Annotated in this window: 73 protein-coding genes; 57 read left to right on the top strand and 16 right to left on the bottom strand. The window is 63.4% G+C overall.

Annotated features, from left to right (window positions below; translation table 11 throughout):
- Positions 1–204 precede the first annotated feature (204 nt).
- Positions 205–483, top strand: coding sequence for a DUF1488 family protein (locus AC1DIN_RS04085; RefSeq protein ID WP_476808780.1), 279 nt, complete (start codon positions 205–207; stop codon positions 481–483).
- 20 nt (positions 484–503) lie between these two features.
- Here the strand turns inward: AC1DIN_RS04085 and AC1DIN_RS04080 are convergent, their stop codons facing one another.
- Entirely contained in the window at positions 504–707 is a 204-nt protein-coding gene (locus AC1DIN_RS04080) for a hypothetical protein (protein ID WP_476808779.1), read from the bottom strand.
- 146 nt (positions 708–853) lie between these two features.
- On the opposite strand from AC1DIN_RS04080, the gene AC1DIN_RS04075 reads away from it, so the two are divergent.
- On the top strand, positions 854–1,132 hold the full coding sequence (locus AC1DIN_RS04075; RefSeq protein WP_476808778.1) for a DUF1488 family protein: 279 nt from the start codon (positions 854–856) through the stop codon (positions 1,130–1,132).
- 3 nt (positions 1,133–1,135) lie between these two features.
- On the opposite strand, the gene AC1DIN_RS04070 is transcribed toward AC1DIN_RS04075, so the two are convergent.
- The 9 genes from AC1DIN_RS04070 to AC1DIN_RS04030 all read right to left on the bottom strand — a co-directional run bounded on the left by AC1DIN_RS04070 (position 1,136) and on the right by AC1DIN_RS04030 (position 8,257).
- Entirely contained in the window at positions 1,136–1,810 is a 675-nt protein-coding gene (locus tag AC1DIN_RS04070; protein ID WP_476808777.1) for a hypothetical protein, read from the bottom strand.
- Positions 1,807–2,487, bottom strand: a complete 681-nt coding sequence (locus tag AC1DIN_RS04065) for a 3'-5' exonuclease (RefSeq protein WP_476808776.1) — start codon at positions 2,485–2,487, stop codon at positions 1,807–1,809. Before AC1DIN_RS04065 ends, AC1DIN_RS04070 begins: the two co-directional genes overlap by 4 nt.
- Entirely contained in the window at positions 2,481–2,771 is a 291-nt protein-coding gene (locus tag AC1DIN_RS04060) for a hypothetical protein (protein WP_476808775.1), read from the bottom strand. The genes AC1DIN_RS04065 and AC1DIN_RS04060 overlap by 7 nt, the downstream gene beginning before the upstream one ends.
- Positions 2,771–3,793, bottom strand: coding sequence for a recombinase RecT (locus AC1DIN_RS04055; RefSeq protein WP_476808774.1), 1,023 nt, complete (start codon positions 3,791–3,793; stop codon positions 2,771–2,773). The genes AC1DIN_RS04060 and AC1DIN_RS04055 overlap by 1 nt, the downstream gene beginning before the upstream one ends.
- A gap of 7 nt (positions 3,794–3,800) precedes the next feature.
- Positions 3,801–4,838 (bottom strand): hypothetical protein, encoded by a 1,038-nt coding sequence (locus AC1DIN_RS04050; protein WP_476808773.1) that lies wholly within the window; start codon positions 4,836–4,838, stop codon positions 3,801–3,803.
- Positions 4,835–5,860: a YqaJ viral recombinase family nuclease gene (locus AC1DIN_RS04045; RefSeq protein WP_476808772.1), complete on the bottom strand. Its 1,026-nt coding sequence runs from the start codon at positions 5,858–5,860 to the stop codon at positions 4,835–4,837. The genes AC1DIN_RS04050 and AC1DIN_RS04045 overlap by 4 nt, the downstream gene beginning before the upstream one ends.
- A gap of 345 nt (positions 5,861–6,205) precedes the next feature.
- Positions 6,206–6,430 carry a hypothetical protein gene (locus tag AC1DIN_RS04040; protein ID WP_476808771.1) on the bottom strand — a complete coding sequence of 75 codons (225 nt, stop codon included), beginning with the start codon at positions 6,428–6,430 and terminating at the stop codon, positions 6,206–6,208.
- The gene (locus tag AC1DIN_RS04035) at positions 6,430–6,795 is read right to left on the bottom strand and encodes a hypothetical protein (protein ID WP_476808770.1); all 366 of its coding nucleotides are present in this window, start codon (positions 6,793–6,795) and stop codon (positions 6,430–6,432) included. The genes AC1DIN_RS04040 and AC1DIN_RS04035 overlap by 1 nt, the downstream gene beginning before the upstream one ends.
- 634 nt (positions 6,796–7,429) lie before the next feature.
- On the bottom strand, positions 7,430–8,257 hold the full coding sequence (locus tag AC1DIN_RS04030) for an XRE family transcriptional regulator (protein ID WP_441510286.1): 828 nt from the start codon (positions 8,255–8,257) through the stop codon (positions 7,430–7,432).
- 39 nt (positions 8,258–8,296) lie between these two features.
- Between AC1DIN_RS04030 and AC1DIN_RS04025 the strand changes: the two genes are divergently transcribed.
- From AC1DIN_RS04025 to AC1DIN_RS03955, 15 genes are all read left to right on the top strand, one after another.
- Entirely contained in the window at positions 8,297–8,548 is a 252-nt protein-coding gene (locus tag AC1DIN_RS04025; protein ID WP_441510285.1) for a carph-isopro domain-containing protein, read from the top strand.
- Positions 8,549–8,995 (top strand): GIY-YIG nuclease family protein, encoded by a 447-nt coding sequence (locus AC1DIN_RS04020; protein ID WP_441510284.1) that lies wholly within the window; start codon positions 8,549–8,551, stop codon positions 8,993–8,995.
- Positions 8,996–9,242: 247 nt separating this feature from the next.
- The gene (locus AC1DIN_RS04015) at positions 9,243–9,587 is read left to right on the top strand and encodes a hypothetical protein (protein ID WP_441510283.1); all 345 of its coding nucleotides are present in this window, start codon (positions 9,243–9,245) and stop codon (positions 9,585–9,587) included.
- Between the two features lie 22 nt (positions 9,588–9,609).
- Positions 9,610–9,765 carry a hypothetical protein gene (locus AC1DIN_RS04010; RefSeq protein ID WP_441510282.1) on the top strand — a complete coding sequence of 52 codons (156 nt, stop codon included), beginning with the start codon at positions 9,610–9,612 and terminating at the stop codon, positions 9,763–9,765.
- The gene (locus AC1DIN_RS04005) at positions 9,758–10,186 is read left to right on the top strand and encodes a hypothetical protein (protein WP_441510281.1); all 429 of its coding nucleotides are present in this window, start codon (positions 9,758–9,760) and stop codon (positions 10,184–10,186) included. The genes AC1DIN_RS04010 and AC1DIN_RS04005 overlap by 8 nt, the downstream gene beginning before the upstream one ends.
- Before the next feature lie 8 nt (positions 10,187–10,194).
- Entirely contained in the window at positions 10,195–10,359 is a 165-nt protein-coding gene (locus AC1DIN_RS04000) for a hypothetical protein (protein WP_441510280.1), read from the top strand.
- Complete coding sequence (locus tag AC1DIN_RS03995; protein WP_441510708.1) at positions 10,359–10,886, top strand: GcrA family cell cycle regulator; 528 nt, start codon at positions 10,359–10,361, stop codon at positions 10,884–10,886. The genes AC1DIN_RS04000 and AC1DIN_RS03995 overlap by 1 nt, the downstream gene beginning before the upstream one ends.
- Positions 10,883–11,974, top strand: coding sequence for a hypothetical protein (locus tag AC1DIN_RS03990; RefSeq protein WP_476808769.1), 1,092 nt, complete (start codon positions 10,883–10,885; stop codon positions 11,972–11,974). The genes AC1DIN_RS03995 and AC1DIN_RS03990 overlap by 4 nt, the downstream gene beginning before the upstream one ends.
- 217 nt (positions 11,975–12,191) lie before the next feature.
- Positions 12,192–12,653 carry a hypothetical protein gene (locus AC1DIN_RS03985; RefSeq protein WP_476808768.1) on the top strand — a complete coding sequence of 154 codons (462 nt, stop codon included), beginning with the start codon at positions 12,192–12,194 and terminating at the stop codon, positions 12,651–12,653.
- Positions 12,650–12,976 carry a hypothetical protein gene (locus tag AC1DIN_RS03980; RefSeq protein ID WP_476808767.1) on the top strand — a complete coding sequence of 109 codons (327 nt, stop codon included), beginning with the start codon at positions 12,650–12,652 and terminating at the stop codon, positions 12,974–12,976. Before AC1DIN_RS03985 ends, AC1DIN_RS03980 begins: the two co-directional genes overlap by 4 nt.
- Entirely contained in the window at positions 12,973–13,320 is a 348-nt protein-coding gene (locus tag AC1DIN_RS03975) for a helix-turn-helix domain-containing protein (protein ID WP_476808766.1), read from the top strand. Before AC1DIN_RS03980 ends, AC1DIN_RS03975 begins: the two co-directional genes overlap by 4 nt.
- Positions 13,317–14,492 (top strand): DUF7146 domain-containing protein, encoded by a 1,176-nt coding sequence (locus AC1DIN_RS03970; RefSeq protein ID WP_476808765.1) that lies wholly within the window; start codon positions 13,317–13,319, stop codon positions 14,490–14,492. The genes AC1DIN_RS03975 and AC1DIN_RS03970 overlap by 4 nt, the downstream gene beginning before the upstream one ends.
- Complete coding sequence (locus AC1DIN_RS03965; RefSeq protein ID WP_476808764.1) at positions 14,489–14,899, top strand: SLOG family protein; 411 nt, start codon at positions 14,489–14,491, stop codon at positions 14,897–14,899. The genes AC1DIN_RS03970 and AC1DIN_RS03965 overlap by 4 nt, the downstream gene beginning before the upstream one ends.
- The gene (locus AC1DIN_RS03960) at positions 14,899–16,254 is read left to right on the top strand and encodes an AAA family ATPase (RefSeq protein WP_476808763.1); all 1,356 of its coding nucleotides are present in this window, start codon (positions 14,899–14,901) and stop codon (positions 16,252–16,254) included. The genes AC1DIN_RS03965 and AC1DIN_RS03960 overlap by 1 nt, the downstream gene beginning before the upstream one ends.
- Before the next feature lie 79 nt (positions 16,255–16,333).
- Positions 16,334–17,107, top strand: coding sequence for a hypothetical protein (locus AC1DIN_RS03955; protein ID WP_476808762.1), 774 nt, complete (start codon positions 16,334–16,336; stop codon positions 17,105–17,107).
- A 268-nt stretch (positions 17,108–17,375) separates the two neighbouring features.
- Here the strand turns inward: AC1DIN_RS03955 and AC1DIN_RS03950 are convergent, their stop codons facing one another.
- Positions 17,376–18,053, bottom strand: a complete 678-nt coding sequence (locus tag AC1DIN_RS03950; RefSeq protein ID WP_476808761.1) for a hypothetical protein — start codon at positions 18,051–18,053, stop codon at positions 17,376–17,378.
- 688 nt (positions 18,054–18,741) lie between these two features.
- On the opposite strand from AC1DIN_RS03950, the gene AC1DIN_RS03945 reads away from it, so the two are divergent.
- The 5 genes from AC1DIN_RS03945 to AC1DIN_RS03925 are packed head-to-tail and all read left to right on the top strand — an operon-like array spanning position 18,742 to position 23,027.
- The gene (locus AC1DIN_RS03945) at positions 18,742–18,936 is read left to right on the top strand and encodes a TraR/DksA C4-type zinc finger protein (RefSeq protein ID WP_476808760.1); all 195 of its coding nucleotides are present in this window, start codon (positions 18,742–18,744) and stop codon (positions 18,934–18,936) included.
- Between the two features lie 2 nt (positions 18,937–18,938).
- Positions 18,939–19,442 carry a terminase small subunit-like protein gene (locus AC1DIN_RS03940; RefSeq protein ID WP_476808759.1) on the top strand — a complete coding sequence of 168 codons (504 nt, stop codon included), beginning with the start codon at positions 18,939–18,941 and terminating at the stop codon, positions 19,440–19,442.
- Complete coding sequence (gene terL, locus AC1DIN_RS03935; protein ID WP_476808758.1) at positions 19,399–20,880, top strand: phage terminase large subunit; 1,482 nt, start codon at positions 19,399–19,401, stop codon at positions 20,878–20,880. The genes AC1DIN_RS03940 and terL overlap by 44 nt, the downstream gene beginning before the upstream one ends.
- Entirely contained in the window at positions 20,873–22,366 is a 1,494-nt protein-coding gene (locus AC1DIN_RS03930; protein WP_476808757.1) for a DUF1073 domain-containing protein, read from the top strand. Before terL ends, AC1DIN_RS03930 begins: the two co-directional genes overlap by 8 nt.
- Positions 22,287–23,027 carry a phage head morphogenesis protein gene (locus AC1DIN_RS03925; protein WP_476808756.1) on the top strand — a complete coding sequence of 247 codons (741 nt, stop codon included), beginning with the start codon at positions 22,287–22,289 and terminating at the stop codon, positions 23,025–23,027. Before AC1DIN_RS03930 ends, AC1DIN_RS03925 begins: the two co-directional genes overlap by 80 nt.
- Here the strand turns inward: AC1DIN_RS03925 and AC1DIN_RS03920 are convergent.
- Positions 23,024–23,305 (bottom strand): hypothetical protein, encoded by a 282-nt coding sequence (locus AC1DIN_RS03920; protein WP_476808755.1) that lies wholly within the window; start codon positions 23,303–23,305, stop codon positions 23,024–23,026. The two genes, AC1DIN_RS03925 and AC1DIN_RS03920, sit on opposite strands and share 4 nt — an antisense overlap.
- Here AC1DIN_RS03920 and AC1DIN_RS03915 point away from each other — a divergent pair.
- From AC1DIN_RS03915 to AC1DIN_RS03850, 14 genes are all read left to right on the top strand, one after another.
- Entirely contained in the window at positions 23,304–23,678 is a 375-nt protein-coding gene (locus AC1DIN_RS03915) for a hypothetical protein (RefSeq protein ID WP_476808754.1), read from the top strand. The genes AC1DIN_RS03920 and AC1DIN_RS03915 overlap by 2 nt on opposite strands.
- Positions 23,662–24,981 carry a DUF2213 domain-containing protein gene (locus AC1DIN_RS03910; RefSeq protein ID WP_476808753.1) on the top strand — a complete coding sequence of 440 codons (1,320 nt, stop codon included), beginning with the start codon at positions 23,662–23,664 and terminating at the stop codon, positions 24,979–24,981. The genes AC1DIN_RS03915 and AC1DIN_RS03910 overlap by 17 nt, the downstream gene beginning before the upstream one ends.
- 30 nt (positions 24,982–25,011) lie before the next feature.
- On the top strand, positions 25,012–25,503 hold the full coding sequence (locus AC1DIN_RS03905) for a structural cement protein Gp24 (protein ID WP_476808752.1): 492 nt from the start codon (positions 25,012–25,014) through the stop codon (positions 25,501–25,503).
- 61 nt (positions 25,504–25,564) lie between these two features.
- The gene (locus tag AC1DIN_RS03900) at positions 25,565–26,623 is read left to right on the top strand and encodes a DUF2184 domain-containing protein (RefSeq protein ID WP_476808751.1); all 1,059 of its coding nucleotides are present in this window, start codon (positions 25,565–25,567) and stop codon (positions 26,621–26,623) included.
- Positions 26,624–26,631: 8 nt separating this feature from the next.
- Complete coding sequence (locus AC1DIN_RS03895; protein ID WP_476765456.1) at positions 26,632–27,009, top strand: hypothetical protein; 378 nt, start codon at positions 26,632–26,634, stop codon at positions 27,007–27,009.
- A 3-nt stretch (positions 27,010–27,012) separates the two neighbouring features.
- Positions 27,013–27,402: a DUF4054 domain-containing protein gene (locus AC1DIN_RS03890; RefSeq protein WP_476808750.1), complete on the top strand. Its 390-nt coding sequence runs from the start codon at positions 27,013–27,015 to the stop codon at positions 27,400–27,402.
- Entirely contained in the window at positions 27,399–27,890 is a 492-nt protein-coding gene (locus AC1DIN_RS03885; RefSeq protein ID WP_476808749.1) for a hypothetical protein, read from the top strand. The genes AC1DIN_RS03890 and AC1DIN_RS03885 overlap by 4 nt, the downstream gene beginning before the upstream one ends.
- The gene (locus AC1DIN_RS03880; RefSeq protein WP_476808748.1) at positions 27,890–28,258 is read left to right on the top strand and encodes a hypothetical protein; all 369 of its coding nucleotides are present in this window, start codon (positions 27,890–27,892) and stop codon (positions 28,256–28,258) included. The genes AC1DIN_RS03885 and AC1DIN_RS03880 overlap by 1 nt, the downstream gene beginning before the upstream one ends.
- 6 nt (positions 28,259–28,264) lie before the next feature.
- Positions 28,265–28,852 carry a phage neck terminator protein gene (locus AC1DIN_RS03875; RefSeq protein WP_476808747.1) on the top strand — a complete coding sequence of 196 codons (588 nt, stop codon included), beginning with the start codon at positions 28,265–28,267 and terminating at the stop codon, positions 28,850–28,852.
- 3 nt (positions 28,853–28,855) lie between these two features.
- The gene (locus tag AC1DIN_RS03870) at positions 28,856–30,673 is read left to right on the top strand and encodes a DUF3383 domain-containing protein (protein ID WP_476808746.1); all 1,818 of its coding nucleotides are present in this window, start codon (positions 28,856–28,858) and stop codon (positions 30,671–30,673) included.
- Between the two features lie 10 nt (positions 30,674–30,683).
- Positions 30,684–31,148, top strand: coding sequence for a phage structural protein (locus tag AC1DIN_RS03865; RefSeq protein ID WP_476808745.1), 465 nt, complete (start codon positions 30,684–30,686; stop codon positions 31,146–31,148).
- Positions 31,148–31,561, top strand: a complete 414-nt coding sequence (locus AC1DIN_RS03860; protein ID WP_476808744.1) for a phage tail assembly chaperone — start codon at positions 31,148–31,150, stop codon at positions 31,559–31,561. Before AC1DIN_RS03865 ends, AC1DIN_RS03860 begins: the two co-directional genes overlap by 1 nt.
- 17 nt (positions 31,562–31,578) lie before the next feature.
- Complete coding sequence (locus tag AC1DIN_RS03855; RefSeq protein ID WP_476808743.1) at positions 31,579–31,746, top strand: DUF6889 family protein; 168 nt, start codon at positions 31,579–31,581, stop codon at positions 31,744–31,746.
- A 448-nt stretch (positions 31,747–32,194) separates the two neighbouring features.
- Positions 32,195–33,703, top strand: a complete 1,509-nt coding sequence (locus tag AC1DIN_RS03850) for a phage tail tip lysozyme (protein ID WP_476808742.1) — start codon at positions 32,195–32,197, stop codon at positions 33,701–33,703.
- Here AC1DIN_RS03850 and AC1DIN_RS03845 read toward each other — a convergent pair.
- Together AC1DIN_RS03845 and AC1DIN_RS03840 are read right to left on the bottom strand one after the other, a co-directional pair.
- Positions 33,700–34,008, bottom strand: coding sequence for a hypothetical protein (locus tag AC1DIN_RS03845; RefSeq protein WP_476808741.1), 309 nt, complete (start codon positions 34,006–34,008; stop codon positions 33,700–33,702). The genes AC1DIN_RS03850 and AC1DIN_RS03845 overlap by 4 nt on opposite strands.
- Complete coding sequence (locus AC1DIN_RS03840; RefSeq protein WP_441510248.1) at positions 34,005–34,220, bottom strand: hypothetical protein; 216 nt, start codon at positions 34,218–34,220, stop codon at positions 34,005–34,007. Before AC1DIN_RS03840 ends, AC1DIN_RS03845 begins: the two co-directional genes overlap by 4 nt.
- Positions 34,221–34,300: 80 nt before the next feature.
- Between AC1DIN_RS03840 and AC1DIN_RS03835 the strand changes: the two genes are divergently transcribed.
- The 13 genes from AC1DIN_RS03835 to AC1DIN_RS03775 are packed head-to-tail and all read left to right on the top strand — an operon-like array spanning position 34,301 to position 44,333.
- Positions 34,301–34,837 (top strand): phage baseplate protein, encoded by a 537-nt coding sequence (locus AC1DIN_RS03835; RefSeq protein WP_441510247.1) that lies wholly within the window; start codon positions 34,301–34,303, stop codon positions 34,835–34,837.
- Positions 34,837–35,151, top strand: a complete 315-nt coding sequence (locus tag AC1DIN_RS03830; protein WP_441510246.1) for a phage baseplate plug family protein — start codon at positions 34,837–34,839, stop codon at positions 35,149–35,151. The genes AC1DIN_RS03835 and AC1DIN_RS03830 overlap by 1 nt, the downstream gene beginning before the upstream one ends.
- Positions 35,148–36,095: a phage protein gene (locus AC1DIN_RS03825; protein ID WP_441510245.1), complete on the top strand. Its 948-nt coding sequence runs from the start codon at positions 35,148–35,150 to the stop codon at positions 36,093–36,095. Before AC1DIN_RS03830 ends, AC1DIN_RS03825 begins: the two co-directional genes overlap by 4 nt.
- On the top strand, positions 36,095–36,790 hold the full coding sequence (locus AC1DIN_RS03820; RefSeq protein ID WP_476808740.1) for a Gp138 family membrane-puncturing spike protein: 696 nt from the start codon (positions 36,095–36,097) through the stop codon (positions 36,788–36,790). The genes AC1DIN_RS03825 and AC1DIN_RS03820 overlap by 1 nt, the downstream gene beginning before the upstream one ends.
- A 3-nt stretch (positions 36,791–36,793) precedes the next feature.
- Complete coding sequence (locus tag AC1DIN_RS03815; RefSeq protein ID WP_476808739.1) at positions 36,794–37,150, top strand: contractile injection system sheath initiator; 357 nt, start codon at positions 36,794–36,796, stop codon at positions 37,148–37,150.
- The gene (locus tag AC1DIN_RS03810; RefSeq protein WP_476808738.1) at positions 37,150–38,325 is read left to right on the top strand and encodes a baseplate J/gp47 family protein; all 1,176 of its coding nucleotides are present in this window, start codon (positions 37,150–37,152) and stop codon (positions 38,323–38,325) included. The genes AC1DIN_RS03815 and AC1DIN_RS03810 overlap by 1 nt, the downstream gene beginning before the upstream one ends.
- A complete protein-coding gene (locus AC1DIN_RS03805) occupies positions 38,325–39,926 on the top strand; it encodes a phage head spike fiber domain-containing protein (protein ID WP_476808737.1) in 1,602 nt (533 codons plus the stop codon). The genes AC1DIN_RS03810 and AC1DIN_RS03805 overlap by 1 nt, the downstream gene beginning before the upstream one ends.
- Positions 39,927–39,928: 2 nt before the next feature.
- Positions 39,929–40,282 (top strand): hypothetical protein, encoded by a 354-nt coding sequence (locus AC1DIN_RS03800; RefSeq protein ID WP_476808736.1) that lies wholly within the window; start codon positions 39,929–39,931, stop codon positions 40,280–40,282.
- Complete coding sequence (locus tag AC1DIN_RS03795; protein WP_476808735.1) at positions 40,269–41,048, top strand: DUF2612 domain-containing protein; 780 nt, start codon at positions 40,269–40,271, stop codon at positions 41,046–41,048. Before AC1DIN_RS03800 ends, AC1DIN_RS03795 begins: the two co-directional genes overlap by 14 nt.
- 14 nt (positions 41,049–41,062) lie before the next feature.
- On the top strand, positions 41,063–42,223 hold the full coding sequence (locus AC1DIN_RS03790; RefSeq protein ID WP_476808734.1) for a glycine-rich domain-containing protein: 1,161 nt from the start codon (positions 41,063–41,065) through the stop codon (positions 42,221–42,223).
- A gap of 7 nt (positions 42,224–42,230) precedes the next feature.
- A complete protein-coding gene (locus tag AC1DIN_RS03785; protein WP_476765433.1) occupies positions 42,231–42,428 on the top strand; it encodes a hypothetical protein in 198 nt (65 codons plus the stop codon).
- Positions 42,425–43,288 (top strand): hypothetical protein, encoded by an 864-nt coding sequence (locus AC1DIN_RS03780; protein ID WP_476808733.1) that lies wholly within the window; start codon positions 42,425–42,427, stop codon positions 43,286–43,288. Before AC1DIN_RS03785 ends, AC1DIN_RS03780 begins: the two co-directional genes overlap by 4 nt.
- 31 nt (positions 43,289–43,319) lie before the next feature.
- Positions 43,320–44,333, top strand: a complete 1,014-nt coding sequence (locus AC1DIN_RS03775; protein WP_476765431.1) for an acyltransferase family protein — start codon at positions 43,320–43,322, stop codon at positions 44,331–44,333.
- Positions 44,334–44,393: 60 nt separating this feature from the next.
- On the opposite strand, the gene AC1DIN_RS03770 is transcribed toward AC1DIN_RS03775, so the two are convergent.
- Positions 44,394–46,202: an acyltransferase family protein gene (locus AC1DIN_RS03770; RefSeq protein WP_476765430.1), complete on the bottom strand. Its 1,809-nt coding sequence runs from the start codon at positions 46,200–46,202 to the stop codon at positions 44,394–44,396.
- 84 nt (positions 46,203–46,286) lie between these two features.
- Here AC1DIN_RS03770 and AC1DIN_RS03765 point away from each other — a divergent pair, with 84 nt between their 5' ends.
- The 7 genes from AC1DIN_RS03765 (at position 46,287) to AC1DIN_RS03735 (ending at position 49,975) form a co-directional block, all read left to right on the top strand.
- Complete coding sequence (locus tag AC1DIN_RS03765) at positions 46,287–47,087, top strand: peptidoglycan-binding protein (RefSeq protein ID WP_476808732.1); 801 nt, start codon at positions 46,287–46,289, stop codon at positions 47,085–47,087.
- Positions 47,088–47,134: 47 nt separating this feature from the next.
- A complete protein-coding gene (locus tag AC1DIN_RS03760) occupies positions 47,135–47,437 on the top strand; it encodes a hypothetical protein (RefSeq protein WP_476808731.1) in 303 nt (100 codons plus the stop codon).
- 27 nt (positions 47,438–47,464) lie between these two features.
- Positions 47,465–47,638 (top strand): Pam3-gp28 family putative phage holin, encoded by a 174-nt coding sequence (locus AC1DIN_RS03755; protein WP_476808730.1) that lies wholly within the window; start codon positions 47,465–47,467, stop codon positions 47,636–47,638.
- 7 nt (positions 47,639–47,645) lie between these two features.
- A complete protein-coding gene (locus AC1DIN_RS03750; protein ID WP_476808729.1) occupies positions 47,646–47,993 on the top strand; it encodes a hypothetical protein in 348 nt (115 codons plus the stop codon).
- Between the two features lie 713 nt (positions 47,994–48,706).
- Complete coding sequence (locus tag AC1DIN_RS03745) at positions 48,707–48,928, top strand: hypothetical protein (protein WP_476808728.1); 222 nt, start codon at positions 48,707–48,709, stop codon at positions 48,926–48,928.
- Between the two features lie 151 nt (positions 48,929–49,079).
- Positions 49,080–49,544 (top strand): Panacea domain-containing protein, encoded by a 465-nt coding sequence (locus tag AC1DIN_RS03740; protein WP_476808727.1) that lies wholly within the window; start codon positions 49,080–49,082, stop codon positions 49,542–49,544.
- Complete coding sequence (locus tag AC1DIN_RS03735; RefSeq protein ID WP_476808726.1) at positions 49,541–49,975, top strand: hypothetical protein; 435 nt, start codon at positions 49,541–49,543, stop codon at positions 49,973–49,975. The genes AC1DIN_RS03740 and AC1DIN_RS03735 overlap by 4 nt, the downstream gene beginning before the upstream one ends.
- Before the next feature lie 385 nt (positions 49,976–50,360).
- On the opposite strand, the gene AC1DIN_RS03730 is transcribed toward AC1DIN_RS03735, so the two are convergent.
- Positions 50,361–50,615 (bottom strand): DUF7696 family protein, encoded by a 255-nt coding sequence (locus AC1DIN_RS03730; RefSeq protein ID WP_476808725.1) that lies wholly within the window; start codon positions 50,613–50,615, stop codon positions 50,361–50,363.
- Between the two features lie 172 nt (positions 50,616–50,787).
- On the opposite strand from AC1DIN_RS03730, the gene AC1DIN_RS03725 reads away from it, so the two are divergent.
- Entirely contained in the window at positions 50,788–51,183 is a 396-nt protein-coding gene (locus AC1DIN_RS03725) for a hypothetical protein (protein ID WP_476808724.1), read from the top strand.
- The last annotated feature ends 151 nt before the right edge of the window (positions 51,184–51,334 follow it).

The raw sequence follows: 51,334 nt of genomic DNA, 5'->3' as shown, positions 1-51,334 counted from the left end.
GCCAATCCCGCGCCCGGACAAGTCTTCGTGAGCGGGGCCAATAAATTGCATGCCTGTCACGATTGGGTCAGCCTTCGACAATAGCGTCCCGGGCTCCAATTCGCCCAAACTGGCGATGTTGGACTTGGGACGCCGGCCCGAGAGAGTCCTGCCCCGGCGCGCCTTTTGAGAAAGATCCCCGCATTCGAGTTGATGAGGCTGTCCATGGCTTTCGTTTTCGATGAGAGAACCGCACCTGATCTCGCGAACTGGCGTCAGAGCGTCAGATTCTGGATGGTGGATGGATCCAAACGAGCGCCCTGCCAGATAGGCCTTTCCACGCTGCGCGAACTCGGACCTGAGCGGCTTGAAAACGACAGAGAATGTCTCGCCCAGTTCTACCTTCACTGCGCTGTGATCGCGACGGCCGCCGGGCGTCTGCTCGCAGCAGGCGCTTCTGACGGCAATTCGATCGTGCAGATCATGCTCGCGAACCTTGCCTGAGAGGCGGCAGCGGGCATCCATCACAGTAGCCTCCCTGCTTGGTCCTCGGCCTCCGCACGCTGGCGGAACTCAGCCTCCATCTCCTCGAAGATGCCGATCTGAAACGCGGCTTCGGCTTCGTTCATGGAGCCGGCAGCGACGCGGGTCGCATAGACGCGGCGGCGGAGGCCCAGCTCGCGGGCTAGGGCCTGCTGCTTCTGTCGGGCGGTGAAGCGATCAGCCATGGCTGCGCTCCTCAACAATCCCGTTGCGCTTTGGAACCAGGCCGTTCCCGCGGCATTGAACATTGCGAGCGTTCCGCGTCGGCGATCTGCCAGCAGCGCTTACCACCGCCTCTTTCCTCGCCCTCAAATTCATGGGGCAAAGAGCTATGTCTTTCATTTTCGACGAACGAACCGCGCCCGATTTCGAGCACGGGGGGCAGAGCATCCGGTTCTGCATGGTCAACGGTAACGAGCGGGCGACCTGCCAGATCGGACGCGCGACCCTGAACGAACTAGGCCCCAAGCCGATCGAATCCGACAACGAGTGCCTGGATCGGTTTTTCCAATATCGCGGCCGGATCGCCGCCGCCGCTACGCGCCTGCTCAGGATCGGAGTGCATAGGGGCGGCACGATCATACAGATCTTGCGGGCTAATATGGGGTGAGGGTCAGCCATTCGCCCCTCCATTCGCATCATAGGCGAGCATGCGGGACTGGTGGCCGGGCTTGTCACCCTTGCGCAACCAACCGCCCAGCGGACGGCCTTGGTGCCCGTGCTTCCAGATGAATACGCTAAAGTCCTTGGTGCCGCCGCCGGGACGTTCGCCAGCAAGGAGCACGGGGCCGGGCGGCATCGACGGCCGCGGCGTGATGTCGAGCACCTCGGCGAGGGGCGTCGTCTCCAGCCACCTCGAGCGCTCATCACCGCTGCGCCAGGTCGTTGGCAGGATGAGTGCGACAGCCTTCCGCGCCCGCTGCAGCGCGAGCCGGGCGAACTGCTCGGCGTGGCGGAAGGGCGGGTTTGAGACGATCAGGTCCGGACGGCTGAAGCCCCGGCTTTTCGCAGCCGGCCAATCCCCCTTGAGGAAGTCGGCGATCAGGTAGATCCCCTGGTGCGGCTGATCGCGCCAGCGAGGCGCGATGTCCGACCCTGCAGCTATCAAGCCGGCCTTGGCGGCGGAATGCACAATACGGCCGAAGCCGCATGCAGGGTCCAGAACCGTCCGGCAGCCGTCGACCGCGCCCGAAGCGAAGAGCCGCTCGGAGACCCAATAATCTTCCACGTACCAGTCGTCGGGATGCCGGTCCCAGATGTGGCTCTTGCGGGCGCGGGCGTCGATCATGCCGCGTTCCTCCGCGCGACTTCCTTCTTCATGGCGGCGACGATGTCGGCCGCCTTCAGCTCGTCGATGCACCAAGAGAGGTAGCGGTCGGGAAGGTCTACGATGAGCTCGCCCTTATGCTTGCCGAAGGGCATGCGGCTAATCTGTCGCGGCTTGCTGGTGATCTCGACCATTTCATCGATCGAGAGCCCGCGGCCGATGAGCGTCGCGAGGATGTGGGCCGAGGTGTAGGTGTCGGGGCCAGCGCGGTGCGCCGGCTCGCAGAGAGCCGGATCCAGCTGCAGCCCAAGATATTCGGGGAGGGCGCCGTTCTTGTGCGACGGCGCGTCCGGAAGATGGACCAGGGCGACCTTATAAGTGCAGATCCAGCGCCGATCTCCGCCACCAAAGAAGTTCTGCTCGAACTCGCAGTTGTGGGCGCAGAACACATCCGCGCCCTCCATCATCTCGCGGAATACGACGTCGGGCGATGGGCATCCCGCGACCATGGCGTCGGTGATCCCGTGGATCTTCGACACTTCTTCGGGGATCGCCCGGCCCGGATTGATCAGGCGGGCAACGGTCGGCCGGATCTCGCAGGCGTTGCCGTCGATGATGATGTCGGTCCAGCCGGCTTCGCAGACGGCGGCGTTCGGCGGCAGCCCGGTGGTCTCGAAGTCGATGACGCGGATCAGCATCGGGTGGTCTCTCCGTCGAGAGTCATGGCCGCCTCGGTCTCGGCCATGGTGCGGCCGCGAGCGCGGCGCGCCAGGCGCTTGGCCTCGCGCTCCTGGGGCGTTTCCATCGGATAGAGCGTGCCGCCCCAGCGGTTCACGCGCTCCGTCGGGAAGGTGATGACCGCGAGTTGGCCAAGCATCTCGTCCCAACCGAGGCCGTCGCAGATCTTGCCGCCCTGCTCGATGACGAACGAGCCAGCGAAACGCTCGTCCTCGCGCGCGATACGAATGGTGATCGGGTCCATTACGCATCCTCCGCCTGGCGCTGGCCCTCGAAGCCCTCGAGCCAGGCCTGCATTTCCGCCTCGCGCCCTTCGGAGCGGTACTCGGCCGGCATGGCGCGCTTGTTGAGCCCGTCACGCTTGGCCTCAGCGCCGCGATCGCGCGCCAACTGACGGGGGCTCGGCTGATCACCGGGGAAGTCGTCGCTAGCGGGGGGCGGAAAGCGCCCATCGTCCTCTCCGCCGTCCGTCACCGCACCGTCTGCAAGCGATTGAGGAGCTGGGTCCACAGCCCGCTGACCGGCAGACGCGGGAGGGCCCGAGGGTGCTACCTCACCCTTAATCTCGCCCGTTTCGGGATCATGCTCGGGCTGCGCCGGTGAGCCAGCAAGGGCGTCGAGCCGGCCGGAAAGCGTCTTCGGCGCAGGAGTAACGTCGCGAGCCGCGGCCGGGTCGCGCGGCATGATCTCGTCCTCGGCATAGACGCCCAGGATAACGTCAGGGAAGTGCCGGCGCGCCAGCGAGCGGGCGCTGAAGTAGAAGTGCTGTTGGTCCGGATCCGACTTCCACAGCGGCGAGTTCTTCGGAGTGATTTTCCCGAACTCGGGCGACTCGTAATCGACCCACTGGCCGCTTCCGTCGTTGAGCTCGACCGATACCCTGCAGCGACGCTTGTCGCCTTCGCCGCTGTATTCGACCTTCGGCCGCCCCTTGATCGGAGCCCGGCTGAGAACCACCGCGTGGATGAGCTGCGCTTCGTAGGCCAATTGATCGTTGACCAGATAGCTCTTGTTTGCGACCGCATAGGGCGACATGCGCCATTCAAGCGCCTGGATCACAACACCAAGGCAGGCGCCTGGGTTGCCGCGGAGATGCTTCCTGACGGCGATACCAGAGATCGCCATCAGCTTGGCGAACTCCATCACCTCGGAGACGTTAGCGAACACCAACCCGCCGGCCCGGTCCGAAACGGCAAGCTGTCGGGTGGTTTCGTTGTCTATGCGCGCCTCGATGCGCTGCTCGATAGTCTGAACTGACTGGCTCATCTGTTCCTCAGAATCGGATAGAGGTGTGGGGGATCGAGCCCGCGCAGATCGCGAGGACGATCTGCTTCGCGATCGGCTCATCGACGCCGCAGGTCATGATCGCGGTCTTCGCCTCGCCCATGATCTTGCCCTTGTGGGCAATGTCGGCCTGCCGGCGCTCTTGTTCGGCCTTGACTGCGGCGTCGGCACGGGCCCGTGCTTCGGTCTCTTCACGCTGGCGGCGCTGCTCTGCTGCCAACGCCTCCTGCGCTTCGCGTGCCTTGCGGCGCTCTTCTTCAAGGGCGGCTTCCTGCTCGGCCTTCGCGCGTGACTCGGCCTCCGCAGCAGCGCGGCGTTCGGCTGCCTGAATACGCTCGCGCTCGGCATCCTCAGCCTGGCGCTTCGCCTCGGCCTCCCGCTCTGCGCGCTGGCGCTCATCCTCAGCCGCACGAAGCCGGGCGAGCTCGGCGCGTTCCTCTTCGGCCTTGATGAAATTGGCCCGGCCGATGCGGAGGGCTGCGAGCGCTTCGACGTGCGCGTCCTCGGCTTCGCCTTTGGGATCTCCGAAGTCATCGTCGATGACGATGCTCTGGACCATCGCGATATCGCGGTCGAAATCCTCAAGGCCGTAATGCGCGGGCACCATCGCCGCTTGGCGGAGCATGCTGATGGCGGACTCGACGCGGGCGACGCGCGACTTCTCCGCCGTCTCCCAAGCGTCGAGCGGCGCCCGCGCCTTGTCCCGGAGGGCATCGAGGTCACGCTCGACCTGCGATTTGAGAGTGTTCACCGTTGCAGTCTTCTTTCGCCAGTCCTCGGTCAGACGCTTGCCGGCGTCGAGGATCGGCGTCTTGCGACGAGAGATGCCGTAGGCGAGGGAGGCAATCGCCTCGCGCCCGGATTTCGTCGAAACGTCGCGCTTCGATGCACCGATCTGCGCTTCGATCTCGGCGATCAGGCCCAGCAGGACGGTGTCGTCCCGATAGATCACGGCCGGCTCGGCCTCGACCATCTGCAGGAATGACGCGGAGTTATGGCCAATCGTGGCAGAGGCAAGCGCGTTCATGCGGCTTCTCCCGAAATGCTGATGCGGGGATAGGTGTAGGAGGAGGCTGGCTGGGGCTTCCGATTGACAGTGATGTTCTTGGCGCGGACGACGCGGCCGTCGGCGGCGCGCGCGGCCGTGTGCACGCCCATTTTCGTCAGCAGCTCTGCATCCAGGGCCTTGCGCTTCTTCTCGGCGTCCGCGCCGGCCTTTTCGGCCGCCTTCAGAGTGCTGCGCTCGTCGAGTATCGCCACGAGGCGGTTGTCCGTGCTCAGGTCGATCTCGGTATCGTCCGAACCGACGAAGCTGCTGCGGACATAGTCGCCATCGCGGAGATAATCGGGTTCGGGAGCGTCGCGTTGTTCGACGCGGCGCCAGAACTCGCGCACGCGCCGGACGAGCTCCGTCCAGACGCCATCATGGATCGGAATGTCGAAGAGCTTGAGCTCGGTCGTCACGCCGCCGATCATCACGGCGACGCAGGCCCAGGTGGCGCCGGTGAGCTTGGCCTCGACGATGGCCTGAACCGCGATCCAGGCGGGGATCTCAACCTCGCCGGCCTCGTTCATCCACTTCTTGCGGAAGATCAGGTTGTCGGTGGTCTTGATCTGGATGATGCCCAGTCCCTTGGCGTCGGGCCGGGTGGCGACCGCATCCGGGGTGGCGCCGATGCGCTCGCTCGGGATCCGGTAGTAGGTGTTGCCCTCGCTGAAGATCGTCCAGCCTGGCTTCAGCATGCGCACCATCTCGATCGCGGTGCGCTCGAACAGCGTGCCCCGAATGATCGGCGGCAGAACAATGCTGTCGTCGGTCATCACCGGCGTGACTTCCTCTTGCGGAGGCGCCATGCCAGCCTTCTCGAGGTAGAGGCCCAAGGCGGTGACGTACTGGTGCTCATGGAACAGGGCGCCCGCGACCGAGGCGGTGACGTCCATTGCCCGAAGTTTCATCCAGTCGCCGCGGTCGACAAACTTGACGCGCTTCACCTCGGGTGGGGTTTGCGTGGCGAGCGTCTCAGGCGTCAGAAGCATCGGCTTGTTCATGGGAGTTCACCTCGTTCAAAGGCTCGGACGGCTTCGATGTGGCGGCAGACGCAGCCGGCGAAGAGGAGCAGGAAGACGGCGATCATCACGCCGAGCTTGGCTTCGGGGGACATCAGCTTCCCCCTCGAGCTCTGAGCATGGCGTCGGCGGCCGCGTATGCATCGCCGGCCAGTTTGTCCCACGGGGCTCCTTGAAAGCCCGCGGTCGTCGCCATTGCTTGGAGGGCCAGCCCCGCGAACCAATCGCGCAGGGACATGCCGTTTTGCGGGAGCGCCACGGATTTCCCGGTAGGTGACCATGCCGCCGAGTGCGGGAAGGCGGGGCCGCCGTCATTGATCGCAGCCATCACGCAGCCCTCAGAATCTTGCGGTTGCGCATCCGCAGCTTCTGCGAGACGCGAGCATGCCCGACCATGTCGGAGACGATCTCCTCCATCTGCTCGTCGGTGAGCCAGGACATCCCCTCTCGAGAGAGGAAGCGATCGACGGAGGCGCGCCAGTCGAGCGCCTGAACGCCGTCGAACGTCTCGGCAAATCGCTCTTGGCGCTCTCGGGTAGCGGGGCGTGGCATCACCGCATCTCCAAGCCGCGGGCGATGTCCTTGCCCAGTTGATACTGGGCGTCGTTGTAGGCGGCGCGCGCCGCGCCTTCGATCTCATCCCGAACGTGGTCGGTGATCGCGTGGGTGAGGCGATCGTGTGCCTCCGCAGCCTTGGCGATCAGGCCGTACAGCGGATCGTCGGACGCCATGCGCTCAAGGGTATGTGAGATTTTGAAGCGGGGCTGCGGGGTCGCAATGTCGACCCAGATCGCCTCGATCTCCCAGGAACCGTCGGGACGGGCGTTTAGGTCGAGGTGGCCGTTGAACAGGATCTGCGCGTTCTGGGTGGCCGGACGCAGGTTGAGATCTTCGGCCTGGTAGGTGACGGCGTACATGTCTTCCCCCATCGGCGGGTGGCTGATGGGATCAACATAGAAATGAACACGATATATGTCAACACAAATTATGTGCACACAGATTGCGCGTGTTCATCGGCTGTTTGCGATGCTGGCGAATCGGGCTGGACTCTTCACGAAAGCTGAGTCGTAAATGAGAACTTAAAGAGAACAAACGGCAGGGCGCGTGATGGGTTTGGCTTGGTCGAATGCGAGGGTTCCCATTCCTCCGCTGGGGCAATTGGCGGCGCTGGACGTGAGGTGCGACGGGTGCGGACACAGCGGGCGGTTGCCCGATGAGAAGCTTCAGGAGCTTGAGGCGAAAGGCTTCAGTCGCGTGCACGACCTGGAGGGCAAGCTTGTGTGCTCGTCCTGCAAAGAGCGGCATCGCCTTGCGCTACTCCCGTTCTACCGTCGGGCTGCGTAATCGCGCGCCTGGTCGTAGAGCTAGAGCTTCATCGTAAGCGTTGAGTCTGGCTCGACGGACGGTGCGGCCCTCTCTGAGGGGCCGCCTCCGGAGCCCGGGTGCATGGTCCGGAGCCGTCGAGAGTCAGGGAGTATACTGGATATAGGTTAGTAGCTGTTTCCCACGCGCCCGCGTGGCGCGCGTCGGTTAGACTCCCGCGCGCAGGGGTTAACCGATCAGCTCCTTCTTGTCGGTGATGACGCGGAAGAGGCGGTAAATCTCGTTCCGACCAAACTCCATGAAGCCGGGCGGATTAAACTGCTCGACCACGATCTTCCGACCGTCAGCCTTGACCAGTTTCTTGATGTAGGAACGGCCGGCGCCGTCCTCGACCTCCGGCTTCAACTCGACAACGACGTACTCGCCGACGGAAGGGTTCTTGAGTTCGATGTACTCGATATCGCCATCCTCAAACCGAGGACTCATGCTCGAGTTGGCGACCCGTAGAACGAACACATTGGGCCGGCGTGCCAGGCCCGGCGGCCGAGGGTGGTAGTCAACGGTCGTTCCATTCAGCTCGAAAACGCTATCGTCGTCGCCGCGACCGCCGACGGTGAGGCCGAGCTCGGGGACGTCGTGGGGCAGGAGCGCTTTGGCGGGTAGGAAAGCCGGTCCAGGTTGGATCGCGGCGTTCGGCTCCGGCTCGTAAGGGGGGCGCTCGGGCGGGGTTTCCCCGCGCATCATCGCCTCCGCTCGCGCTTCGAACTCCTCGAACGTTTCGATTGCCGTAATCTCGGGAAGCGGCTGAGGTGTTAGCCCCTGTCCGGTCAGGAGCCATCCAGGTGAGACGCCGAAGGCTTTGCCGTAAATGGTGGCCGCCTCGGGGTCGAAGTCATTCTGGCCATTCTCGTGAGCGTTATACGTCGAGACGGTCCAGCCGTGCCTAATGGCCGCGCTTCTGGCGGATTTGAAGCCAGCCCGCTCCCGCGCCTTGCGCAATCTGCTGCCCATTTCTTCCATGTTGAGATTATCACATAGCGTGTGAACATAAATCATGTTGACATCGCTGACACGATTTGTGTAAGTCTATGCGTCATGCGAACCGTAGCAGACGTCTTTGATGCCTTGGGTGGCCCCGCCGCGGTCAGCCGCGTCCTATCGGTTGGTGGATCCACTGCTTCGGAAATGAAGCGCCGCGGAGCGATCCCCCCCGAATATTGGGTGATGTTGGTAGACGCCGCGCAGCAGGTTGGACGACCTGACGTCACCTACGAGGCCCTGGCGTTCATCCATGCCAGAGCGAAGGGTCGGCTGCCGGACAGCGATGAAGCGCGAGAGGTCGCTTGAATGTCCGAGAAGCACGTCTACGTGATCGAAGCTCAAATCGGCCTCATCAAAATCGGATGTTCACGCTGGCCGGCAAAGCGCGCGGCGATGGTTTCCGCGCATTCGCCTTGCCCGGTTCGTCTCGTTGCTGTTCTCGACGGCGGACACCCCTTCGAGCGCGAGCTACACCGTCGTTTTGCGGGATCCCGTGGCCATGGTGAGTGGTTCCGGAAGGAAGGGGCTGTCGCAGAATTTTTCACCCAGTTTTTTGGGGAAGGGGTCGACACCATTCCGGCCTGGTCGTCGTTCGACCGTTCGCCGGGCAACCCGCACGACATCGACCTTCGGACCCGACGCTCCTTGGCTGCCAAAGAGCGATGGGCCGATCCCGAGTACCGCGCGCGCCACGTCTCGGCGCTGCGCAAAAGTCGGGTACGCCAAGTTAGCTATCGCGCGAGGGCAGTGTGATGCGCCCCGCGACCATTCTCCTCCTTGTCGGGGTTCTGGCTTTCACTGTCAGCCCCGTAATTCTGTTCGTGGTTCGCTGATCATGGTGGCCCTCGCGCATCCCCATCCATCGACACTGTCTCCCTCGAAATCCGGTGGGGCGCGAGCTGCAACTCGCCATCCCCGGAAGGCCGATTCCACCGTCGCCGCCAAGCGATCTGCAGTTCCGTCCTCGTCTGTGAAGCCACAGTCGCAGATGGAGAGCGGAATGTTTGCTTCGTTGAAGGGAAAGATTTCCCCCAAGTCGCAGAAAGCCAGCCCCGAAAGAGCGGTTGAATTTATTCGGAATCTCTACCCGTCGAAGACGGCTGAGAACGTCGCCTACGACACCGGGGTTGGCGCTGAGACCATCAAGAAATGGCTCGATGGGACCGCGCGGCCTGGCTGGGACGGGATCTGGCCGCTGATCTTCGCCTACGGGCCGTCATTCCTGAAGGCCGTCTATCCGAAGGCGCCGGCGTGGTTGGACGAGGCACACCGCCGCGAGCGGCAGGAATCTCTCAGAGCCGAGCAGCGCCGCATTCAAGAACAACTCGACGCCTTGGGCGCCTGAAACCTTTTGAAAGGAGGGGCCTATGCGGGGCCTTCTCGCGATTTTCTGGGCCGTGATCTCGGCGATCCTCGCCGCGGCGGCCCGCGTCACCCTCTTCCCATCCCGATGGCTCGCTGCCGGCGCCGAGTGGTGTGACCGGAAGGCGCGCGCGCTCAACGAAGGAGATCGCCATGAGTAACGGATTCGAAGGTGCCGAACGCTGGGTCAAGGAGATCGAGCGGCATCACGAGACGCTCGCCACCTACCAGGGCGAATACATGGCTCGGTGCCGCACGGTGCGCGAGTCGATCTCCGGCTGCTTCGACGCGGCGAAGGATGCTGGAATTCCAGTGAAGGAGCTTCGCGCGGTCATCACAGAGCGCAAGCTTCTCCGCAAGATCGAGGGTATCCGCGAGAAGCTGGACGAGGAGCAGGTCGAGACCTTCGACCAGATCAAGCACGCCCTCGGCATGCTCGACGGGCTTCCGCTCGGCGACGCCGCGCTCAAGCGCTCAAATGCGATCGACAGCCTGACCGATGACGACGGTGAAGACGCCGACGCCGTCGCGGGCCGCAAGAACGCCGAGGCTCTCGGCGCCGGCATCCAGCAGAAGCATTGAGGCGCGCCATGGTGCCCGATCCCGGCGCTCTCATTCTGGCCATAGCGGTCGCCTTGGCCGCTTACGCGCTCTTCCGCATGTGCACGTACCGCGACCTCTCCGACATCGACGCCCGGGAGTTCGATGAGACCTTCCAGGATCCGCAGGATGAAGCTCGGGGGAGGTGGTTCTGATGGCGGAATTCCGTTGGACGCCAGAGCACGAGGCAACGCTCCGCAAGCTGCATGCTGAGGGCTATTCGTCGTCGCAGATCGCCCTCCAGATCGGCGGCCCATCGCGGAATGCCGTGATCGGCAAGGTGCATCGCCTCGGCCTGGCCCGGCCAAAGCTGCGAGCCCCCGAACCCGAGGCGCGCAAGCCGCTGCAGACCGCGCGACCCGTCAACTTCGCCCGCAAGCCCACCAAGAGCGACGACGAGCGCCGCGAGGCTTTCCAGGCCGTGGCGGACAAAGCGCTCGACAAGTTCGACGCCACCGTCGCTGCCAGCGCAGAGCCCGTGCGCTTCCTCGACCGTGGTCGCTTCCAGTGTTCGATGCCGCAGCCCGGTTGGGACGATGCACATGTGAGGGAGAAGATGGTGTGTGGCCAGCCGGTGCAAGCCGGCACGTCATGGTGCCCAGCCTGCCTGAAGATCGTGTCGTCGCCGGCCGGCCTCGCCCGCTTCAAGCACCAGAGCACGATGCGGGGGATTGCGGCATGACGATTCAGCCATCGCCATACGAGGTCATCCGCGCGATTCAGGATCAGCAGCGCGCCACAGACCGCCTCGTCCAGATCCTTGTTGGCATGCTCGACAAGAGTCAGCCCGAGCCGCTGCTGTCGTTCCAGCCGCCGGCCGCGCACCCAGCCCAGCGCGAGCCCGCCAAGAAGCTCCGCCGCGTTACCGGCCCAGCCGGGCGACCGCCGGCCGCGTACACGCTCGACGGCATCAGCTTCACGACCACCGAACGTCGCGTGGAGGTTCTGGACGCCCTCCGGGAATCCCCGCAGGGGCTCTCCGATCTCGTCCGCCTCGGTTTCGCCCCTAGGACGAACGCGATGATGGCGCAGATCATCGACATCAATCGCGAGCTCGCCAAGGCCGGGTCGCACTATCAGATCAAGGCTCAGCCCAGGCCGACCCGGACGACGGGCCGCGGGTCGCTCGCGCCGAAGTATGAGCTGAGCAAGGTTTCAGAGACAGCAGGCAGCGCTGCACAGTTGTCGGGGAACGCTGCTGAACCCAGCCCCGTCGTCGAACCAGTGGAGAACGATTATGTAGATGGCGGCGCGAGCGCGCAGTCCCATAGCGCCGAAGGCAGGCCCGCTATCCCCTCCAAGCCGGGGGACGCGAGAACGGGGCAAGGCCCTCAAGCGGAAACTCGCAATGCGATTGTCCCACCCGGGGAGAATGCCGGGAGCGCCGTGCGAGACGGCGCACACAATCCGGATGCCGCGGCCGCCCCCCTCAGCGTGCCCGTGGCGCGTCCGCCGGAGGTTGCTATCCCCCCAGCCGAGCCTACGGCGGCCGCAGTTCTTCAGCCCGAGAGGCTCGCCGCCGTCGATGTCCCCAGATGCCGCGTCTTTGGGCCTGGTGGCGACATCTTCGTCAATGCGCGCGCGGCTCGCGCACTGGACGTCCTGAAGCACGGCGACTTGTTCGGCCTCGATCACGTGGCTGCGAGGGCGAAAATCCCATCTGCGTCGGATTGCAGGCATGCGCTCCGCATCGAAGAGACCGCGCTTCGGTCGATCGGCCTTGAGGTCTGGTCCGACAAATTCAACGCTCGCCTGAGGGAGGCCTCCTGATGGTTGTCCTGCTCTGCGCTCTTTCGTTCGCGATCGGGACCGGATTCGGCTTCGCTATCGCCGGCCTGTGCTCCGCTGCCGGTGAGGCCGACAAGCGCATGGGGCTGAAATGACGGCGCCCCTCATCCTGGCGCTCGACATTAGCAAGAGCTGCACCGGTGTCGCGTTTGGGCGTGCCGGAGAGACGCCGCGCTTCCTCTCGATCATCGGGAAGGAGATGGACGACATCGCGGCCATGATGAAGCTCGGGACGTGGTTGATCGAATGGACCAAGCTCAACCGGCCCGACTGGATCTTCTACGAGGCGCCGATCGATCGCGTCCTGACCGACGCACACACGACCATCGTGCTGGCGAAGATGACGGCCGTGGTCGAGCTCGTGGCCGGGATGAAAGGCATCCAGCACCGCAAGGCGAATATCCAGACCGTGCGGTCGTCCTTTTTGGGGCAGGGGCGTCCTGACGACCCGAAGCATTTCGCCAAGCTGATGGCCGAGTCTCTGGGTTGGCAGCCGAAGACGCTTGATGAGGCCGATGCGGCCGGGGTCTGGTACTTCGCGGCCATGCAGGTCGGCCGGAACGCCGCCACCTACATCACGCCGATGCAGCGCGCCAAGGTAGCCGATGAGCACGAGGCACGTCGCATCGAGCGTAAGTCGAAACGGAGGGCGCGAGCATGATCGATGCCCTCCGAGACATCCAGACCCTGCGCGGCGGCGAGTTCATGGCGGCCTGCATCGACGCGGTCGAGCAGGAAAGCATCACGATCCGGCGCCGGGAGGAGATAGCCGCCTCCCGAGGTCAGGCGATGGAGCTCGAAAACCTGCGCCGGGCCGCGCTCCTGGCCGCCGCGGCCGAGATGCTGAGTGCGATCAGGATTGATGGCGAGAAGTCAGCGGCAGCCGGCCGGCAGCCGGTCAACGCCATCATCGCCGCGGTCACCGCCGGCAAGAACACATTCCGAGGGATCGATCGCGGTCTCCCGCAGCAGGAGGCGGCATGAACAAGATTGTCATTAGCGCTCGGACGCGCGCCAGCCAGATCGGCCTCCTTGCTCGCGAAGGCAAATCCAGCCGGGAGATCGCTGAGATCGTCGGCATCAGCCGGCAACGCGTTTGTCTCATCGCCCAGCGCTTCAATGTCCCGTTGGCGCGTCCTGGCAGCCGGCATTTCGGCCTATACGTCGCCGATCGCCGTGCCCGCGTGATCCAGGATCTCGCGCGCGAGGCTGGCGTCAGTCCCGCCACGATGATCGAGCGCATGCTTCGCGTGGTCGCCGACGACGGGGTCGATCGCGCTCGAAAGATGCTCGGCAAGCTGGCCCTCCCACGGGAGACGCGGGGATGAGCAACGACGCCGACGTCGAAGCCTGGATCGATCAGGCAAGGTCCGCTGACATCCTAGAGATCGCGACCGAGCTCGGCGCCACTCTGCGCCGGACGGGGGGCGAATACGTCGGCCCCTGTCCGCTCTGCAATGGGCAGGACCGTTTCGCAGTGAAGCCATCAGAGCAGGTGTTCAACTGCCGGGGCGCGGGTGGCGGAGACGTGATCGCCATGGTCATGCACGTCCGCGAGGTCGAATTCATTCCAGCGTGCGAGATCATCAACGGATGCCCGGCGCCGCGTCGTGAGAGCCAGGCGAAGCCGATTGATCCCGAAGTCGCCCGTGAGCGGCAGGAGGAGCGTAAGGATCAAGATCTGGCGCGCCGCGAGGCCGACGCCCAGAGGCAGGAATCGAGCGCGGCGCGCGCAGCGCGGATTTTCGAAGGCAGCACGGCCTATGCCGGAACGTTGGCCGATGCCTACATGCGCCGGCGCGGAATCTACCTCTCCCCCGAGATGGCCTCCGATCTCCGCTTCGCGGCCGGCCTCGAGTACCGGGGGTTTGCCGACCGTGAAGCCGAGGACGAGACGCCGCTTGGCGTCTTCCCCTGCATGATCGGCGCAATTCGCTCGGTCGACGGGCACATCATCGGCATCCACCGGACATACCTGGATCCGAATGAGCCGGCCAAGCTCCGCCCTCCGGGCGATCGTTCGCGCAACAAGGCCAAGAAGAGCTTCGGGACGGTGATGGGGGGCTCGATCCGAATCGGCGCCATTCGCCCGATCATGGCGATAGGCGAGGGGATAGAGACAACCGGATCTTGGTATGGGCTCGGACGAGGTCCCGACGATGTCGGCCTGATGTGCGCGATCTCCCGCGGGAACCTCGCGGGCGCCTGCACCGGGACCATCCCGCACCCCGGCGGTCGCGGCCATATCCCGAACGGCCTCCCCGATATGAACCGGCCGGGTATCACTCTCCCGCCCGAGGTGAAGGGGGTGATCCTGCTGGTCGACGCCGACGCTGACCCCGTCGCGACCACAGCCTTCTTCCTCGCTGCCGGCCGCCGGTTCCGGGCCCTGGGCCTCGCCGTCGAATTCCACGACCCGCTTCAGAAGAAGGTCTGGAACGCAGATGGCCGCAAGGCCGATTGGAACGACGTCCTCCTCGATTCGAAGAGGGCGGCGTGAGCACTATCATCGTCTGCGGCGGACGATCCTATGGGCTGGTGCCGGCCGGTGTCGGCGTCGAAACCTATGCGACCTGGGAGGGCCAAGCAGAGCGCGAACGCGCACGGCTGGAGCAGATCCTTGACGCGGCAGTCGAGCGCCTAAGGCTGAGGCATCTGGCCTGTGGCGATGCTACGGGGGCCCATGCGCACGCGGCAGCATGGGCCGAGCGCCGTGGTGTTCCGTTCAAGGTCTACCCCGCCGATTGGCAGACTCACGGCAAAGGCGCCGGCCCCCTCCGGAACCGCCGGATGCTCGAGCAAGAGCTACCGTCGGCCGTCATCGCATTCCCCGGCTCCAGGGGCACCCGCAACATGTGCGACATCGCGGAGCGCGCAGGCGTTCGCGTCATCAAGGTCGACTGGTGATGCTGCACATCACGGCAATCGAGAGCTTTGAGGAATTCGAGGCCAGAGCCGAAGGACTCATGCATCCGGCCTTCAAGTCGAAGTTCGGCGCCCGTACCTGGCGCGATACCTTCGCGAAGGAGCGCCAACAGTACGAGTGGTTGATCAAGGGCATCATTCCCAGCCGAGAGGCAGTCCTGATCTACGGCGCATCGCAGACCGGAAAATCGTTCGAGACCCAGAACATCTCGATGCACATCGCGCGCGGCATCGACTTCCAGGGACGGAGGACGAAGAAGGCCGGCGTGGTCTACTGCGCCTTCGAGGGCGGCAAGGGGTTTGACGCCAGGCAGCAGGCCTATGCCCAACACCATGGCTTGGGGCCCGACGACGACGTCGACATGGTCGTCCTGACGAGACGCGCGGATCTCTTCGCGGATGACACCGACATTAACGACCTGATCGCAGAGATACGCCACTGGGCCGGAACGTTCTCCACCGAGCTCGGGCTCGTGGTCTTGGACACTTGGTCAGCGGCCACCCCAGGCGCCGACGAGAATGCGGGCAAGGATGTCTCCCGTGTGAGGCAGCGCGTCATGCGCATAGTGAACGAGTTGAACTGCGCCGTTATCGTGGTCCACCACAAACCGGCCGGCGGCGGCCGTCCACGCGGGCATGGCTCGCTGACAGCCGACTTCGAGACCACGATCGACATCGACTGGGTCATCCAGTCCGGCACCCGTCAGGATGCAGTGCGCGGTCCTGAGAATGCCGTGCGGGATCAGGACAAGCGCCCGATCCGAGCCGCTACGGTCACGAAGCAGCGCGAGGGCGAGCAAGGCCTGTCTTGGCGGTTCACCCTTCGGCAGGAGAAAATCAGCACCGACGCCGACGGAGATCCCATCACATCCTGCGTCTCGACTTTGCCGGCCGGTGTAGCCGCGGAGGAGCGCAATGCGCCGACGAGCGGAGGCCCGGCGAAGACGGCAGACGGCCGGTTCATCCTCAAGCCAAACCTCGCCACCGCGTTCCGCGCGCTGAGCAATGCCTTGGGCGAGAAGGGCAGGGAGCCGCCGACGAGCGTCCGCGTCCCGGCCCGGACGAAGGTGGTGACGCTCGCGGAATGGCGCGACGAGTACGAGCGCATCGTGGCCGGCGAGGACGAAGATCCAGAGGCCCTGAAGGAGAGGGTCAAGAAGGCCCGCGATCGGGCGGCCGAACGCCTGCTTCTGTCGGGCTTCATCGGCAAGGACGGCGATTGGGTTTGGCGCACTGGCAAGCCGGTGATGGGAGTTGACCCGCCGAAGCTTGCCGACAAGGCAGAGGCTCCGAACGAGGCTCTCGACCAGTTCGATACCGGAGAGTTCAAATGGTGATTTGTCCCTCTGGATGCCGAATTTGTCCCTGTGAAATCGAAAACTGTCCCTGTGAGCGGGAATTGTCCCTGTGAATGACATGAGCGCAATCCCCGGCTTCGCCGGCTGGGCCGATGACCTGAAGGCCCGTGTCGAGGTGGTGACCGAAACGGGAATTCCCTCTTCGTGGACGCCCGAGCACGTTCAGACCCGCTTGGTGGAGGCCTTCGACATCCTCGCTCGGTCAGGGACGCGCGTGGGCCCGCGCCAGCACGCCAACGGCTGGCCCGCCATGGTCCACGAGTTCGCCGATCTGGTTGATGCCCAGGCCCGAGCGATCGCGGAAAAGGAGAAGCAGCAGGATCGTGCCGCCCGTCCGACGGCGGATGAGCTGTCCCGCATGAACGAAGCCCTCGCCTGGCCGCTTCACCACCTCGATGGCCGGCCGCTGCAGTCAGACGCCCTGATGCTCTGGGCCTATGCCACCGCGCTCGGGCGCGACATGGCGGCGATGCTGCATGCCCGGAAGAAGCGGGCGATGGCCCTGGCCGACGAGATGATGAAGCGCCGGAATGCTCTGCCGTGGGGAGCGGGCGAGCACGGCGCAGGCGATTGCCGAGCCATGGCCGACCAGTGGCGATCTGCGCTTCGTAGGCAGATCGCGCGGGAGGTATCGGCCAACGTCCCGGCAAGCGAAGCGCAGGCCGTGTTTAGAGCTCGCTGCGAGGCCTTCAACTGCCTGCCGTATCGGGTCCAGCCTCACGAGGCGATGCCCGGTCGCTGCCTGTCCCGCACCAATCTGGACCGCCAGCGGAAGGTTGCCGCGGCGGCGGTGGCCGTCGGGCTTCGTCGTCAGAGTGTGGCGGTCAGGTAGGGGGCGCCAATGGCAGCTTCGATCAGAGGAACTCTGAGGCGCGGCGAAGGCGATGCGGACTTTTGGTATTATCGCTGCCGGCTTGACCGTGGGTGGTCAGGCCGATGGATAGCTTGGTGCGCGCGAACGCCTGACCTCGGAGACGGGCCGCTTGATGTTGCGTTCGATCAGGAATGCCATTTCGAATACGGCGAGAGCGCTGCCGAGGCGATGGGCAAGCTGAGGTCCTGTGTGCTTAACTGAAAGCACCCGAAAGAGCCCGCAGACTCTAACCGTGCTTGCCTTCAAATAGACCTTTGGCGGTCAGGAAGAGCAAGAACTGCTTCCCGGCCTCCGTGAGGTTTGAGCGCGACTCCGGAGTTATAGGCTCGTCGGGGCGTGAAGCTAGCCCGCGTGTGATTGGAAACTCTGCCCAAGCCTCGAAGCTAAGCGCCTCATACAGATCGGGATGCCGGGCCTTTGCTTGCTCATAGATTTCCTGCGCCCGCACCACAGCGATCGAGCCGCCTCGCAGGTTTGCCTCCTTCAACGCAGCAATCTGCGAACCGAAAATGATCCGGTACGTGACCTCCATATCGCGATCGATCATTGCGTTGGCGGCAACCCGTATCGCCCACGACAGCTGGACCTCGACGTCGTTAGGGGCCGTCTTTTCGAGCCGGGTTCGCATGTCCTGCTCGACGGCCTCGTACATTGGGGTCGTCGGGGGTGGACGCTCGGGTCGCCCGGCAGCGGGGTCGGGCAGCAATTGCGGCTCGACTTTCTCAACCTGCTGCTGTTGGGGCTCCGTCATCTCGGCTTTGTGCCCGCCGAAGCTGAAAGACTTGAGGCGGTCGAGAAGCCCCCGGACACTAGTCCGGAATATCAGGGCCACTGCCACGACCGTGATTGCGAAGGGCGTGGCCCATCCGAACGATCCCGCAAAAGCCTTTAGTGCGGCGTCCATCGATGCTCCTGTTCAGCAATCGCCAACCGTGACGAAATTGCTCGACCCAGCATCTGGGCGCGGCGGTACCTTTCGCAAGGAGAGGCGCGGTCGCCGCGCAGGTTTTCCCCGGCAGATTCGAGTTGCTTGTCCTTGTGGCCGGAAAATTGTCCCTGTGGCGGACCTGATCTGTCCCTCTGAGCAGGTTTCTGTCCCTGTCGAACTGCTCGCCGGCAACGGCTCCATGGGGGTGTTGCCACCCCGCTCCCGGCCCCGAAATAGGGTGGTTGTCGAAACCCCAGTTTGCGGGCATCACTTCGGCATCGTCGCGAAACGTGTCGCTCGGCGAAACCCGTCAAGCGAAAAGCACCCTCCGGCCAGGTGGTCCTGCACCACAAAGTTCACGCGAGCGGCAACACCCCTATAGGTCGTTGCCACCTCGCCTTGGCCCATCGCGACGGCCCCTTGCGGGGCATCGAATTCCGAGCCACACATCGCGAACCCCCTCGCGCGTGCGGCCTCAGGGAGCACGGCAGGGAGGGCGGCGCCCAGCGACGTCCCGACCGCATCGCACGAGCCGCGACCGGTCACCCAGTCGCCAGGAACCTCAACGATTCAGGATAGAGCTCTACGACACCGCGCGTGAACGCGCTGTCTTGATCCCGAGGTCGCCAGAATCAAGAACCGTCTCACCGGTGGAGAGATTCATATGGGTAAGGTCGTTCGTCCGGTCTTCGGGACGCCTTGCCGGGAATGCGGCGATCAGGTGCCTCAGGCCCGCGTTCGCTTGCTCGATCCAAACCGCCCCGTGCTGTGCGTCTCATGCGCATCGCTCAAGGAAGCTCGTCAGCGTCGCGTCATGCAGACCGCTCGCGACAACGACATCATCATCGTACGAGGTTGAGTATGGGCGCGACTGGGGCGCCGAAGATCGGCAGGCCGTCCGTCTATAGCGAGGAACTGATCGAACAGCTCTGCTACCGACTCGCCACCGGCCGCACGCTCACCAGCGTTTGCGATGACGAGGACATGCCGGATCGGATCACGGTCTGGAGGTGGCAAGACAGCAAGCCCGACTTTCGCAACCGCCTCACGCGTGCGCGCGAAGAGAGCGTTGACACTGACTTGGACGAGATGCGCGGGCTCGGGAAGCGCGTGCTCAAAGAACAGGGTCTTGATCCGCAGCGTGTCCGAGTCGCGCTCGACGCGTTCGACAAGGCGGCGCGGCTTCGGGCCCCCCGCAAGATTGAGCTGACAGGCAAGGGCGGTGGCCCCGTTCAGACAGAGCACAAGCTGCACCTCCTGAGTGATGAACACCTCGCCCAACTCAACGATATCCACGCTGTCCTTGCCGCCCTGGGCGGAGGTGAAGGCGGAGATCCGCCGCAGGGAGGTAGCGAAGGAGCGTGAGCGCCTGGCGCGCGACGCCGACGCTATCCGGGCCCGCTGCGTTTCGCTGGCCGGCTTCGTTCGCGAAGCGTGGTCGGTTCTGGAGCCGAACGCGAAGCTGGTCTGGAACTGGCATCTGGATGCGCTATGCGCGCACCTCGAGGCGATCACATTCGGCACGATGCAGCCGCCCCGGCTGCTCGCGAACGTCCCGCCTGGCTCGTCGAAGTCGCTGATCTGCAGCGTGCTTTGGCAGGCGTGGGAGTGGGGCCCCTGCGGAAAGCAGTCGCTTCGCTACCTGACGACCGCGTTCAATGACGTTCCGGTCAAGCGCGACACCCGCAAGTGTCGCGACCTGATCCTCTCGGAGTGGTATAAATCTCTCTGGCCCGAGGTCACGCTGACCAGGACGGGTGAGACATCGTTCGCAAACAGCTCGACAGGCACCCGGGAAGGCGTTGCTTTCGGGTCGCTGACCTCTCAGCGCGGCGACCGACTGATCATCGACGATCCGCATTCGACCGAAACGGCTGAAAGCCAGACGGAGCGACAGACGACGACCCGGCGATTCCGGGAAGGCGCCATGAACCGCCTCAACGATCAGGAGCGATCCGCGATCGTGGTGGTCATGCAGCGCCTGCATGCGGAGGACGTGTCGGGCACCATCCTGAAGCTCGGGATGGAGTTCGTGCACCTCTGCCTGCCGATGGAGTTCGAGCCGGAACGCAAGTGCCGGACGGTCATCGGGTTCGAGGATCCGCGCACCGCAGATGGCGAACTGCTGGACCCGGTCCGCTTCCCGCCCAAGGCGGTCGAGGCGCTCAAGCGAGACATGGGCTCGTATGCCTATGCGGGCCAGTACCAGCAGCGCCCGACGCCCCGCGAAGGCGGGATGTTCAAGCGGGCGTGGTTTGAAGGGAAGATCATTGCCGCAGCGCCGCTCGGTACTCGCTGGGTCCGGCACTGGGACCTGGCTGCGTCGACACGATCGAACAGCGCGCGGACTGCGGGCGTAAAGATCGGGAAGGCGCCGGATGGCTCCTTCATCGTGGGGCATTCCGTGATGACGCAGTCGGAAGGGCCTGATGTTAGGCGCCTGATCGCTACCACAGCCGAAATTGATGGCCGCGAGGTGAGCATCAGCTTGCCTCAGGATCCAGGACAGGCCGGGAAGGTTCAGGCCCGGGATTTCGTCACGATGCTGGCGGGATACAAGGTCCATGCGGAGCCGGAGACCGGCGACAAGGTCACGCGCGCGGAACCATTCGCCGCACAGTGCGAGGCAGGCAACGTCTGCCTCGTCGGCGGACAATGGAACGACGCCTATCTGGACGAACTCTGCCTGTTTCCTGGCGGGTCCTTCAAAGATCAGGTCGATGCGAGTTCGGGCGCCTTTGCCCGTCTGACGGCCGACGGGTTCGATCCGAACAAATGGGCGAGGGCATTCGGTAATGGTTGAGAAGATGCGGGTCCGGGTCCCCGCCGGACGATCCGCATCGCCGACGAAGGATTCGTTCCAGAACGTAGCCGCAAGGCTCGGCATAGGTTCCGGCGTCGACAATCTCGCGTCGGGCGCGACCTACACTCTGAACCCGATCACCCGCCAGCGCGCGCAGTTGGAGTGGATGTATCGCGGGTCGTGGATCATCGGCCAAGCAGTTGATTGCGTCGCAGAGGACATGACGCGGGCCGGTATCGACATCTCGTCTGATATCGCACCTGACCAAATCGACCTGCTCCAGAAGGAGGTGGATCGTCTCGGCATCTGGCCGGTGCTGACCGAGGTCATCAAGTGGAGCCGGCTGTACGGTGGCGCAATCGGTGTGCTTCTGGTCGACGGCCAGGATGTCGAGACGCCGCTTCGTCCAGAGGCGGTCTCGAAGGGACAGTTCCGCGGCGTATTGTGCCTTGACCGTTGGGTTGTCGTCCCCGCGATCGACGAAACGGTCCAGGAGCTCGGGCCGCATCTCGGCAAGCCGGCTTTCTACGATGTGATGGTCAGCGCCCCAGCCTTCGGTGGGAAGCGCATCCACTACAGCCGGGTGATCCGCATGGAGGGCATTGACCTCCCGTATTGGCAAAAGGTCGCCGAGTACGGTTGGGGTCTCTCTGTCGTCGAGCGCATCTATGACCGTCTAGTCGCGTTCGACTCCACGACGCAGGGCACCGCTCAGCTCGTCTACAAGGCGCACCTGCGCACCGTGAAGGTGAAGAACCTTCGCGATATTCTCGCTGCCGGCGGTCCGGCCGAAGAAGCCCTGATCAAGATGTTCGACATGATCAGGAAGTTCCAGTCCTCCGAGGGTTTGTCCCTGGTCGACGCCGAAGACGAGTTCACCACGCACAGCTACACCTTCTCGGGGCTGTCGGATGTGCTGCTGCAGTTCGCGCAGCAGATTTCCGGGTCGTTGCAGATCCCTCTGGTCCGCCTGTTCGGGCAAAGCCCGGCGGGGCTCAATGCCACCGGCGAAAGCGATATCCGGTTCTATTACGACCTGATCAAGCAACAGCAGGAGGCGCGGCTTCGCTGGGCCTTCGAGATGATCCTCGGCCTGATCTACCGCTCCAAGATCGGGGGCGATCCGCCTGAAGATCTCAATTTCGAGTTCAACAGCCTCTGGCAGACGTCCGATCTGGAAAAGGCGCAGATCGCAGTCGGCATCACGAATGCCGTCACCCAGGCCTACGATTCCGGTCTCGTTTCGAAGCCGTCGGCGATGAAGGAACTTCGGCAGTCCGCGGATGTGACCGGCGTCTGGTCAAACATCTCAGACGACGACATCGCCGAAGCTGAAGAGGAGCCCCCGGCTCCGGAGGATGCCGATGTGCCGTCACTGTCAGGAAATGGCGCTTCCCGCGCTGACGATGGACAGGAAGTCGACGGGCGCGAAGGCGAACTGGCAGCGGGCCCGCAAGGTCGAAGCCAGCTACGCCAGACAGCTTAGGCGGGTCGCGAAGCATATTGGGGACATTGTCTCGGGCTTTGCCTTCGATCCGGTCGGGCGGGCGACCGCCATCGAGAAGGCCCTGGCCGCCTACGCTCGCCTGATCGAGCCATGGGCGGCGGCCGTCGGCCAGCGTATGGTCACGGAAGTCGCTGCGCGGGAGCGCGCCGCGTGGATGGAAGCGGCCCGCGAGATGGGCGCAGCCATGCGAAAGCAGATCGCGAATGCCCCCACAGGACTCGTGATGCGGCAATCGCTCGCAGAACAGGTCAAGCTCATCACCAGCCTCCCGACCGATGCGGCGGAGCGGGTTCATAAGCTCTCGCAGGAAGCCGTCGTCCAGGGCGGTCGCGCGAACGAGATCGCGGCCGAGATCATGCGGTCCGGCGATGTGTCGAGATCACGCGCCGATACGATCGCTCGGACAGAGGTTTCGAGGACGCAAGTGGAGCTCGCGAAGGCGAACGCGATGAGCGTCGGCTCGACGCACTTCATCTGGCGCACGGTTGGCGACAACCGGGTCCGCGAAACGCATAGGGGGCTGAACGGCCAATCGTTCCGATGGGATGAGCCGCCGGAATGCGACCCTGGCCACCGAGCATTGCCCGGAGGCATTTGGAACTGCCGCTGTTGGGCGGAACCGGTGATCCCTGACGACTAGGAGCCGGCGTCGAGGGCATCGCGGGCGATCTCCGCAGGATCCTCGATGCCAGTAGCGATTGCTTCGAGAGCCTTCGCGAACCGCCGAATAGTCGAAGCGCCGGCCCACTCGACCGTGTCTTCGATCGTCATCGGAGCGAGGCCGATAGCCCTCTCCAAAGGCTCGCGGCCTTCGGCGAGCTCATCGCGCGTGATTTCGGCCTGCTCAAGCAGGTCTTCCACCACCTCTTCCCAATGGATCGGGGCGGCTTCCGCCTCGTGCTGAGGATCATTCGCCATGGCTTATTTGTACAAGGGTTGGGTCGGTTTCGCCAAGGCGTACATCGGTCGCTTTCTCTATCAGAGCTGCGAGGACGGCATCACGGCGGCTGCCGGAGGTGGGCAAGCCGCCGCCTATCAGCTCACAGCCACAATTAGCCGAGTGGCAACGGTGGCGACGGCCGCGGACAGCGTCAAGCTCCCGCCCAGCGAGGCCGGCATGGTGATCCATGTCGTTAACGGCCACGCATCCAACTCACTGCAGGTCTTTGGCGCCGGTACCGACACCATCAATGATGTCGCCACTGCGACCGGCGTCGCTCAGGCTGCGGGCAAGTCTGCCACCTACGTCTGCCCGGTCGTCGGGAAGTGGTACCGTGCCCTCAGCGCCTAATGCCGGCGAGACTATCGACCGGGCTGCTGAGGTCCTGGTCGATGAGCAGATTGGACGCACACGGTATCTGACGCCGGAAGGGTATCTGTTCTGCGAGGGCGCTCGCGTCGCTCGCATCGGGCCGATGCTCTACCGGCAAGACGAAGTGCCGGACATCGAGCCGTCCGGCCCCGGCATGATCACCGTTACCCGCGATGCGGATGTGCTGTTCGCCCCGGAGACAATCTCTTCGTTCGTCGGGAAGCCGGTGACGAACAACCATCCGCCGGATTTCGTCAAGCCTGAGACGTTCCGCACCTATTGCGTTGGCGTCACTCTCAATCCGCGGCGAGGCGAGGGGATAGAGTCGGATTATCTGCTGGCCGATCTCCTGATCACTGACGAAGACGCCATTGCAGAAGTTCTCGCCAGCAAGCGCGAGCTTTCGCCCGGCTACAGCGCTCCGCGAGAGCAAGTCAGGCCCGGCCTCGGCCGACAGACGCAGATCATCGGCAATCACGTTGCCTTGGTGGAACGGGGGCGCGGCGGTCCGGCCTGCGCCATTCAGGATGGTTTGCCGGACGATCCCCCATCGAAAACAAAGGAGGCCGGAATGGCCAAGAAGCGCTCGGTCTGGGACCGACTGACGACGGCCTTCAAGGCCAATGACGAAGCCGCCTTCAACGAAGAGCTGGAGGCCGCGAAGGACGAGCTGGAGGGCGAAGAGCCCCAGAAGATCGTCATCGAAGTCAAGCAGCCGGAGACCGGAGAGCCGGAGAAGCCCGTGGCACAGGACGAGAATGATCCGCTCGCGAAGATCACCGCAGCGCTCGACGACATCGGCACCCGTCTCGCCAAGCTCGAGGCCGACCGCGAAGGGACTTCGGACGAGGATCCCGAGAAGGAGAAGAAGGAGGAGGCAACCTCCGACGATGACGGCGAGACCGAGCCCGTCACGATGGACGCCTTCGCCGAAGCGCGCGCTCGTGCCGAGATCCTGAACCCCGGCATCAAACTCCCGACCTTCGATGCGAAGGCGGAGCCGAAGGCAGCCCATGCTGCGCTGCGCGACCTCCAGGTCCGCGCGCTGACCGGCGCGGCGGCAGACCAGAGCCGGAAGGCTCATGTCGAGACCGTCCTCGCCGGGCGTAAGGCCGATTTCGGCAAGATGACCGCCGACAGCGTGGCGGCGATCTTCACCGCAGCCTCTGAGCTGGCCAAGGCGGCCAATCGCCCGGCCGGCCGAACCGCCACCTTCCCGCAGGGCCCCATGACCCCGGCACGCTACGCCGAGCTGCTCAAGGCCCGCCGGTCCAACGCCTGATCAACCCGACCCGCAACAGGAGCACATCCGATGGTCGCTTATGTCACCCGTGTGCCGGCGGGCTTCGCCGGTTCGGTTTCTCGCTCGGACAGCCTGACGATCGAGCAGGAGCTGATCGATTCCAACACGCCGCCGACGGCTTATGGCCAGGCGGTCAAGATCGTCTCGGGCAAGCTGCAGCCCTTGGGCTCCGGCGATGCCGGAACGGTCTGCTCCGGCTGGCTTGTCCGCCCCTATCCGGCCCAGTCGTCGAGCAATGGCCTGGGCGTTGCGACGCCCCCGGCGAGCGGAATCGCCGATCGCCTTCGCCGCGGCTTCATCACCGTCCCGCTCAAGCTCGGCACCGCCGCGAAGGATGGGCAGGTCTTTGTTGTCACCACTGCCGGTGGCACGGTCGCGGTGGGAGATGTCGTGACTTCGGCTTCGCCGGCCGGAGGCGGTACCGGCGTCGCAATCACCAACGCGTTCTTCACCGGTCCCGCCGACGCCAATGGCATCGTTGAGATCGCCTACAAGATCTAACGCCTCAGCCTATCTCTTCGCCCTTGGGCAAGGCGTTCCCGTCCTCATGGAGCAATCCGAAATGTCTTTCATCTCGCATCGCGTTGCGGGGCCGGTGACGCCTGTCTCGGCACCGACCATCCTGCACAAGGCGTACTACACCAAAGACGCCTATCAGACCTTCGATCAGGCGACCTATGACAGCGCCGGCGCCTTCCTGATCGGCGAGCTCGAGCGTCTGGATCCGACGATCCACGAGCCGCTGATCGCGACCACCTGGACCCGCGACATCGATCTGCGGACCGACGTCCAGATCGGCGACACCTCGACCAGCTACACGATTTCGAACTTCGGCTCGACCGGTGGCGTGGTCCCCGCCGGCATCTCCTGGGCTGGCCGCGAAACCACGACCCTGCCGCGCGCTCAGCTCGATATCGGCAAGGTGGTCTCGCCGCTAACGCTGTGGGCGCAGGAGGTGGCGTATACCGTGCCGGAGCTGGAATCGGCTCGTCTGACTGGGCGCCCGATCGATGTCCAGATGCTCTCGGCGCTGAACCGCAAGCACCAGATGGACTGCGATCAGGTGGCCTATGTCGGCGCCTCCGATCTCGGCACCACTGGCCTGGTCAACTCCGCCTCGGTCGTCAACGTCTCCAACGTTGTCAACGGGGCCTCTGCGTCGCCGCTGTGGGTCAACAAGACCCCGGACGAGATCAAGGCCGACATCAACGAGCTGCTGGTTTCGGTCTGGGCGGCCTCCGGCTACGTCGCGCCTCCGACCAAGGTCCTGATCGCTCCGGAGCCGTTCGGCTACATCACCACGACCAACGTGTCGGCGGCCGGCAACATGTCGATCCTGACCTACATCAAGGAGAACAACATCCTCACCGCGGAGAAGGGCATCCCGCTCGAAATCCTGTCGGTGAAGTGGCTGGACAAGGACAACCGCTCCGGCGCCAGCTCGGACCGCATGATGGCCTACAGCCAGCGCTCCGAGTTCGTCCGCTTCCCCATGGTCCCGCTGCAGCCGGTCGCGCCGCAGTATGCGGGCATCTGGGTCAAGGTCCCATACTTCGGCTCCATCGGCGTCGTCGAGACGGTCTACCCGGAGACCATCGGCTACCGCGACGGCATCGGCTAGGTGCCGCCATGGTGAGGATGATCATCGATCGCCCGTTCAACCTGCTCGTCGAACCCGGGAAGCGTGTTTCCTTCAAAGCCGGCGAGCAGGACGTTCCCGAGGAATTCGCCTCGCATTGGTATGTCCTGGCGAACGGCCGAGCCTTGGGCCGCGTCGCGGAAGCCGAAGCGATGGAAGAGGGGGAAGCCGAGCCCGAGACCCCCGAGACCCCTTTCGAGGAACCGGACGAGCTGGAAACGCCCGAGCCCGGGGCGGATCGCGAAGCGGATGCCCCGTCCGATGAGCGCGCTGCGCTCGTCGTGGAAGCCGAAGCGATGGGTCTCACCATCGACAAGCGCTGGGGCATCGATCGCATCAGGGCGGCAATCGACAGCGCCAAGGCTTGATCCATGACGGTCACGCCGACTTCGTTCCGCGGGAACTTCCCCGAGTTCTCGGATGTCTCAGCCTATCCTGATGCCAGGATCTCCTACTGGATCGGGATTGCCGGGCTCCGCCTCAATGCGTGCCGCTGGGCTACGCTGCTGGACCACGGAACGGAGCTCTTCGTGGCTCACAATCTCGTGCTCAGCCGTCAGGCCGCCATGGCAGCGGCTGGGGGCGGCGTTCCCGGTCAAGCATCCGGCCCCACTTCCTCCGAAGCCGTCGACAAGGTCAGCGTCTCCTACGATACGGGCGCGGCGGCCATCGACGGAGCCGGCGCCTGGAACCTGACGGCCTACGGTGTCCAGTTCCTCCAGCTAGCTAGGCTCATCGGTGCCGGCGGCATCCAGTTATGAGGGTGAAGATCACGAAGGATCGCGTGCCTGACCTCCTGAAGGCGGTTCGCGATCTGACGAAACAAGAAATCCTCGTTGGAATTCCGGCAGAAAACGCCGGTCGCAACGATGAGGGTCAGATCAGCAACGCCGAGCTCGGCTATATCCACGAGTATGGCTCTCCGACAGCCAACATCCCGCCACGCCCGTTCCTGATCCCAGGCGTTCAGAGCGCCGAAAGCAAGTTCACGCCTCATCTGAAATCAGCGGCTCAAGCCGCTCTTTCCGGGGATGATGGCAAGATCGCACAGGGACTGAGCCGAGCCGGACAAGTTGCCGCTGTAGCAGTCAAAAACAAGATCGACGAGGGCCCATTTGCCCCCCTATCGCCGAAGACGATCGCGCGTCGGAAAAAGGGGAAGGGCGGGGGAGAGGCCAAGCCTCTCCAAGACACAGGCCAGATGCGAAACGCCGTGACATCGGTCGTTCGTAGGAAGGGTGACGGCTGATGCCTGGCCTCGACGTCACTCGGGTTCTTTCGAACCCGCTCTTCGCCGACACAGCTACGATCACGCGGACCGTGGTGACGGTCGATTACGACACAGGCCGCACCATCGAGACGCCGACCACCATGCCAATCTCTGTCGTCGTTACATCGGACAAGGGTCGCAACCTTCAGCGCAACCCCGAGGCGGCGATCTCGGAAGGCTCCATCATCATCCACACCACCTTCACGCTGACAGAGGGCGGGAACGGCGTGGACGCCGACATCATCGACTGGAACGGCCGAAAATGGACCGTCGTGACGGTTGACGACTACTCCCGCTACGGCGCCGGCTTCACCTGCGCGATGTGCCGCCTGCTCGATCTGCGGTGATCCTTCATGGCCAACACTTCTGCCACGGGCGGACCTCTGGTTCCGTCATCGACGGCGCCTGTCGAAGATGACGCCTTCGAAGATCTGATCGGCAACACCATCTCGGGCCTCACCGCGATCAGCCGCAACTTGGTCCGGCCGCGTTGGCAGCCGAAGCCGCCGCCGATGCCGAAGGACGACGTTCCCTGGTGCGCCTTCGGCATCATGGAGCTCGACGGCGATTGGTCCGCTCACAATCGCCATGTTCCGGACGGCGATGGCCACACCGAGCAGACAAGGCACGAGACGCTCACCCTGCTGGCCAGCTTCTACGGCCCCAACGGTTACTCCAAGGCGTCCCAGCTTCGCGACGGCCTCTGGCTGCCTCAGAACTGGGAAGCCCTGAACGGCGTCGGCGTCGCGCTGCTGGAATGCAGCCGGGCGCGTACCGCCACCGACATCCTGAACGAGCGCTTCATCCGCAAGGTGGACCTCGAGATGCGGTTCCGCCGCGTGACCACCCGCATCTACCCGATCCTCAACCTCCTCTCGGCTCAGGGTTCGTTCACCACGGACGCCGGCCACGTGCAGCCCTTCATCGTAACGGAGACCTAGCCGATGGCTCAGGGACTAGCTGTCAGTGACGTCGTCAACGTCACCGTGAACCTGTCGCCGGTTGCGGCGCCGACCCGGAACTTCGGTGCCGGCCTGCTGATCGGCGCAACCGACGTGATCGATGTCGGCGAGCGAATTCGGCAGTATTCGAATCTGACCGGCGTCGCGCAGGACTTCCAGACCACGGACCCGGAATACAAGGGCGCGGTGAAGCACTTCTCGCAGGTGCCGCAACCGTCGATCCTGTATATCGGCCGGTGGGCGCGGACGGCGACGCGTGCCACGCTGCGCGGCGGCGTGCTGACGACGGCGGAACAGGCCCTGGCCAATTTCACGGCCGTCACTGCCGGCGCCTTCTACTTCGTGCTCGACGGCATCCCGCGCGCGGTGTCCGGCCTGAACTTCTCGGCCCAGACCAATCTGAACGGCGTCGCTTCCGTCCTTCAGACTGCGGTTGCCGCGCTGGTGGCCAATTCGACCGTTGTCTGGGACGGCGCCAACGGGCGCTTTGTCATCAAGTCGGGCACGACCGGGGTGGCTTCGGCGATCACGTTCCTGTCCGATCCGACCGCGTTCGGCTCCATCGCCATTGCTGCCGGCAATGCCGCAAACAACGACGTCGTGACCGTCAACGGTACCGGCGTGACCTTCAAGACGAGCGGCGCGGCCGGCAATCAGGTCAACATCGGCGCCGACAACATCGCTTCGGCTGCGGCGCTCGCGACCTTCCTGAACGGCTCGACCGACGCCGGTATCGCCGCCGCGAGCTATTTCGCGCTGAACGGCACCGTCTACGTCGTCTATGACGTGCCCGGCACGGCCGGAAACGCCTTCACGCTCGCCAAGACCGGCGGCGCCAACATCACGTTGTCCGGCGCCACGCTTTCCGGCGGTTCCGGTTCCTCGATTGCCGGCCTCCTCAAGGGCAAGTCGACTCAGGCGAGCCTGCCAGCCAACGGCATCGCCGCGGAGACGCTGCAGCAGGCCGTCGCAGCGCTGATCAATGCATCGGGTGACTGGTACTCCGGTGACCTCGTCGAGGAGGGCGTCGACACCAACTCGATCATTGCCGCCGCGACCATCATCGAGGCGCAGCAGAAGAAGCGCGTCTTCGGCGTCACCATCACCGATACCACGGTGATCGATCCCACGAGCACAAGCGATCTCGGCTATCTGCTGAAGGCCAACAACCTCGGCCGCACCTACGCGCAGTACAGCCAGTACGAGCCGCAGGCCGTGGCCTCGTTCTTCGGCCGAGCCTCGACCGTCAACTTCAACGGGTCGAACACCACGATCACGATGAAGTTCAAAGTGGAGCCGACAGTCCGCGCGGAGATCATCACCGAGACGCAGGCCGCGGCCCTCAAGGGCAAGAACGTCAACGTCTTCGTCGCCTACGACAACGGGACCGCCATTGTCCAGGAAGGCGTGATGTCGAACGGGACGTTCTTCGACGAACGTCACGGGCTCGATTGGCTGGAAAACGCCGTTCAAACCGCCGTCTGGAACCTGCTCTACACCTCGGCAACGAAGGTTCCGCAGACCGATGAGGGCATGCATACTATCTGCGCCGTCATCGAAGACGTGTTGGTTCAGGCCGTCGCGAACGGTCTCGTCGCCCCGGGCAAATGGAATGCTGGCGGGTTCGGACAGCTCAAGCAGGGCGATATGCTGTCGAAGGGCTATTACGTCTATGCGCCGCCGATCGCCTCTCAGTCGCAGGCTGATCGCGAAGCCCGCAAGTCCGTGCCGGTTCAGATTGCAGTCAAGCTCGCCGGCGCCGTGCACTTCGCCGACGTCATGATCAACGTGAACCGCTGAGGACCGGCCGATGTCATCCGCAACTTACTCGTTCCTCAGCACGCAGGCTGAGCTCGTCGGGCCGAATGGTCGCGTCTCGCTCGGCAATGGTGCCGGCGCTGCCGAGGAAGGCATCACGATCAACCAGACCGAAGATCGCGACACCATGACGATCGGCGCGGATGGCAGTGGCATGCACAGCCTCCATGCCGGCAAGTCCGGGCAGGTGACCGTTCGGCTTCTGAAGACCTCGCCGACGAATGCAATCCTGATGGCGATTGCCAATGCGGACTTCGCTTCGCCGGCTGACCACGGACAGAACACCATCCTGATCCGTGATGTTCAGCGCGGGGATACAGTCGCCTGTTCCTTCTGTGCGTTCCGCCGCGTTCCTGATCTCTCCTATGCGAAGGTCGGGAACACCGTGGAGTGGGCGTTCAACTCCGTGTCGATTGATTACATCCTCGGGACCGGAACCCCGGCCGTGGTGTTCTGATGCGCGAGCCTGCCGAATTCGAGGTCGGAGCCTACCGGTATCGGTCTGCTCCTCTCTCCGCGATGGATCAGGTCCATCTCGTTCGCCGCCTGGCGCCGATCCTGACTGCGCTTCGGGAAGCCGCCCAGAGCGGCGATGCGCTCGCCATGATCGGGCCGGCGGTCGAAGCCCTCGGCTCAATGCCGGATGAGTCGGTGGACTACGTCATCAACGCCTGCATGGGCGGCGTGACGCGCCAGAAGCCCGGCGATACCGGCTGGGCGAAAGTCTGGCAGCCTTCCGTTCGCCGTCCGATCTTCGACGACATCAGCGGGTTCGAGGTCATCTCGATCACCGCCAACGTGGTGATGGCAGAAGTCGGCCCTTTCTGGGCAGGGCTGGCGTCCAGTTTGAGCGCCGTCAGCCGGGCCTGAAGTTCGAGCCGGTCCACATGCCGGATGGCGAGGATTACGTCCTGCGCCCCGTCTTGGAAGGGCTCTGCCGGTATGAATCCGTGATCGACGGCACGCTGTCCCTCGCGGACATCTCCCGGCTGAACGACGCGCTCGATATCCGCGACGAAAATGCCCATCGGGCGAGAGAAAGCGCCAATGGCTGATGTCCTGAAGGAGTTTCTCGTTTCGCTGGGGTACAAGGTAGACCCCAACTCCGAGAAGCGTTTCGAGGCTTCTGTCCGTTCCGCGACGCTGCAAGCCGATCTCCTCGGCCGCGCCATCGCGAAATCGGCTGAGAAGGTCTTCGAGGGCGTCCAGCAAATCTCGAAGTCCTTCGAGCAGGTCTATTGGCAGGCTCAGCGGACGCAGTCGACGGTTCAGGGTATCAGAGCGATCGGCTATGCCGCGTCTCAGCTGGGCTCGTCAGCGGAGAGTGCCGGCGCCTCGATCGAGAACTTCGGTCGCCAGCTCAAATGGAACCCCGGCTTCGAGGGGTTCCTGAAGCAGCTCGGCGTCGCTACCCGTGACAGCAAGGGGCTTCGTGCCTCGACCGATATCCTGGTCGACTTCGCCAACAAGATCAGGAGCCGGCCGAAGGCTGAGCAGCTTGGCTTGGCGGAGGTCGCGGGCATCGATCTGGCGACGCTGGAAGCGATCCAGTCCGGCACGTTCCAGAAGCGGCTCGATGAGTACAATGCGAAGGTCAAAGCCCAGGGGCTGAATTCGGAGGAGGCCGCGAAGCGCGGCGCCGAGTTCACGCAGGCGATGAAATCGCTTGGCGCTTCGCTTGAAATCGTCGGCCAGAAGCTGATGAGCGAGTTCGCCGGCCCGCTCGAGCGCTTCGTCGATGCCTTCGACAAATGGACGAGCGATAACGGGAAGACTTTCGTCCAGGTCATCGAGAAGATCGGCGAGACGCTAGGCCAGTTGGCCACCGTCGTGGAAAAGGTCGCCACGGCGCTTAAGCCCGTCTGGGAAGGCTTCGACGAGTTTTCGAAGAAGCTGACTGGCCAGAATGGCCTCACTACCGCGATCGAGGTTCTGATCGGGCTGAAGCTCGCGGGGTGGTTGTTAGGGGTAGCATCGGCGATCACATCGGTAGGAACGGCAGCGAGCGGAGCGCTAATCAGCGGCGCTCTCGGCCGGTTCTTCGGCTTGCTGGGCCTCGCGGCCGGTCCCGCCGCTTTCGCTCTCGGCATGACCCCGAGCGCGGCGAATGGCGGAGAGGATGCTGAAATCGCTCGCCGTCGCGCGAACGGCTCATGGGGACCGGCTACCGCTGACGAACTCAATGCTGGCGTAAAGCCGCAGGGGCAGGACAACAGCCTATGGGGTAGGGCGAAGAGATGGTGGCGCGGCGGCGGTGACCCGTCTGGCGGCGCGACCTCCGCCCCGACCGGGGGCGCAGCCCAGCAAGCGGCGGCGCAGGAGAGCTATGAGTTCTGGCGAGGCAAGGGCCTATCACATGAGCAGGCAGTCGGCATGGTCGCAAACGAGCGCGCCGAAAGCCGACACAATCCCAGTGCGCGAGGAGATGGCGGCCGAGCGCACGGGCTGTATCAGCACCATCCAGATCGCCGCGCGGCAATCCTAGCCGGTTCTGGTATCGACATGTCGACCGCGACCGCCGCCCAACAACGCGAAGGCGCATATTGGGAAATGACGAAGGGAGCCGAGCGGAAGGCTTGGGCGGCATTGAAGCAAGCCGAAACGGCAGGGGAGGCTGCTGCAATCGTCAGCAAGCTTTATGAGCGACCGCTGGACCGCGATGGTGAGGCTCAGAAGCGCGCCGCAATGGCAAACGGTTTGGCGAACGCACTGCGCATTAAGCAGGCGCAGGGGGGGCTTGATCTGCCGCCATTGGCTCGCATCAACCCTACGGCACTCGGAACCGCGGCTGACAATGCAGCAAAGGTTGGGAGTGGAACTGGCGCGGCATCTGGCGCTACGCTTACCCCATCGATCGCAGGGCGCGGCGACACGACGGTCACGATCAACCAGAATAACCGCGTCGAAGTAGTTGGCAGCGGCGACCCGTCTCTTACGGCGAACCAAGTCGGCGATGCTCAGCGCGGGCTTGGTCAGGTGCTGCTTCGCGACGTTAAGGGGGCTGTCCGCTAGCGCATCTTCGACCCGTCGAGCATCATCCAGCGCTCATTGACCCAACCTTCGCCATCCGCTGTCCTGACATGCCAGCGCGTTCCCGACTTGCCGAGCACGATCGCGGAAGCATGGTCAGGAAGGTTTCTGCAGCTGAGCTGATCGCGGTCACAGACAGCGGCCCCGGATTTGATCCAGCAGTCCTCTTGCGAGAGCGATGAGCATAGGCGGCGAACGGCGGCATCCCATGGCTCCGCCGCCCAAGCCGTCCCGCTCGCGACCAAAGCCAGGGCGATGAGGGATAATCGATACACTTCGATGCTCATGACGCAGTCGTTGAAACCGATGCTTGCGAGGAGCGCAGATGGTCGAGAATTTTCTGAAGAAGCCCGGCGACAATGCCGAGAGATAGCACGACCGCCCCGAGGCCGATGCAGAGGCCAGCTTCAATCTCGTGAATCGCGCTCTGCGCATTCAGAAGAATGATGATGCCGGCGATCATCATCGCCGCGCCAAAAAAATTCAGAACCTTGCCCATCGCCCGCTCCAGCGTCCTCGGCACAACCTATCAGTGATAGGTCGCGCGTCAACGCGGTGAGGTTCAGCAGGATAGCCCGCATGTCCCTTCTCGACGACGCATTCGCGCTGATCCGCCGCCCTGGCGTCGAGATCGGCTCGCTGATCCCTGATGTGCTCATTCGCGAAGTCGGACGCGACACGCTGATCACGACCGACCACCCCGTGGAGACCGGAGCGGCGATCACGGATCACGCCTTCAAGCTGCCGGCCGAGATCGAAATGATTTTGGGCTGGTCGGATTCGACCGGGGGCTATGTCGGCTACAGTGACGAAGCCTATGAGATGATCCTGGCGATCCAGGCGAAGCGCGAGCTCATCTCGGTTTCAACCGGCCGGCGCAATTACGAGAACATGCTGCCGGTCGGCATCCAGCAGACCCGCGACGAGACGACGGCCAACGTTCTGATGTGCGCGCTGCGGCTGCGACAAATCCTCATCGCGAATACCCAAACGACATCGGCGCCGAAGTCAGCACAAGCGAATCCAGCGAAGACAGGTTCGACCGTCGATGTTGGCCAGCAATCGCTGAAGAGCGCCGGAACGAGCGGCTTTGCATCGCCGGCCGCGAGGGCGTGATGGCAACGGTCCAGGAATTCCCTCTGCGGCCCGAAGCCCAGCAGATGACGATCGAGCTCGCTTCGGTCCTCTATACGGTGCGCTTCGGCTGGTGCGACACGCCTGACGGCGGGTGGTTCCTGGACCTGAGCACCTATGAAGGCGCCCCACTCATCCAGGGCCTGCCCCTCACTGCCGGCGAGAACATCCTTCAGCAGTTTGAATATCTCGGCATCGGCGGCGAAATCCGCGTCGAGACGGACGGCAACGACCTCGTCGAACCGACCTATGCCAACCTCGGCTCCAACGGCAAAGTCTTCTTCATCACTCCATGACGCGCCAGTGGCTCCGCAAGATCCAGCTTTCCGTCGAAGGCGGTGGCAAGACGATCGACCTGTCCCAGATGCGGGTTCGGTTCGTTGTGCAGCAGGAACTGCAGCGGCAACGGCCGGCGGTCGCGCAGATCACGATCTCGAACCTCTCTGACCAGACCGCGAACGCGATCAACAAAGAGGGAAAGGTCATCTCCCTCGAAGCGGGGTACGAGGAAGGCTTCGGCCTGATCCACAAGGGCGAGATCTACCAGAAGCGCGGCCCGGCTCGGGAAACGCCAGTCGACAAATATCTGACGCTGAACAGCAAGTCGGGCGACACGGCCTATTCGTTCTCGACGGTGAACAAGACGCTCGCGGCCGGCCATACCTTCCGCGATCAGGTCGACGTCGCTCTCGAAGCGCTCAAACCCTATGGCGTGACGGCCGGCTTCATCGCCGACCTCGGCAAGCAGACCATGCCGAGGGGGAGGGCGCTTTTCGGCATGACGCGGGACCTGCTTCGGACAATCGCGCAGTCGACGAATACCTCTTGGACGATCCGCGATCAGAAGCTCGAGATCGTCAAGAACGACAAGGCGATGGACGGCCAGGCCTTCGTCCTGAACTCGCAGACCGGCATGATCGGGATGCCCGTGCAGACGACCGGTGGCATTCAGGTGCGCATGCTGCTCAATCCCCGTGTCCGGCCGGGCACCAGATTGCAGATCGACCAGAAGTCGATCCAGCAGGCGACGCTGAACCAGGACTTCTTCAATCCGATCGAAACACAGCAGTCACAACTGCCGAGCATCGCTTCGGACGGCTTCTACAAGGTGCTCTACGTCGAGCACTCCGGCGATACGCATGGCGTGCCTTGGTACACGGACTGCGCATGCGTCGCGACGAGCGAGCAGGGTCTTGTTCTGAAGAACTTCGTCAACCAGGGCATCCCCACGGACGTGTGATGACGATCGATCTCAGAGACCGTAGCGACAGTTTCGAAGAGACGCTGCGCGCGATGTTCGACGACTTCAGGTCAGGTCAATTCACTTCGATGCCGGCTCGTGTCGTCAGCTATGACGCGCAGAAGCAGACGATCTCGGCTCAGCCGACGATCAAGGCCTATGTCCTGCAAAAGGACGGCACGTCGAAGGCCACCGAATATCCGGTCATTCCCGATATTCCGGTGCAGTTTCCGGGCTCTGGCGGCCAGACCATGACTTTCCCGGTCAAGGCCGGCGACGAATGTCTGCTGAACTTCTGCTCGCGGTCGCAGGACTCCTGGCAGCAGTCCGGCGGGGTTCAGGCTCCGATGGATACAGGCATGAACAACCTGTCGAATGCCTTCGCCATGCTCGGCTTCCGATCCAACCCGCGAGCGCTGACCAACGTCTCGACGGACGCGACGGAGGTCCGCTCCGATGACGGGAACACCAAGATCAGCCTCTCCGGTGCCGGCGGCGTAGGCATCTCGACGGACAAGAGCGTCGGCATCACGGCCGCCAATGGCGTGAACATCTCAGGCGGCGCCGGCAACGTGAATTTCACCGGAACGCTGAAGGTGACCGGCGAGATCGAGCTGAACGGCATCAAGCTTTCGCTACACAAGCACACGGGCGTCCAGCCCGGCAGCGGCACATCTGCGGGCCCGACGAACTGAGCCATGAAATATCGCAAGCTCGATGCCTCGGGGGATTACTCCTTCGGGAACGGCAGTGCTGACTTCTGGAAAGATCAGCCGGAAGCCGTGGCGCAGGCCGTCCAGACGCGCCTCTTCCTGTTCCGGGGCGAGTGGTTCCTCGACACGACCGAGGGGATGACCTGGAAGACTGAGGTTCTTGGCGTTCGCACGGCGAACACGCGCGATCCGGCCATCCGTCGCCGGGTGCTCGGCACTCCGGGCTGCAAGGCGATCACTGACTATTCGAGCTCGCTGAACCGCGACACGCGCGCCTTCAGCGTGAACCTGACCATCGACACGATCTACGGCGCCGCCACCGTGACCGGGGTGAATTTCTGATGGCCTTGCCAGTCTGCACGATCAGCGACGCAGGTATCTTCAAGCCAGACTATGCGGCCGTGCTCGCCTACTTCCAGGACGAGGTCCGCGGCATCTTCGGGCAAGATATCTACATCGATCCCGACAGCCAGGACGGCCAGCTTCTCGCCATCTTTGCCGCTGCGGTCGACACCGCCAACGCGATGGCGGTTCAGGTCTACAACGCCTTCTCGCCGTCGTCCGCGCGCGGTGTTGGGCTATCCTCGGTCGTCAAGATCAACGGCATCAAGCGGTTGGTGGCGTCGAACTCGACCGTCGATCTCCTGATCACAGGGCAGGCCGGTACGACGATCACGGGCGGCATCGCTACCGACGACGCCGGCAACCAGTGGCTGCTGCCTTCTCCCATCGTGGTCCCGTTCGACGGCGACATCACGGTCACGGCAATCGCGAAGGATGCAGGGGCGATCGTCGCCTTGCCCGGTACCGTGACAGGCATCGGGACGCCGACGCGAGGCTGGCAGAGCGTCACCAATCCGACCGCCGCCGTCGTTGGCCAACCGGTTGAGCTGGATGCCCAGCTCCGCAAGCGCCAAACCGTCTCGACGGCTCTGCCTTCGCTCACTGTCTTCGAGGGCACCATCGGCGCCGTGGCATCCATCACCGGCGTCGATCGCCTCAAGGGACACGAGAACGACACCGGCACGACCGACGCCAACGGGATACCGGCGCATTCGATCTCGCTGGTAGTGCAGGGCGGTGACGCCACGGCCATCGCTCAGGCGATAGCGGCGAAGAAGACGCCCGGAACCGGGACCTACGGCTCGACGAGCGTCACGATCACCGATGAGTATGGGGTAGCGCGGGATATCCGGTTCTTCCGCCCCACCTCGGCGACGATCAAGGTCGCGCTGAACATCACGGCAATGACCGGCTACACGGCGGCGATCGAGGCCGCGATCAAGCAGAGCATCGTCGACTGGGTCAACGCGCTGGAAATCGGCGAAGACGTCGAGTTCGCGGAGATCTACCTCCCGGCGAACCTCAACGGCCTGCCGGACCGCCGCACATACAAAATCAACTCGATGACGATCGCGAAGAATGCGGGCACGCCCGGCACTTCCGATCTCGTCATTGCCTTCAATGAGGCGGCAACCGCTGCCCTTTCCGACATCGCGATCACGGTGGTTCCCTGATGGCTATTCAGACGATCAACGTCGGCGCCGCTCCGAATGACGGGACGGGCGACAAGAACCGCGTTGCCTTCATCAAGGCGAATGGGAACTTCGCTGACCTTCAGGTTCAGATCAGCAACCTCTCCGGCCTCAACATGGTCGCTGGCCCTGTCACCAAGCTCCCTGCCGGGAGCAACCCGACTGCGACCCTGACCGGCTCCGCGCCGAACTACACGCTGAACCTCGGCCTGCCCGAGGGACCGGCCGGCGCTGGTGCTCCGACCTCGGCCGACATCCTTGCTATCCCAGAGATGTCGCGACTTGAGCGTGCTCTTGCCTCCGCTGGTGTGCCGGATGAGTCCAGCCTCATCGTGGACTTTATCCGGGGCGTGCACTTCGCGTCGAAGTCCGTGATCACGGCGTCGATCCTGACGATGGTTGCTGCGCTCGGCGGCTTCTCTACGTTCGCGCGCGCCTCGACGGCGACATACTTCGACAGCGACGGCCTGCTGAAGACGGCGGCGAACAACGTCCCACGCATCGAGTACGATCCAGTCACGCGCGCCATCCGTGGTCTGCTGATCGAGAACCAGGCGCGGACGAACCTGTACACCTACTCCGAGCAGTTGAACGACGCGTCATACACGAAAGTTCGCTCTACTGTCACTGCTGACGCAGCCGTCGCGCCCACCGGCCTGACAACAGCAGATAAGATAGTCGAGGACACCACGGCGACAAACACGCATTTGCTTGTCAAGTCCGGAACGGTCGCCTCTGGTTCTGTCTATACAGTGAGCGGGTTCTTTAAGGCCGCTGAACGGAGTCAGGTTCAGCTTCAGTTCGACGACGGCTCGGCCGTCACTTACGCGAGCGCGAAGTTCAATCTGACGTCTGGCGCCGTGAGCAGCATCTCGGGAACCGGGGCGACGGCGTTTGCTACCAACTGCGGGAATGGCTGGTGGCGCCTGGAGGTGACCGGAACGACGACCTCTACCACCGGGCGGGCGGTTGTCTATCTCCTCGACGCAACCGGCAACGCAACATACACAGGCGACGGAACAAGCGGACTGTACGGATGGGGTACTCAGCTTGAGCCTGGCTCCAGAGCCTCAAGTTACATCCCGACCACCGCTTCGACCGTCACCCGAGCGTCCGACTCGCTGACACTAGCCGGGGCGCAGTGGCTAACGGGCACCGCTCTCTCCTCGCTGATCGAGTGTCGTCTCAATGAGATCAGAGGCGCGGGCACGACATCCAACCTCGTATTCTTTCAGGATGCGTCCCTCGCCAACATAGCGTGGGTCCGGGAAGGATCGGTCATCGTGGGGGCCGATTTCTGCACGAAAGCATCCGGCACAAACCAGATTGACAGCGGCTCGTATGCGACTGCGGTCGCAACGGTGATGCGGTTTGCCTTTGGCCTCGATGCAGCCAGCTACGGCTTCGCAAAAGACAATGTGATCTCGATGACCGGCGGCTCCTCCTCATACCCGTCCGGAATGGATCGATTGGTGCTCGGCCCCAGCGGCTTCATGGGTCACATCCGCCGCGTCGTCGTTTGGCCGCAGCGGCTCTCGAACACCAAGGTCCAAGCCCTCTCCAACCAGGCAGCGTGGAGCTGATCATGCGCGATTACCTCCTTCGCTTCGACGACGAGGCTGCGGCCATCGCCCTGCTGCCTGGTCTGCATGGTGAAGAGGGCTGGACCGGCGATGTTTTGGCTGTCGTGCTGGTGACGGCCGATGCGGTCTATGGCGAGCCTGACGAAGGCGGCATGCCCGTGGTCGAGACGCCGCGAGCGATCGAGCCCGGCTTCTGGCTGCTGACGACGCTGCCCGATCAGCCCGGCGAGGTTGCCGCTATCGAGCGCGAGACAGGGCACATCGTCGGCGGCGATGTCAGCCTCGCGGGAGCGCGTCTGGATCCGGTCTGGGCGGGTGGTGAGCCTTTCTTGAGGATCGGTGATGTCGTGGCCTAGGGCGGACTCACTCGATCCGACCGCCGATGTCGATTGGCTGACGGCCGACTATGTTGGGCCGATCGCGCCGGCCCCGCCCGAGCCAGAACCGCCAACCGCGGACAAATATCTCGACCTGATCACGAGCTATCATCGCGGGAAGCCGAAGTTCACTGCGATGATCAAGGCGCTGGTTGAGCCAATCGTGGCTCAACAGGCGTTCCTGCAGCATCTGCCGCTAGACTTCGACCTTGATCAAGCGATCGGCGTCCAGCTCGATCAGGTCGGCGAGTGGGTAGGGCGGACCCGCTTCGTCAAGGTGCCGATCGCGAACGCATGGTTCTCCTGGGACGCCAATTTCAAGGGGTGGGATCAGGGCGTCTGGTATCAGCCGCAGTACGATACCCCGGCCGGTATCACTCGGCTCGATGATGACACCTATCGCACGCTCCTGCGGGCCAAGATCGCAGCGAACAACTGGGACGGCACGCTGCCGAGCGCGAAAGCCGCGCTTGAGATCCTGTTCCCTGACGGCGAGACGACGATCCTCGTCGTCGACAACCAGGACATGACGATCACCTTCGGCGTGGCTGGTCTGATCCCGTCGGCTCTCTTCATTGCGCTTCTGTCGCAGGGGTATTTGCCACTCAAGCCTGAAGGGGTGAGGGCGGATTACCTGATCACCACGGTCGCGGGCCCGCTCTTCGGCTTCGACGTGCAGAACGAGTTTATCGCCGGCTGGGACACGGGCGCTTGGGGCGCCCCGCCTGCATACTTCACTTCCTGATCCCGGAGACATCGATGGCAACGAATGAATTCCTGCCGTGGGCAACGGCGGGCGGAGCGAACGTGACTTCGCAGGCGGATTATGCGGCTGCGGCCGCGCGTCTGGCAGGCGTTGTTGCGGGTACTGCGAGCTCGGCCTTGGCAAACAAGACGTGGCGCCAGGCTGCGTTCATCGCGTCCGTCATTGGGCAGCTTGTGGCCGATCACTCTGGCGGCGACGCGCTCGACAACGGTGACGCGGCTGCCCTGCTTTTGGGGCTGGAACGCGCGCTGCAATCCGGCGACATCAACTGGGGCGGTACTGCCGGCGGAACGGCCAACGCGCTGACCGTCACCCTCGATCCGCAGCCCGTCTCCTGGGCACGGCTAGTCGGCTCTCAGATCAACTTCATCGTTGGCGTGACCAACACGGGCGCAGCAACTCTCGCTGTCACAGGCCTGACCGGCACCAAGCCGATCGTCCGTCCCGGCGGTGCTGCGCTCAAGGCCTCCGATCTCGTCGCGGGCGCCGTGTTCCGCGGCATGTACGACGGCACGTCGATCCAGATGGCCGGCATCACGCAAAGCGCGCCGGGCACGGTGACTGTCTACGCTACGCCGGGAACCACGAACTGGACCGTGCCGGCTGGCATCTTCAAGATCCGGGCCCGCGTCTGGGGCGCGGGTGGCGGTGGAGGCGCGCTCATCGCGGGCGCGACATCAGGGTCTGGCGCTGGCGGCAATGGCGGCGGCTACGCTGAAGGCGTCTACAGCGTAACTCCCGGTCAGATCCTCTCAATCATCGTCGGCGCCGGCGGCGCGAAAGGCACGTCTGCCGGATTCGGAACTAACGGCCAGGCAGGCGGAACGTCTTCGGTCGGGTCGCTGCTTTCTGCGACTGGCGGCGGTGGTGGCAACACCGGGTATACAAGTTACGCCGCAACCGCTTCATCGACCGTCGGCGCCGGAACAGGCGGCCAGATCAACCAACTCGGTCAGCAAGCGGCAAACAGCTATATTATCGGCTCTGCTTACATCGCTTCAGCGGGCGGTGGCGCGTTCAACACGCCAGGAACTCCGATTACCGTTGGAAATAGCTTCAAGGGCATGCAGCCCGGCGGCGGCTCGTCTGGCGTGTCCGCGGTTGTCTCAGACGCTCAGGACGGTGCCGACGGCATGGTCATCATCGAATATTGAGGCAGCCATGAGCAAACACGCGCGCGTCGGCGACGGTCAAGTCGTTGAAGTCTTTACCGTACCGGAGGGCTTCAAGATCGAAGACTGCTTCCATCCTGCAGTCTCGGAGCAATTTGTTTCATGCGGAGATCAGGTCGAGCCGGGCTGGATCGAGGAAGACGGAAAATTCCAAGAGCCTAAGCTTCCGGGGGAAGATCTGCAGTGAGCGAATATCATACCAACCCGTCTGTTAAGAAGCGGCCGATCCCTGCGTGGGAGGCAACGCCGTTCGTTTTGGGCGGCGATCTGTACAAGGCGTCATTCTGCCGAGACTGGGCCGCGACGACGGGATCTGGCATCCGCATCGATAAGTATGACCCGACAAAAGACGTCTTCTATAAAGTGGCGCTGCTGTCCTCGGCGCACTTCCTCGGCTGCGCTCTGGTCTCGGAGGACGGCCGGCTCATCATTTTCACGACGACCGACACCGCTTCCGCTGGTAACCAGGTTGTCGCCTGCGAGGTGAACACCAACACGTGGGCTTGGGAAGGAGCGGAGTGGGTCGTCTACACCGTGCCGGTCGACCGCAAGGTCTACAACACCAGCGCAACTTATGGACCGCACGGCTACGTCATAGCGCTTGAGACGGATGACGAAGTGCCGTTCAGCATTCGGTTTATCTCAAGCCCCGATCTAGCTACGTGGTCCCCCATCGGTGGCCTATGCCATGGAGACTTTTACTCAGCCTGCCCGACGATCCGTTACGTTGAAAACGGATATTATCTCGTTTCCTACATGTGGAACAATGGTGGGTCATTCGAGAGCGTTATGGGGCGCACGAATGACTTCTGTGCCATTGAAGACTTCCACGGACGACCCGGCCTTGATGCCTATCACAACCTGATGTCGCCAGATGCGGGTGAGGGCACAAACAACTCCGATGTCGATTTCATCGAATGGAATGGGAAGGTCTATTTCACCTATCTCACGGGTGACCAATCGACTTGGTGCTTCGCGAACGATGCATGGTTCGACGGGACGCTCATCGACCTGCACCGGATGTATTGGCCTGCGCCTTTGCCTTAGGCCCACGGCATGATACGGCCAGCGGATGGGAGTGCTGCGCTTTCTTTTAGCTATGTCGGTGGTCTTCAGGCACACGGCCTGGGGAGCCAGCGGCCCGATGATCAGCGCGTCTTTAGCGGTGCAGGTGTTCTTCATCCTGTCCGGTTTCTATATGTCGCTGGTTCTGACAGGGAAGTATCGCCTACCGTCAGGAAAAGCCGACCTCGGAGCCTTTTGGAGTGCGCGGCTGTTTCGCCTAATGCCAGGCTATTGGGTGGCGCTTGGAGTCACCCTACTGGTCATGGGCGGTTCGGTGTTCGCTGTTGCCCAAGGCTTGCCCACTTGGGTGCAGGTTTGGGCGTTCCTGTCCAACATATTCATTGTTGGTCTGGATGGTCTTCTCTTTATTCAGAACGTCGGCGGCGTGATTTCAGCGCGTGAGGCATTCGCGGCAGCCGACTATCAGCCGCATCATCTCATGGTGATTCCTGTTGCGTGGACGCTAAGCTTGGAGATCGCCTTCTACGCTATGGCTCCGTGGCTGGTCCGGTGGCGAACGACTTGGTTGCTGGCGGCGTGCGGGGGAGCGGTCTTGGCTCGTGTCTTTGCCGCGCAGATGGGGTTGTGGAATGACCCATGGGCCTATCGCTTCTTGCCGTTTGAGATGGTCTTCTTCCTGCTAGGCATACTCATTCATCGGCTTTATGCGAGCCGAGTATTTCTTCCGAAATGGGCTTCGCTCGGTCTGTTCTCCTTATTGTTCCTTTTCCCTATCCTGCCGTCGCTGTCGATCTTCGGGGTGGATTGGCGGACGCTGGCTCTATTCGGATTGACCGCTGCAACGGTTCCGACACTGTTCAACTTGACGAAGGATTCGTCAGCGGACAGGGCGATCGGGGAGCTTTCCTACCCGATCTATCTGATCCATTACGCCGTGATTTTGGTAATGCCGGCTTGGCATCCTTTTGTGGTTGCGGGGTGCGCTATATTGGCCGGCATCGCGTTGCGTGTCGGCATTGAAATGCCAATCGAAAAACTGAAGTCGGTCCGGCTGGCCAGAACTTAGAGCGACCAGCGCTCGACCCGCCTTGGCTCGCGTTATTCTATTGCATCGACGCGGCGGCGTTCATCCTGTTTCGACTAGGCCGCGAATTGCTTTTGCCCAAACAGCATATCCTGCTGCATTCAAATGGATACCGTCATAGGTGAGGTTCTCCGCCAGAGCGCCGTCCTTGCCCCTCAACAGCACCCCTATGTCGAGCCATTCGGCACCGCTGATTTTAGCCTCATGCTGGGCCTGCTCGTTATACGAACGGATCCGGTCATTTGAAAGAAGGCCATCGCCGGGAAGAGCTTGAAACGGCGGCCCGCGCCGCGTTGGGATCGCGCTCTGCACGAATACCTTAGTTTGAGGCAGGTCGGATTTCAGCCTCGACAGGATAGCGCCTAGACGACGTGCCGCCACGCTCGGTTCGGCCCCGAAGAAGATGTCGTTCGTCCCGATCATGAGAAAGATCGCGCGAGGCTTGCGAGCGGTGACCTCGTCGAGCCGGGCGTTCACGCCGACAGTCGTATCGCCGCTGATGCCGCGGTTCAGGATCGCGGTTCCGGGGAAATACTCGTTCCACGCGCCCAGGTCAGTAATGCTGTCGCCAAGCATGACTATCGCATTGTCGACCTGAGGTCGGCCGTGGAAGTTCTCGACCTTGCTCTTATATGTCCCGTCTTGAAGCACCGAAGCGGATTGGTCGGGAGAAGGCTGGGGAGCAGACGACTCTTGAGTGGCCGGGACTGCTCGGGCCGGCTCGGTGGATGGCCACAGGGCAGCGGCGGCGGCCGCCGCCGTTACAGCGCCACCCAACCGGGCGAAGTTGGGGCGGTTGGTTTCGAGAAGAAATAGTTTGCGGATCGGAATGGTCGGGAACTCGATGTAGCGGTAGGTGACAGCCGAGAGGAACAGCAACGCCAGCCAGAACGATAGCTGCATGCGCAAATCGAACGGCGTTCCTTGGATTTGCGGGGACAGCAGCAGGGCATGCCAACAGTAGATTGAAAAGCACATCGCCCCGAGTATCCGCAGCGGCCAGACGCTCAAGATCTCTGCAAAGCGGCCGCGGATGTTCAGCGCCGATACGATCAGTATCGCGATGCCAATTTGTTGGATGACATTGAAGCCAGCGGTTAGACCGCGCGGCATCAATTGTTGAACTCTCAGGTCCCATAGGAAGCCGGCGAAGGCCATCGTCACCAAGCCAATAGCTACGTGCCGAAGTCCTAATGCTGGGAGCTTGCCGCGTGCGAAAGCCCAAGCGAGCACCGCTCCAACAGCGAAGTCATCCATCCTGGCAAAGACGGAATCTTTGACCGGATTGATATGCACGTTGATGAACGGGACATATGCCCCGACGCAGCGAACAACGAACGCAGCGAGCGCGATGGCAGCCAGCGCGCGGAGTGGCCCATGCTTTCTCATCGACCAGATCAGAACGGGCAGAAAGGGCGTGAACCAGATTTCGATCCCTAGCGACCAGAACGGCCCGTTGATCGTCGGGAAGAACTCGGACGGGATCAGCAGGTTCAGCGTCGAGGCTGTAACCAGAAACGAAAAGATGTCCGGCGCGCCCTTGTGAAGGGTGAAGGCGAAGCTGACCACGCACATGATCAGGAATAGGGGCAACAGGCGCTTCGCTCGGTGACGAACGAAGCCCCAAAACTCCAAGGGCCTGTCGCTCGCGAAGAACGGCAGCGCCAGCACGAAACCAGAGAGGATGAAGAACAGTCCGACGCCCATCCAGCCGTTGCCAATAACCCAGGGATAGGTGCCGAAGCGCGATCGAACGGCGTCCATGACCGCCCCCGCGAACAAGTGCTGGTAGATCACCAATAGAATGGCGATGCCTCTAAGGCCGTCGATAGCCGGAATCCGTGCGCTCATGCGTGACGCACTAGCACGCCTCTAGCCGCAACAGAACGTTCACTTGCCAGCCTCGCGCGGGCTTTTTCACATCTGGAGCATTTCATGGACACGACCGCAGTTCAGCGGGCGCTGGTCGCGCTCGGCTATTCGCTTGGTGTGGACGGCAAGCCTGGCCCGAAGACGAAGGCGGCCGTTCAGGCGTTCCAGATTTCGCACGGTCTGCATGTCGACGGCATCGTCGGGCCAAGGACCGAGGCCGCGCTGAAGGCGGCTATCGCGGACAAGCCGCAATCGAAGCCGGCCGGAGGCCTCGACCGCTCGAAATTCTTCGCCTTCCTGCGATCCGGAAAGGCGTTGATGTTCGGCACGTCGCTGTCCTCCGGTCAGGTCAAGGGCATCGAGGGCATTCTCGACGGCTTCGCGAAGACCGGCGACGGTCGCGACAAGACGCTGGCCTATGGTCTGGCGACTGCGCGCCGCGAGGTCGGAGCCGGCATGGTCCCGGTGCGCGAGGGCTTCAAGCAGACCGACGCTGAGGCCCGCGCCTATGTCGACAAGCACTATCCGAACAAGGGCTATAGCAAGCCAACCGGACCGTGGGGCCATGTCTATTACGGGCGTGGCATCGTCCAGCTCACGTGGTTCGACAACTACCAACGCGAAGGTATCGCCGCGGATCCCGATCGCGCCCTGGATCCTGTCTTCGCCGCGGAGCTGATGTTTGCCGGGCTGCTGGACGGCCGCTGGAACGGGCAGGGCAGGGGCTTGGCCTTCTACCTGCCAACAGGCGGCCCTGACGACCTGATGAACGCGCGCCGTACGGTCAACATCACCGACCACTGGGAAGAGATCGCCGGCTTCTACCAGCAGTTCATGGCGGCGATCGCAGCCGCTCGACCCTGATCCCGCAGCGGCCGGGTTCGCCGCTTCCCTCACATCGGAGCACCATCATGAAACGTATCGTCCTGGCGCTCGGCGCCTTGGGCGCGCTGGCGCTTGCCGGCTGCCAGACCCTCGACAGCAGGATCGCTGAAACCAGCGACCGTCTGTCCGCGCGCTGCGCCGATCTCCAGGCAGCAGCGCTCGCCGTCGACCTGTTCGCGCCGGAGCCGGTGCGTGCCGCGGCGCAGCAGGGGCAAATCGTGCTCGCGCAGTTCTGCGCCAAGCCGCCCCGCACCGCCGCGGACCTCGCCATCGCGATCGGCGAGACGATCAAGGCCCTTCAGGCCATCGAGGCCGCCAAGCGCGGCTGAGCCATTCTCAGAACCACGGAGATCGACATGAACTGGGATTCTGCACAGCAGCTCCTGCGCATCCTCCTCCAGATCGGCGCCGGCGCGCTGGTCTCGAAGGGCATCCTCACTGAGGAGATGGCCGCGACGGCGACGGGCGCGGTGCTCTCGCTGGCCGGCGTAGCGTGGTGGGCCTACTGGAACCGCAAGCGGGCGGCTTGAGGCGAAGATGACGATCACCTCGGAACTCGTCGTCTTCATCATCACGGTTCTTGGCGCGCTCGGGGCCATCTGGGCGCGCATCGAGGCGATCGTCAGCCGAGCTCGCACCGAGGCGCTTGCCGCCGCGACGGGGGCTTCAAGCAAGGCTGATGTCGTCGCGACCGACCTCGCGTCCCATCGGCTCCACGTCGCCGAGCACTATGTCAGCAAGGTTGGTCTGCGCGAGCAGGTTGGTCAGGTGCTCGACCTTGTGCGTGATGTCCAAAGCGACGTCGGCAGCATCAACGAGCGGCTGGATCGCGTGATCGAGAATCGCCACTCGCCGCGGGGACGCACCGGCTTCAAGCCACCATGACGAAATCAAGTGGCTGACCGCCGCAAGATGGACTTGCCGGCCTAACCGGCTTCCTCCCTAAACTTGGCCCGGCCTCCGAAAGGGGATCGGGCCTTTTTTTGTTGCATAATTGCGACCCAAGGTCGCTTCGCGAAACCCGAAGGTCGCGAAGCGATTTTATTCGTGCCGCTTTCGAACGCCGCTGAAATCCTTCATCGGCGTGAGGGGGCCATCCTCGGAAGGCGGCAGGGAGCCGCGTCAGCGTCACCCCAGGGCGCGGCTTCCTTTGACGCCCCCGCCTATCTGCAACGCGTATCGTCGTTGGAGGATGACGATGCAACACTCGACACAAAGCCGCATTTTCCCGACTTCGGAACCCATCGAAACCCCCGAACAATTTCGCGAGGCGCTTGAGCGCTTGCGACGCCTTGAGATTGCGGCCGAGGATTCGCCCAGAGGGCGGGAGCGCGCCGAGCTCGAGTTCAGCATCTGTCGCTATCTCGCTCGCGGCGAAATCCGTGTGCGAGAATGAATCCGGCATTGTAGCCATCGTTGGCGACGTTCTCGCCGAAGCGTCCTATAAACTCAGGCAACTTGCTGCCGAGATCGTCTGTTCCTCAGACCGGTCTCGGCACAACCGCCGCCCCGAGTTCCGGGCTGTCAAATGATATTGAAAACCTAACTGCCTCTCCCAAAATCCTGCTCTGCAGGTGTCCTTTTGGAGGGAGGGAGACATGCCTTTTTCGTCGCTGAGTGACCCCACTGATCTCGCGCGGGCTTGCGCGGCGCTGGAGGCTGCGTGGGACGAAATCAGATCGATCATTCCCCACGCGTGTGAGGAGCAGGAGCGCATCCGGCTGGCCTACATCGTGGCGGCCTTGGTGCATGTCGCCGAAGACGAAGATGACCTGAGACGGCGGGTCATCGAGCGATACCGGCAATCTGCCGCTGCATGATTTCGGCCCCGCTGGCTTCGGCCGGCGGGGCACCGCGTTGATCGCAACGGCAGACCGATCAGCGTTTTCGTTAATCAGAAATGCCATGCTACACTGGAGAAAATGCGCGAATCTATCACGCGCTAAACCAAGAAGAGAGGAGGAGCAAATCGTGCACGACGCGAACATGATCGCAAACCGCATCCTCGATCTCGCCGACGCCGCTGGCGATACGGTCACTCCAATGCAGCTTTTGAAACTGGTCTATATTTCACACGGCTGGATGCTCGGATTGTATGGCGTTCCCCTGATCACAGACCGTATCGAGGCGTGGAAGTACGGGCCCGTGATCCCACGAGTTTACCACGAGGTGAAAGGCTATCGCGATCAGCCTGTCACCGGGCGGCTTTCGGTGCGGGTGGGCCAGGATGACTTACTCCCCATCGAGGAGCAGGTTCTGCGTCAGACCTATGATCACTATGGCAGCATGAGTGGCATCAAGCTGTCGTCGTTGACGCACAAGCCAGGGACGCCTTGGGCGGAAACCTGGACCGAAGGGTGCATGGGCACCGTCATCTCGAACGACCTGATCGAAGAATACTACACGCGCTTGGCCGTGGAGCGTGCCGGCGCGTGACGGAGATTCCTGGCGATCAGGATCAGGCCGCTCGGATCGAGCGCTTGCGCCGGGCGCGAGAGCGCCTTGGCGAGCGCCGCCCCGTTGATATCCCTGTCGCAAAGGTCCCTGACCCGTTACCGACCGACGATAAATCGGTCTCTGAGGCGCATTCGATTGCCGCAGGCAGTCTCGAAGAGGATGCCGCTAGAAACGACCATCGACGTAACGAGAGCTTCCGCAACGCGGTCTCCTGGGCCACTCTCATCATTTTCTGGCTGGCCGTCGTTGCCATCGTAATTGCTGGGGTGTGTTGGTTTTGGCACCTCATGACGCCGGAGAAATTGCATTTCCTGGAGCCGCGTCAATCCGAGAAGGTTGGATCGTTGCTTTTGGGCGGTGTCATGTCCAACGCAGTCTCGGCGTATGCCAAGAAGCGACTAGGCTTTTAAGCCGGAAGCTTCCAGTGGCTCACAATTCTGACGCGGTCTCGCTTCAGCGGGGCCGGGCTTTTTTGCCTTTGGGGCTATCCGGTTAGGGCGGCCGCGATTTCATGCTCAAGTTCTATGACGATGCGTCGATAGTCGTCCGCAATGGCAGCAGCCCCAGGCGCTTTTTGCTGGGCCCAGTGGAGGGCGGCAACCGATGCTAGCTCGTAGCTTCCATAAAGCTCAGCAATCCGAGACCCGGCAGCCCGCTGGAGTTGGAACCTCCTATCGGGCCAACGAAGCATCAGCCGCGCCATTCCTGATCTTTGTTCTCGGGTCATGGCAGCCCGACACGATTGCAAGGCCAAGCTATCTTCTCCACCGACCCCCCGGATATTGTCCTTGGGGGTCAGACCTTGGCCTTCAACGCCGCGTAGCGATCGATCTCGGTTCGCAGCCGAGCCACTGCGGCGTCGCCCCGAATGCTCTTCATGCCCCGCATGCCGTCCTTCTCACCATCAAGGGCCTGGTTGCGCTTTGCCAGCGGCAGGCTCGCCAGAAACGCGACCTCGCACTCGTGCTTCCATTCCTCGGACCAGGTCGAGACCTCGCGGCCGGCGAGGATGGAAAACTTCGTGGGCGGGTTGTCAGGCGGGTAGGGCATCGGCTCGAATCGCGGTTAGTCTTCGCCCCGGGGTAGACCAGCAGAGCCCGGGCGACCAAGGAACGATTCCACCGTGATCCCGTTCTCGACTCCGTCGAGTGGGAGTTGCGTCATGTGTGCCCAGCGAATTCTTCGATCGGGCCTACCCTCGGATACCATCAGCGGCCGGCCGATGCCGCGCGACGATGAGCGTCAGGGCGTCCTCGATCTCCGCGTTCTGCCAACCTATCGCGCCTACAGCGCAACTCGAGGATGGGTCGACAAGGTCGACGAGGTCCAGTTGCTCGCCAGCGCCTTTGCCGACCGGCTCGCGGACGTGACGAGCATCCGGAACACGGGTGAGTTGGACGAGGCAGACGCGGCCGGCGTCAACGCGAACATCGCTTCGATCGCCAAGGCGGCCGACGACCTCATCTCCGCTGTGATCAGCAATGCTGAATCTCGCGGCCTTCAGGCGACGGGGCCGTGGATGGATATCCCCCTTTTCGAGTGCCGGGAATTCGAGGTCGAGGAGCGCGACCCGGTCGGAGACCAAGCAGACGACGCGTATCGTCAAATGAAGAAGTAGCTATCCGCGGGCGCGTTCCGATCCGACCGTCGCCGGCTGGATCTCCTTCCCGTCCTTGTCGTAGGCGCGGCGCGGATTTCGCTTCATAGCGCTCGGATCTGCTCCTCGAATTCCTCCGGGATGGCCCCGTGACGCGCGAGGACGTCGATCG

The organism is Allobosea sp. 05T438 (assembly GCF_056396025.1).
Note: the sequence above shows the minus strand (reverse complement) of the source record. Positions and strands in the feature narration are given on the sequence as shown.

Excerpts from the sequence above, each read along its gene's own strand:
- AC1DIN_RS04085 (WP_476808780.1), top strand. The coding sequence starts at position 205 with ATGGCTTTCGTTTTCGATGAGAGAACCGCACCTGATCTCGCGAACTGG.
- AC1DIN_RS04080 (WP_476808779.1), bottom strand. The coding sequence starts at position 707 with ATGGCTGATCGCTTCACCGCCCGACAGAAGCAGCAGGCCCTAGCCCGC.
- AC1DIN_RS04075 (WP_476808778.1), top strand. The coding sequence starts at position 854 with ATGTCTTTCATTTTCGACGAACGAACCGCGCCCGATTTCGAGCACGGG.
- AC1DIN_RS04070 (WP_476808777.1), bottom strand. The coding sequence starts at position 1,810 with ATGATCGACGCCCGCGCCCGCAAGAGCCACATCTGGGACCGGCATCCC.
- AC1DIN_RS04065 (WP_476808776.1), bottom strand. The coding sequence starts at position 2,487 with ATGCTGATCCGCGTCATCGACTTCGAGACCACCGGGCTGCCGCCGAAC.
- AC1DIN_RS04060 (WP_476808775.1), bottom strand. The coding sequence starts at position 2,771 with ATGGACCCGATCACCATTCGTATCGCGCGCGAGGACGAGCGTTTCGCT.
- AC1DIN_RS04055 (WP_476808774.1), bottom strand. The coding sequence starts at position 3,793 with ATGAGCCAGTCAGTTCAGACTATCGAGCAGCGCATCGAGGCGCGCATA.
- AC1DIN_RS04050 (WP_476808773.1), bottom strand. The coding sequence starts at position 4,838 with ATGAACGCGCTTGCCTCTGCCACGATTGGCCATAACTCCGCGTCATTC.
- AC1DIN_RS04045 (WP_476808772.1), bottom strand. The coding sequence starts at position 5,860 with ATGAACAAGCCGATGCTTCTGACGCCTGAGACGCTCGCCACGCAAACC.
- AC1DIN_RS04040 (WP_476808771.1), bottom strand. The coding sequence starts at position 6,430 with ATGCCACGCCCCGCTACCCGAGAGCGCCAAGAGCGATTTGCCGAGACG.
- AC1DIN_RS04035 (WP_476808770.1), bottom strand. The coding sequence starts at position 6,795 with ATGTACGCCGTCACCTACCAGGCCGAAGATCTCAACCTGCGTCCGGCC.
- AC1DIN_RS04030 (WP_441510286.1), bottom strand. The coding sequence starts at position 8,257 with ATGATTTATGTTCACACGCTATGTGATAATCTCAACATGGAAGAAATG.
- AC1DIN_RS04025 (WP_441510285.1), top strand. The coding sequence starts at position 8,297 with ATGCGAACCGTAGCAGACGTCTTTGATGCCTTGGGTGGCCCCGCCGCG.
- AC1DIN_RS04020 (WP_441510284.1), top strand. The coding sequence starts at position 8,549 with ATGTCCGAGAAGCACGTCTACGTGATCGAAGCTCAAATCGGCCTCATC.
- AC1DIN_RS04015 (WP_441510283.1), top strand. The coding sequence starts at position 9,243 with ATGTTTGCTTCGTTGAAGGGAAAGATTTCCCCCAAGTCGCAGAAAGCC.
- AC1DIN_RS04010 (WP_441510282.1), top strand. The coding sequence starts at position 9,610 with ATGCGGGGCCTTCTCGCGATTTTCTGGGCCGTGATCTCGGCGATCCTC.
- AC1DIN_RS04005 (WP_441510281.1), top strand. The coding sequence starts at position 9,758 with ATGAGTAACGGATTCGAAGGTGCCGAACGCTGGGTCAAGGAGATCGAG.
- AC1DIN_RS04000 (WP_441510280.1), top strand. The coding sequence starts at position 10,195 with ATGGTGCCCGATCCCGGCGCTCTCATTCTGGCCATAGCGGTCGCCTTG.
- AC1DIN_RS03995 (WP_441510708.1), top strand. The coding sequence starts at position 10,359 with ATGGCGGAATTCCGTTGGACGCCAGAGCACGAGGCAACGCTCCGCAAG.
- AC1DIN_RS03990 (WP_476808769.1), top strand. The coding sequence starts at position 10,883 with ATGACGATTCAGCCATCGCCATACGAGGTCATCCGCGCGATTCAGGAT.
- AC1DIN_RS03985 (WP_476808768.1), top strand. The coding sequence starts at position 12,192 with ATGGACGACATCGCGGCCATGATGAAGCTCGGGACGTGGTTGATCGAA.
- AC1DIN_RS03980 (WP_476808767.1), top strand. The coding sequence starts at position 12,650 with ATGATCGATGCCCTCCGAGACATCCAGACCCTGCGCGGCGGCGAGTTC.
- AC1DIN_RS03975 (WP_476808766.1), top strand. The coding sequence starts at position 12,973 with ATGAACAAGATTGTCATTAGCGCTCGGACGCGCGCCAGCCAGATCGGC.
- AC1DIN_RS03970 (WP_476808765.1), top strand. The coding sequence starts at position 13,317 with ATGAGCAACGACGCCGACGTCGAAGCCTGGATCGATCAGGCAAGGTCC.
- AC1DIN_RS03960 (WP_476808763.1), top strand. The coding sequence starts at position 14,899 with ATGCTGCACATCACGGCAATCGAGAGCTTTGAGGAATTCGAGGCCAGA.
- AC1DIN_RS03955 (WP_476808762.1), top strand. The coding sequence starts at position 16,334 with ATGAGCGCAATCCCCGGCTTCGCCGGCTGGGCCGATGACCTGAAGGCC.
- AC1DIN_RS03950 (WP_476808761.1), bottom strand. The coding sequence starts at position 18,053 with ATGGACGCCGCACTAAAGGCTTTTGCGGGATCGTTCGGATGGGCCACG.
- AC1DIN_RS03945 (WP_476808760.1), top strand. The coding sequence starts at position 18,742 with ATGGGTAAGGTCGTTCGTCCGGTCTTCGGGACGCCTTGCCGGGAATGC.
- AC1DIN_RS03940 (WP_476808759.1), top strand. The coding sequence starts at position 18,939 with ATGGGCGCGACTGGGGCGCCGAAGATCGGCAGGCCGTCCGTCTATAGC.
- AC1DIN_RS03930 (WP_476808757.1), top strand. The coding sequence starts at position 20,873 with ATGGTTGAGAAGATGCGGGTCCGGGTCCCCGCCGGACGATCCGCATCG.
- AC1DIN_RS03925 (WP_476808756.1), top strand. The coding sequence starts at position 22,287 with ATGGACAGGAAGTCGACGGGCGCGAAGGCGAACTGGCAGCGGGCCCGC.
- AC1DIN_RS03915 (WP_476808754.1), top strand. The coding sequence starts at position 23,304 with ATGGCTTATTTGTACAAGGGTTGGGTCGGTTTCGCCAAGGCGTACATC.
- AC1DIN_RS03920 (WP_476808755.1), bottom strand. The coding sequence starts at position 23,305 with ATGGCGAATGATCCTCAGCACGAGGCGGAAGCCGCCCCGATCCATTGG.
- AC1DIN_RS03905 (WP_476808752.1), top strand. The coding sequence starts at position 25,012 with ATGGTCGCTTATGTCACCCGTGTGCCGGCGGGCTTCGCCGGTTCGGTT.
- AC1DIN_RS03900 (WP_476808751.1), top strand. The coding sequence starts at position 25,565 with ATGTCTTTCATCTCGCATCGCGTTGCGGGGCCGGTGACGCCTGTCTCG.
- AC1DIN_RS03895 (WP_476765456.1), top strand. The coding sequence starts at position 26,632 with ATGGTGAGGATGATCATCGATCGCCCGTTCAACCTGCTCGTCGAACCC.
- AC1DIN_RS03890 (WP_476808750.1), top strand. The coding sequence starts at position 27,013 with ATGACGGTCACGCCGACTTCGTTCCGCGGGAACTTCCCCGAGTTCTCG.
- AC1DIN_RS03885 (WP_476808749.1), top strand. The coding sequence starts at position 27,399 with ATGAGGGTGAAGATCACGAAGGATCGCGTGCCTGACCTCCTGAAGGCG.
- AC1DIN_RS03880 (WP_476808748.1), top strand. The coding sequence starts at position 27,890 with ATGCCTGGCCTCGACGTCACTCGGGTTCTTTCGAACCCGCTCTTCGCC.
- AC1DIN_RS03875 (WP_476808747.1), top strand. The coding sequence starts at position 28,265 with ATGGCCAACACTTCTGCCACGGGCGGACCTCTGGTTCCGTCATCGACG.
- AC1DIN_RS03870 (WP_476808746.1), top strand. The coding sequence starts at position 28,856 with ATGGCTCAGGGACTAGCTGTCAGTGACGTCGTCAACGTCACCGTGAAC.
- AC1DIN_RS03865 (WP_476808745.1), top strand. The coding sequence starts at position 30,684 with ATGTCATCCGCAACTTACTCGTTCCTCAGCACGCAGGCTGAGCTCGTC.
- AC1DIN_RS03860 (WP_476808744.1), top strand. The coding sequence starts at position 31,148 with ATGCGCGAGCCTGCCGAATTCGAGGTCGGAGCCTACCGGTATCGGTCT.
- AC1DIN_RS03855 (WP_476808743.1), top strand. The coding sequence starts at position 31,579 with ATGCCGGATGGCGAGGATTACGTCCTGCGCCCCGTCTTGGAAGGGCTC.
- AC1DIN_RS03845 (WP_476808741.1), bottom strand. The coding sequence starts at position 34,008 with ATGAGCATCGAAGTGTATCGATTATCCCTCATCGCCCTGGCTTTGGTC.
- AC1DIN_RS03840 (WP_441510248.1), bottom strand. The coding sequence starts at position 34,220 with ATGGGCAAGGTTCTGAATTTTTTTGGCGCGGCGATGATGATCGCCGGC.
- AC1DIN_RS03835 (WP_441510247.1), top strand. The coding sequence starts at position 34,301 with ATGTCCCTTCTCGACGACGCATTCGCGCTGATCCGCCGCCCTGGCGTC.
- AC1DIN_RS03830 (WP_441510246.1), top strand. The coding sequence starts at position 34,837 with ATGGCAACGGTCCAGGAATTCCCTCTGCGGCCCGAAGCCCAGCAGATG.
- AC1DIN_RS03825 (WP_441510245.1), top strand. The coding sequence starts at position 35,148 with ATGACGCGCCAGTGGCTCCGCAAGATCCAGCTTTCCGTCGAAGGCGGT.
- AC1DIN_RS03820 (WP_476808740.1), top strand. The coding sequence starts at position 36,095 with ATGACGATCGATCTCAGAGACCGTAGCGACAGTTTCGAAGAGACGCTG.
- AC1DIN_RS03815 (WP_476808739.1), top strand. The coding sequence starts at position 36,794 with ATGAAATATCGCAAGCTCGATGCCTCGGGGGATTACTCCTTCGGGAAC.
- AC1DIN_RS03810 (WP_476808738.1), top strand. The coding sequence starts at position 37,150 with ATGGCCTTGCCAGTCTGCACGATCAGCGACGCAGGTATCTTCAAGCCA.
- AC1DIN_RS03805 (WP_476808737.1), top strand. The coding sequence starts at position 38,325 with ATGGCTATTCAGACGATCAACGTCGGCGCCGCTCCGAATGACGGGACG.
- AC1DIN_RS03800 (WP_476808736.1), top strand. The coding sequence starts at position 39,929 with ATGCGCGATTACCTCCTTCGCTTCGACGACGAGGCTGCGGCCATCGCC.
- AC1DIN_RS03795 (WP_476808735.1), top strand. The coding sequence starts at position 40,269 with ATGTCGTGGCCTAGGGCGGACTCACTCGATCCGACCGCCGATGTCGAT.
- AC1DIN_RS03790 (WP_476808734.1), top strand. The coding sequence starts at position 41,063 with ATGGCAACGAATGAATTCCTGCCGTGGGCAACGGCGGGCGGAGCGAAC.
- AC1DIN_RS03785 (WP_476765433.1), top strand. The coding sequence starts at position 42,231 with ATGAGCAAACACGCGCGCGTCGGCGACGGTCAAGTCGTTGAAGTCTTT.
- AC1DIN_RS03770 (WP_476765430.1), bottom strand. The coding sequence starts at position 46,202 with ATGAGCGCACGGATTCCGGCTATCGACGGCCTTAGAGGCATCGCCATT.
- AC1DIN_RS03765 (WP_476808732.1), top strand. The coding sequence starts at position 46,287 with ATGGACACGACCGCAGTTCAGCGGGCGCTGGTCGCGCTCGGCTATTCG.
- AC1DIN_RS03760 (WP_476808731.1), top strand. The coding sequence starts at position 47,135 with ATGAAACGTATCGTCCTGGCGCTCGGCGCCTTGGGCGCGCTGGCGCTT.
- AC1DIN_RS03755 (WP_476808730.1), top strand. The coding sequence starts at position 47,465 with ATGAACTGGGATTCTGCACAGCAGCTCCTGCGCATCCTCCTCCAGATC.
- AC1DIN_RS03750 (WP_476808729.1), top strand. The coding sequence starts at position 47,646 with ATGACGATCACCTCGGAACTCGTCGTCTTCATCATCACGGTTCTTGGC.
- AC1DIN_RS03745 (WP_476808728.1), top strand. The coding sequence starts at position 48,707 with ATGCCTTTTTCGTCGCTGAGTGACCCCACTGATCTCGCGCGGGCTTGC.
- AC1DIN_RS03730 (WP_476808725.1), bottom strand. The coding sequence starts at position 50,615 with ATGCCCTACCCGCCTGACAACCCGCCCACGAAGTTTTCCATCCTCGCC.
- AC1DIN_RS03725 (WP_476808724.1), top strand. The coding sequence starts at position 50,788 with ATGCCGCGCGACGATGAGCGTCAGGGCGTCCTCGATCTCCGCGTTCTG.